The following is a 57,474-nucleotide window of genomic DNA, read 5'->3' as shown; positions in this document are numbered from 1 at the left end:
ACACGCCGGAACACTAAACTCCGCGCGGTGCCGACCCCAGATTCCGACTCCACTGCGCGCAGGAAAGCCGGCGACCGTTGGCTCATCATCGGCCTTGGGCTCATCTCCGCACTGACCGCGGTGCTGTTCACCGTGGCGCCGGTGAACACTGAGACAACGACGTACCGCTGGGACGGCGCGCAGGACACCGCGCTGCCGTTGTACCCGTACCACCCGGACAGAATGGACGCGACCGTCCGTTGCGCCGACCCGGACGGGCTGGCGCTGGCGACCGCGCCGCCGGGAAGCAAGCTGGGCGCGCAGCCCCTCGGCGGCGCGCTCGAGATCCGCGCGGTCGCCGGGACGGTCACCGCGAAACTCGGCGATAAGGAGCTGGTGCGCCGGCCGGTCAGCGGCGACTGCCGGCTGACGGTGCGCGCCGACGGCCAAGGCACCACAGTCGGCACCGCCAGGACGACGGCGAGGCCGAACGTCACCGGGCTGTACACCGACCACCCGGGCACGGCGTCCGCGCAGATCGAACCCGACACCCGGTGGGTCAGCACGCCGAGCGTGCTCAAGGTCGCGCTCGGCGTGGTGTCGGTGCTCGCGCTGCTCGGCATGATCGTGCTGCTGATCCGGCGCGACCGGGCCGTCGCACGACGGGTCCGGCTGCTTCCGCGGCGGGCGTGGGCGCCGCGGCCGGCGGACCTCGCGGTGACCGGGGTGCTCGGAGTCTGGTCCGTCATCGGTGCGCTCACTGTGGACGACGGATACATCTCGACTATGCTGCGCGCTCGCGAGACGAGCGGGTTCACCGGCAATTACTTCCGCTGGTTCAACGCGCCGGAAGCGCCGTGGGGCTGGTACTACGAGCTGTACGCGCTTCTCGGCCGCGTGACGCCGGCCATGGTGTGGATGCGGCTGCCGTCGGTGCTGCTGGGGCTGGCGTCGTGGTTCCTGATCGATCGGCTGGTGCTGCCGCGCCTGGTCGACCGGCCGGGCCGGTGGACCCGCTGGGCGGCCGCGGCGCTGTTCCTGGCCTGGTATGTGGCCTTCGACGTCGGACTGCGGCCGGAGCCCTGGATCGTGTTCGGCACGCTGGCGGTGTTCGCCCTGGTCGAGCGCGCGGTGGCGACCGGTGCGGTGACGCCGGTCGCGGTCGGTCTGGTCGTCGCCGGTGCCACCGCGACGACGAACCCGCTCGGGATCGCGGCGTTCCTGCCGTTCATCGCCGGGGTGCGCCCGCTCGTCCGGCTGGTGCGCAGGCGTGCCGACCTCCGGGTGCTCGGCGCGATCGCGGTGGTCGTCGGCGCGGCGGGCAGCGCACTGCTCACGGCGTTCTACGACCAGCCGCTGAGCGCCGTCCTGGAGTCGACCGCCGTCCGTCAGCAGATCGGCCCGGATCTCCCGTGGCAGAGCGAAATCACCCGGTACACGACCCTGCTCGATCCCTCGGTCGTCGAGGGTGCGCTGAACCGCCGGGTGCCGGTGCTGCTGATGCTCCTGGCGATGGCGATGACGGCCGTGCTGCTGATCTGGCGCCGCGCTCCGGGACTGGCCGCCGGGCCGGCTCGCCGGATGGTCGTCGCCAGTGTCCTGTGCCTCGTCGTGCTCGCGTTCACGCCGACGAAGTGGACGCACCACTTCGGTGCGCTGGCCGGATTCGGCACGGTGGTGATCGCGATGCTGGTCCACACCGTCGCACGCGGAGCGCTGTCCTCGGTGTGGGCACGGGCGGCGGCGCTGGGCCTGGTCGCGGCGACGACGTGGCTGGCCTGGTCCTCGCCGAACCGGTGGTGGATGCAGTCCGACTACGACGTTCGCTGGGGCGATTCCGTCCCCACCGTGAAGGGCGTGCGGCTGGCGGATCTGGTCCTCTGGGCCGGGCTGGCGGTCGCGCTCGCGGGCGTGGCCGCCGGGGCCTGGCGGACCGCGAAACGGCGGCCCGGGGCGCCGCGCTGGCTGCCGGCGTCCGGCTGGGTGATCGTCGCGGTGGCGGCCGCGACGGTGGCGGTCGAGGTGGTCGGACAGGCCCAGGCGGTGAAACTGCGCTGGGACACCTACTCCGTCGGCCGGTCGAACCTGGCTTCGCTCGGCCTCGCAGCGAGTGCCGGCAGCGCCGGGAACGCCTGCGGTGTCGAGGACTGGCTGGACGTCGAGCCGGACATCGGAGCCGGCGTGCTTCGACCGTCGACCCCGGCTTCGGCGGAAGGGTTCGCGATGAACACCGCGTTCCCGCCGGACGCCGCGCCGCGGGCCCCGTACGGCACCGATCCGGCGCACCCGGCGTGGAGTTCCTACCGGTCGCCGTCCGGGACCGGCACGCTCGCCACCGGGTGGTACGACCTGCCGGCGGGCATTGCGTCGAAGGATTCGGCTCCGGTCGTGATTTCCCTTGCCGGGCAAGGGAAAGTACAGGTGTCAGTCGAGTTCGCGAAGGCGGACGGGACCGTGCTGGCGACCGTGAAGGCCAAGGGGGACAGCACCGGGAAGTGGAGCGACGCGCGCTTCGACCCCCGCTGGCAGGCCCCTGGGGCGCAACGGGTCCGGGTCGTCGCGCGGGACGCCGACCCCGGTCCGTCCGGCTGGGTCGCGGTCACCGCACCCCGCATCCCGCGGCTGGTGCCGCTGACGAGCCAGGTTCCGGTGAGCGAGCCGGTGACCTTGGACTGGACCAACGCTTTCGTCGTGCCGTGCCGGACACCCGCCTCTTTGGCGGACGGCATCGTGCAGCCGGTCCGGTACCGGTTCGCCCCGGGGCCGGACGCGCAGTCGCTGGCCGGGGTCGCCTACTCCGCGGACGCCGGGGGACCTTACGTGCCGTTGTTCGCCGACGCGAAGGCCACCGAACTCCCGACCTACCTGCGCGGCGACAAACTCCGCGAGCCGGTCGCGGTGTACCGGTTCGACTATCCGGTCCCGATGCGGGGACTGACCGTCGAACACAGCACCCGGCCGACGTCCGGGCTGGCGAAGCAGGCGCCCGTGCTCGACGCCGACGCGCCCCGCGCCGTCAGCGAGTAGGCCGGACCAGGACGCCGCGTTCGGGTCACCGGCGGCCGCGACGGCAATCGGATCCGGCGGTCCGCCGCGGTCACCGGAACGGGCGACTACGCGGCCGGGCGGCTATTCCGCGGTGGACCGAGGTGCTTACGTGGACGCGCCGGGAGCGGCCCGGCACGGGCGCGCGAGGAGGAGCCGATGACGGCCACGGCGGAGGAGATCCGGGAGGAGCCGGTCCCGCCGGCGCTGTCCCGGCGCAGGATCCACGCGGTGTTCGGCGCGGTGCTGCTCGGCATGCTGCTCGCCGCGCTGGACCAGACGATCGTCGGGACCGCGCTGCCCACCATCGTCGGCGACCTCGGCGGGGCCGGGCACCTGTCCTGGGTCGTCACCGCGTACCTGCTGGCCGAGACGATCATGACGGTCGTCGTCGGCAAGCTGGGCGACCTGTTCGGCCGCAAGCTGATGTTCCAGCTGTCGGTGGTCGTGTTCGGCGCGGGCTCGTTCTTCTGCGGCTTCGCCGACAGCATGACCTGGCTGATCATCTGGCGCGCGGTGCAGGGGCTCGGCGGCGGCGGGCTGATGGTCACCTCGACCGCGCTGATCGCCGACGTCGTCCCGCTGCGCGAACGCGGCAAGTACCAGGGCGCGCTCGGTTCGGTGTTCGGCGTCGTCACCGTGGCCGGGCCGATGCTGGGCGGGCTGTTCGTCGACCACCTGTCCTGGCGCTGGGCGTTCTACGTCAACATCCCGCTCGCCGTGGTGGTGCTCGCGGTCGCCGCGTCGGCGATGCCGAGCGTGCGCGCGGCGGTCAAACCGGTGATCGACTACCTCGGCATCCTGCTGATCGGCCTCGCCGCGACCGGGCTGACGCTCGTCACGAGCTGGGGCGGCACCACGTACGCCTGGGGTTCGCCGGTGATCATCGGCATGGCCGCGGGCTCGGTGGTGCTGCTGGGCGCGTTCGTCGCGGTCGAGTTGCGCGCGCCGGAGCCGATGCTCCCAATGCGGCTGTTCCGGAACCCGGTGTTCACCGTCGCGGGGATCATGAGCTTCGTCGTCGGGTTCGCGATGCTTGGCGCGCTGTCCTATCTGCCCACTTACATGCAGTACGTCCAGGGCGTCTCGGCGACGTCGTCCGGCGTGCGGCTGCTCCCGATGGTGCTCGCGCTGCTGGTCGCCTCGATCCTGTCCGGCACGCTGGTGAGCCGTACCGGGAAGTACAAGATCTACCCGCTCGCCGGCTCCGCGGTGATGACCGCCGGGCTGTATCTGCTGTCGCGGCTCGGCGCGCACACCGGGTTCTGGGAATCGGCGCTCTACATGGCGGTGCTCGGTCTCGGGATCGGGCTCGGCATGCAGGTGCTGACCATCGCGGTGCAGAACACCGTGGACTACCGGGATCTCGGTGTCGCGACGTCCGGGGTGACGTTCCTGCGTTCGATCGGCAGTTCGTTCGGCGCGGCGATTTTCGGCACGGTTTACGCGAATCAGCTCGGCCCGAATCTAGCCAAGGCGCTCGCCGAACATCCGCTTCCGCCGGGCGTCGATCCGAAAGCCGTCCAGATTCCCTTGGCGCTGCACCATTTGCCCGCGACGATTTCGGAACCGGTGATCGGCGCGTACGCGGATTCGTTGCACATTGTGTTCCTTTATGCCGCGCCGGTCGGGCTGGTCGCTTTCGTGCTCGCGTTCTTCCTCAAGGAAATGCCGTTGCGCGACACCGCCCGCGCCGCCGCGCCGGACCTCGGCGACGGATTCGCGATGCCCGAAGCGCACGAGCACGACCGGGGACTCGAACGGGCGATCGCGACACTGCTGTTCCGGGAACGCCGCAAGGCCGCTCCCGCCATCGTCGCGCGCGCCGGTTCGGAACTGGACGTCGGCGGCCTGTGGTGTGTTCTGCAGGTCCGCCTCCGGCAGCGCGCCGGACGGGCGGCGACGCTCGAAGCGATCGGAGAGGACCACGGCGTCCCGGCGCAGGTGCTCGAACCGGCGTTCGCGCGGCTGGAACTGACCGGGCACCTCGACTGCGCCCGCAGCAGCTGGTCGCTCACCGAATCGGGGGCGCGCGAATGGGACAAGCTCGTCCGCGCGTGGCACGACTGGATCGCCGAACGCCTCGGCGACTGGGGCGGCGGGGACCGGTCCGAACTGGACGCCGCGATCACCCGCGTGGCGACCCGGATCCTCGACCAGGGCGCGGACGGCGCGGGCGGGCGGCACGCGCTGGCGTGAAACCGCGGCAAATTCCGCCGCGCGGCGGGAAACCGTTGCGAAACCGGTACCGCCGAAACAGCGGGTACGGCGGCGCCGACGTTTCGGACAGCCCGTTAGCATCTGCCTGTCGGACACCCTCTACTGTTCCGGGATCATGTCGGTGGATGAATCTGTGCTCACGACTTCGGGCGACGCCAACGGCTCCGCCCGTCCGGCCGGCGGTCCCGTCCGGTCCCGCTTCGCCGCGTGGCTGCCCCTGGCCGCCGCGGTGTTCGGCCTGCTCTCGTTCCTGCTCGTGCGCGGCAGCCTCACCGACGACGGGTACATCACCCTCTCGTACGCGAAGAACCTCGCGCTGCACGGCGAATGGGCGCTCGTGCCCGGGTCCGTCGCGAACTCGGCGACCTCGCCGCTCGACGTCCTGCTGCTCGGGTTCCTGACCTTCGTCACCCGGATCAGCGGCTCCGCGCACCCGGTGCTCGCGCTCGGCGTGCTGACCGTGCTGAACAGCGCCGCGATCGGCTGGGCGTGGGCGCGGCTGACCCGCCGCTTCGGCGTCTCGCCGTGGGCCGGCGTGCTGGGCCTGCTGCTGGTGATCGCCAACCCCTTCCTGCTGTCGGCCACCGGCCTCGAGGTGCTGCTGGTCCCGGCCGTCCTGCTGTGGCTCGTGGTGGCCGCGCTGGAGGAGCGGCCGGTGCTGTTCGGCGTGGTCGCCGCGCTGACCGTGCTGACCCGGCTCGACCTGGTCGTGTTCGTGCTCGTGATCGCGTTCTCGACGGCGGCGATCCGGAAGAAGTTCTGGACCGCGGTCGCGACGGCCGTTCTCGTGTCCGCGCCGTGGTTCCTCACGAGCTGGTTCGCGCTCGGGTCGTTCATCCCCGACACGCTGGTGATCAAGCAGGACCAGGAAGGCCTGTTCGGTGCCTGGGGCTACTTCAGCGGCCCGATGATGTACTTCCTGTACCTGCCCTTCACCGTGATGGTCGCGTTCGCCTCGGCGCTGGTCGGCGTGACCGTGCTGCTCGGCTGGCTCGCCCTGCGCTTCGCGCGCCGCTGGGACGACTTCCCGCGGCTGGCCCCGGTCGTCGCGCTCGGCGCGGGCGGCGTCGTCTACTACATCGTCTACTCGACCCTCGGCGTCGGCCCGTACCACTGGTACTACGTCACCCCGATCGTCAGCACGGCGTCGTTCGCGGTCCTGATGATCGGCGTCTGGCACGCCGAGACGAAGAAGCGGCCGAAGCTGAACCGCGTCCCGCCGCTCGTCGCGCTCGGGCTCGGCGCGGCGGTGGCGCTCGCCAACGTGGGCGTGGACCTGGCCCAAGGCGTGCCGTGGCCGTCGCCGGTCATCTTCGGCAACTGGGCCAGCTCGACCGACTACGCGCGCGTCGGCAAGGAGCTCGGCGCGCGGCTGCAGGGCAAGTCGGTGGCGGGGCCGGGCGAGATCGGCACCCTGGCGTACTACTGCGACTGCCAGATCCTCGACGTCTTTTCCGACCGCAGCGAGGTCACGAAGATCGTGAACAAGCGGCTCGCCGAGGACGGTTTCGTCAGCAAGACGCTTCTGCGGATCAACTACCACTGGTTCAAGCGGCTGCCGCCGCGCACCCCGGACTACCGGCTGCTCTACGACAAGGGTCCGGGCCATGGTCCGGACCAGTGGACGGTCTACTCCGCGGCCAAGGGCGTCGGGCATTTCACCCTCGTGCCGTTCGACCGCTGACGCGCCGCGCGATTTCCCGATACGGTCGATGCCATGGCGAAGGGCGAGGCCGTCGAGCTCGAGGTGGGGGACCGCACGGTCCGGGTGTCCAATCCGGACCGGGTCTACTTCCCGGCGCGCGGCGAGACGAAGCTCGATCTCGTCCGCTACTACCTCGCGGTCGGCGACGGGATCGTGCGCGCGCTGCGGGAACGGCCGTGCATGCTGCACCGGTTCCCGTCCGGGGTGACCGGCGAGAAGGTGCACCAGAAGCGCGTGCCGAATGGTGCGCCGCCGTGGCTGGAGACGGTGCGGGTGCAGTTCCCGCGGTACCAGCGGCACGCCGACGAACTGTGCGTGACCGAGCTGGCGCACGTTGCGTGGGCGGTGCAGATGTCCACTGTGGAGTTTCATCCCTGGAACTCGCGCCGCGCGGACACCGAACGGCCGGACGAATGGCGGATCGACCTCGACCCGATGCCCGAATGCGGGTTCGGCACGGTCCGCCGGGTCGCGCACGTCGCCGAGGAAATCCTGGACGAGCTGGGCATCCGCGGCTGGCCCAAGACGTCCGGCGGCAGCGGGATGCACGTCTACGTCCGGATCGAACCGCGCTGGGGATTCGCCGATGTCCGCCGCGCGGCGCTGGCGTTCGCGCGCGAGGTCGAGCGGCGGGCTCCGGACGACGTCACCACCACGTGGTGGCGCAAGGACCGCGATCCGAAGAAGCTGTTCGTGGACTACAACCAGAACGCCCGGGACCACACGATCGCCAGCGCCTATTCGGTGCGCGGCGTGCCCGAGGCGCTGGTGTCCACTCCGATCCGGTGGGACGAGGTCGACGACGTCGACCCGCACGACTGCACGATCGCGACCGTGCCCGCGCGGTTCGCCGAACTCGGCGATCTGCACGCGGGCATCGACGACACGGCGTATTCGCTCGAGCCGTTGCTGGAGTGGGCCGACCGGGACGGGTTGGAGGCAGAGGACTCCTGAGCGAAGTCAATCGGGCGCCTGGCGTCATGGGGGCTCCTCCGCCGCGTCTCACCGGGGACCGAGCGGAGGAGAGCGCGATGGACAGTGCTGGGCAGGGCGATCCGCTGGCCGTGCTCTATCGGCTGCACCACCAGTTGCGCGTGCTGTCGCCGGTGCTGACCGTCGCGCCGGGACGGCCGGAGACGAACGCCATGCTCGACGGCCTCGCCGAGACCGTTTCCGAGGCGGCGGGCCTGCTCGCGACCGCAGAACCGGAGGCGCTGGCGGCGTTGCGGCAGGGGTTCGAGTACGCCCGGCTAGGCCGGGGCAACGAGGCGAACTCGGAGCTGATCACCGCCTACGGGCGGCTGTCGGTGCTGCTGCGGAAGGACACGCCGCGCCGGGACAGCGCGAACGAGCCGACGGTGCGGTGGCGTTCGAGGTTTTGACCGGCCGGGCGCGTGGCATGCCAGGATGGCGGGCGTAACCCGGCTGAGCCCGGGCGGTGCGGCATCGGGAGGACCACGTGGCCGAGCAGATCCTCGTCACCGGCGGAAGCGGACAACTGGGCCGGGTGGTCGTGGAACGGCTCCGAGCCGCGGAGGCTCCGGTGCGGGCGTTGAGCCGGCGGAGGCGGTCCGGCGAAGGTGTCCAGTGGACGGCCGGCGACCTGCGCACGGGACGGGGCATCGACGTCGCGGTCGCCGGGGTCAGCACGGTGATCCATTGCGCGACCGACTACCGCCGGGAGGTCGACACGGTCCGCACGCTCGTCGAGGCGGCGCGCTGGAGCGGACAGACGCCGCATCTGGTGTACGTCTCGATCGTCGGCGTGGACAAGATCCCGCTCGGGTATTACGAGGCGAAGCTGGCCGCGGAAAAACTGGTCGCGGATTCCGGGATGCCGCACACGATTCTGCGGGCGACGCAGTTCCACTCGCTGGTGCGGACACTCCTCGCCGGCGCCGCCCGGCTCCCGGTGGTGCCGGTGCCGAAGTTCCGGTTCCAGCCCGTCGACGTGCGCGACGTCGCGGCGCGGCTCGTCGAGCTGGCCCGCGGCGAACCGCGGGGGCGGGTCGCGGACTTCGGCGGGCCGGAGGTGCGGACGACGGCTGATCTGGCGCGTGCCCTGCTCGCCGCGTCCGGGAAGGAGAAACGGCTCGTTTCGGTGCCGGCGCCGGGGCGGATCGCCCGGGGTTACGCGGCTGGGGCGAACTTGGCGCCGGAGCACGCCGACGGCGTGGTCACCTTCGAGCAGTATCTGGCGGAGCGGGGCAAGCCGACCGCGCTGCGGTACCGCTAGGCGGCGGCGCGGCGGCGGACGGTGCGCTCCAGGATTCCGAGGGTCGCCTTGAGGGCGGATTCGGGGACGACCGGGAAGGTCAGGCGCTCCTTCCACTCGTCGCTGAGCTCTGACCAGTCGTAGTAGGACGTGACGCGGGTCCCGCCCTCGGCGGGCTCCAGCCGGTAGCCGTAGATGTGGCGGACGTGCGGGCGGAAGTTGCCCTCGACGGTCCAGGCGATCTCCTGGCCGGGGACGAGTGTGGTGATGACGACCTCGACGGTGTACTTGCCCAGCGGACGGTCGCCGAGCGCTTCCCGGTCCATGTGGACCACGAACCGGTCGCCGGCCTGCGTGACCGGTTCGCCTTCGGCGTCCATGAGCATTCCGGACGCGTCGATGTCGACGTGGCCCCGCGGATCGGCGAGCACGGCGAAAATCGCGCTGGCGGGGGCGGGGATGAGCCGGGAGACCTCAAGACGTTCGTTCATATCATCGATCATAGCAGAAATAATCGATGATTGCCGTCCGCGTGATCAGCTCTGGACGAAGAAATGCCAGCCGACCCACCACCAGGCCAGCACGAGCGCGATCCGGGTCGACCGCTTGCGCATCAGCGCGGAGAGCACGCTGGTCAGCGGCGGGATCTTCTTAGGGACCAGGTGGCTGCCCAGCCACAGCAGGAGGGCGGCGGCCACGATCGCGCCGAAGCCGATTTCGGTGATCAGCCTGCTGCTCATGCCGTTCTCCTAGCCTCGGCGGCCGCGCGCAGCATCGCGAGCCCGGCGGCGACCCAGACGCCGAGCGCGAGAGCCTGCACGACGCGGTTGTCGAGCATCGGGTCGACGAGGTCGCTCATCGTCGGATGCGTCAGCGAAAGCCCGCCCGCGGCCTGTTCGTAGACGAAGGAGATCAGTTCCCAGAGGCACCAGGAGATCGCCAGCGCGACCCACAGCCAGCCGCGGCGCGGGACCGGCTGGGACGGGAGCGAAGGGTCCCGCCATTCCACGACCAGCGCGCCGACGCCGATCGCGGTCACGGCGAGGAACATCGGCACGGTCTGGCGGCCGAAGACCAGCGCGACCAGAGCGACGGCGATGATCAGCGAGGCGCCGGGCAGCCGGGTGGCCGGGACCAGGAGGTCGTCCGCGGCGCCGGCGTGCCGTTCGGTGAAGAGCAGCAGGATCGCGGCGGCGAAGAAGATGACGCTGTCGGCGGGGGCGCCGCGGATCCAGTGGGCGAGCGAGGCGATGAGGAGAGCCGCGATCGGGAGGTCGACCGCCGGCCGAGGTGCCGGGTAGTCCGCCACGTGCCGTTCCGGAGCTGCCATGCGACGCACCTCATTCCGTGCCGGTCCTGCTTGGAAGACAACACGAACGGGGGTCTGCGGCTTCCCGGTCGGGCGATGTTTTCGGGAGCCGGGTGAGAAGGGTCAGATCCGCCGGGCTTCGGCAGGGCTGACCGGGGGATCGGCGGGCCGGTCGTGCAGAACCGTCGCGAGGATTTCCGCGCCGCGCACCACTCGCGGGCCGGGGCGGTTGAAGTAGGCCGGACCGTCGAGCAGCCAGACGCGGTTGTTCCGGACGGCGGGCAGGTCGGCCCAGCCCGGGCGCAAGGTGAGGACGTCCAGTTCGGTCTCGGTCCGGTCCGGCGAGAAGCCGCAGGGAAGGACGAGCAGGACGTCCGGGCGGGCGGCGACCACGGCGTCCCACGTCATCGGGTGGGTGTGCTCGCCCGGTTCCGCGAGCGACGGGGCGCCGCCCGCGGCGGAGATCTGCTCGGGCACCCAGTGTCCGGCCGGCCAGAGCGGATCGAGCCATTCCAGCGCGACCACCCGGGGCCGCGGCAGCCCGGCGACCTGGCGGCGGACAGCGGCGAGCCGGCTGCGGAGTTCGGCGACGCGGGCGGCGGCGACCTCCGGCACGCCCAGTGCGTCGCCGAGGGTGGTCAGGCAGTCGAGAACCTCGTCCAGGGTGCGCGGTTCGAGGCTGAGCACGCGCGGTCCGGCGTCGAGCATCCGCACCGCGGCGGCGACGCGGGTGTAGGACACCGCGCAGACCTCGCACAGGTCTTGGGTGAGCACGAGGTCGGGCGCGAGCGCGGCCAGCCGGTCGAGATCGACTGAGTAGAGCGACGAGCCTTGGTGGGACGAGCCGACGGCGGTGGAGATCTCCCGGCTGGTCAGCGTGTCGGAGTCGAGGTCCGCGGCGGTCACCACCGGCACCGACGCGATCTCGGCGGGCCAGTCGCATTCGTGCGTGCGGCCGACGAGATCGCCCGCCTTGCCGAGAGTGGCGACCAGGTCGGTGGCGGCGGGCAGCAGGGACACGATCCGCATGCGTCCACGGTAGGTCAGGCGGCCTCGTGCAGCGCCTCCAGCAGCGAGGAAGCCCGGTGGTCGACGTCCTCGGCCTGGAGTTCGTTCGGCACGAAGGAGAACGACAACCCCCGGGTCGGCCACGCGCCGTGGCGGCCGCCGCCGGCACCGGAGTGTCCGAAGGCGGCGGGGTCGGCCGCGGCGGGGCCGTAGGTGCCGATCGGGTCGGCCAGTTCGAAACCCAGGCCGAAGCGCAGCGGGCGGTCATTGATCGCGTCGATGCCTTCGGACCAGGTGCGAGTGGCCTGGGCGAGGACGTCGTCCGGGACGAGTTCGCCGGAGCGCAGCAGGTCGTACAAGCGGGCCATCGCGGTCGCGGTGCCGACTGCGCCGCCTGCCGCCAGCGTCGCGCCGCGGTACTCCGGCGAGTTCATCGAGTCGCCCGAATCGAGCAGGCCGCGGTACATCCGTTCGACGATCCGGCGGCGTTCCTCGTCCTTCAGGAACGTGCTGATCCGGTACCCGGGCGCGCGCCGCAGCGTGGCGACCGGGACGGACGGCGGGGTGCCGAGCCGCAGGTCGAGGCCGTGCGGTCCGGCGAGGAGGTCGCGCACCAGCGTGCCCAGGTCGGCTCCGGTGACGCGCCGGGCCAGTTCCGTGGCCAGGTAGCCGTAGGTGAGCGCGTGGTACGCGACCTGCCTGCCCGGAGTCCACAATGGACGCTGGGCGGCGAGGGCACGGGCGTTCGCCGCGTTGTCCAGCATGGGCAGATCGGGTTCGACGTAGGGCAGGCCGACGGTGTGCGACAGCACCTGCGAGACCGGCACCTCCTCCTTGCCCGCCGCGGCGAACTCCGGCCAGTAGCGGGCGACGCGTTCGTCCGGGTCCAGCTTCCCCTGTGCGGTCAGCATCGCCAGGACGGTCGCGACCACGCCCTTGGTGCCGCTGAACAACACGGCGCGGGTGTCCTCGGTCCACGGCACGCCGTCCGCCGCTGAACCGCCCCACAGCTCCACCACCGGAGCGCCGTCGCGGAACACGCTGAACGCGGCTCCGCCGGTGGTCGCCTCGATGATGTCGCCGAACGCTTCCCGCACGCCCTCGTAACCGGGCTTCACCGCACCATGGACAGTCATCCTGCTCCTCACAGCCTTGGCGTCGTGGCCAGAAGTTCGCTGGTGTACTCGTGCGACGGGGAGTTCAGCACCGCTTCGACGGGCCCTTCCTCGACGATCTCGCCGCCGCGCAGGACCGCGATCCGGTCCGCCACCTCCGGGGCGAGGGCGATGTTGTGCGTCACGAACAGCATCGCCATGCCGAGTTCCCGGCGCAGCTCGCCGAGCAGCTCGACGATGGTCGCCTGCACGGAGACGTCCAGCGCGGAGGTGACCTCGTCGCACACCAGGACGTCCGGCGTGGTCACGAGCGCGCGGGCGATCGCGGCGCGTTGGCGTTCGCCGCCGCTGAGCTGGTCCGGCAGCCGGTTCGCGAGGTCTTGCCGCAAGCGGACCCGGTCCAACGTCTCGGCGACGCGTTTACGGCGCTCAGTGCGGGAGAGGGACGTCAAGCGCACCAGCGGAACCTCGATCGACTGCGCGATCGTCTTGCGCGGGTTCAGCGACGAGAACGGGCTCTGGAAAACGTACTGGATCCGCCGCAGCTCGTCGGTGCTGCGCTGCCGGGCGGCCGGAGCGAGCGGGGTTCCTTCGAGCGCGACCGTGCCGCTGAAACCGCGGTTCAGTCCGGCGATGCACTGCGACAGCGTGGTTTTGCCGGAACCGGACTCGCCGAGCAGCATCACGCTTTCCCCGCGCGTCACCGCGAGATCGATGCCGCGCAACACCTTCTGCAGCCCGTACGACACCCGGATGTCGCGTGCGGCCAGCACCGCGTCGTCCGGCGGGGGAGCAGGGGCGGGTTGCGCACCGAGGTCGGGCACCGCCGCGAGCAGCCGCTTCGTGTACGCGTGCTTCGGCCGCCGCAGTACTTCCTCAGCGACGCCGCATTCGACCAGATTTCCTTGGTACATCACGGCAACCCGGTCGGCGAGCTGTGCCACCACGGCGAGGTCGTGCGTGATGTAGAGCGCCGCGACGCCGTGCTCGGACGTCAGCTGCCGGACCGTCTCCAGCACCAAAGCCTGCGTCTTCACATCGAGGCCGGTGGTCGGCTCGTCCAGCACGACCACGCTCGGGCGGCACGCGAACGCCATCGCGATGCCGACCCGCTGCTGCTGCCCGCCGGACAGCTGATGCGGGTACCGCCGCTGGTAGGCCTCGTCGGACGGCAGCCCGACCTCGGCCAGCACCTCGGCCACTCGCTCGTCGGCGGACCCGGCGTAGCCGTGCGTTTCCAGCACCTCGGCGATCTGCCGCCCGACCCGCAGCGCCGGGTTCAGCGACAGCGCCGGGTCCTGCGGGATGTACGCGACCGCGTTGCCCCGCAACTGGCGTCGTGCGGCGTCGTCGAGCGACAAGACGTCGACCGGTTCGCCCTCGCGTGGATGCAGCACCACCTTGCCGCCGCCGGACACCAGCCCGCGGCGGAAATGGCCGAGCGCGGCCAATCCGGCGGTCGTCTTGCCGGAACCGGATTCCCCGACCAGCGCGAGGACCTCGCCGGGAGCGATCTCGTAGGACACCGAATGCAGCACCGGACGGCCCGCCGCGGTGCGCACGGCCAGCCCGGTCACCTCCAGAGCCTTGGTCATGCGCGTGCCTCCCGGGTCCGCCCGGCCGCGGCCGAGGCGAGCGAATCGGCGACGAGGTTCGTGCCGACGGCCAGCACCGCGATCGCGGCCACCGGGAGCAGCACGCCCCACGGCTGCACGACGAGCGCGATCCGGTTCTCGTTGATCATCAGGCCCCAGTCCGCGGCCGGCGGCTGGATGCCGAGCCCGAGGAACGACAGCGAGGCGATGTAGCCGATCGAATAGGTCAGCCGCAGCCCCAGCTCCACCATCAGCGGGCCGGTGATGTTCGGCAGGATCTCGCGCAGCAGGATCCGGCTGCGCGGCACGGCGTACATCTCGGCCGCGCGGATGTAGTCGTGGTTGCGCACCGAGACCGTCGCCTGCCGGGCGACCCGCGCGGTCCGCGGCGCGTGCGTCAGACCGATGACCAGCACCAGCAGCCAGCCCTTCGGACCGATGACCGCGATCGCCAGCAGCGCGATGACCAGCTGCGGGAACGACAGCAGCACGTCGTTGCCGCGCATCAGCAGGCTGTCCAGCCAGCCGCCGCCGTACCCGGCGATCATGCCGATGAGCGCGCCGAGCACGATGCCGAGAGCGGTGGCCAGCACCGCGTACAGCAGCAGCGTGGTGCCGCCGGCGAGGAAGCGGGTGAGAACGTCGCGGCCGAGGCCGTCGGTGCCCGCGATCCCGTCCGGTTTGAACGGCTTTCCGGCGAAGTCCGTGGTGCTGTGCCCGGTGAGAACCGGTCCGAGCCACGGGCCCAGCAGCGCCACGAGAATCACGATTCCGGCCAGCGCCGCACCGACCTTGGCCTGCGGGAACGACCAAGCGGCACGGATCAGCCCGGCCGCGCGCGGCGGCGTCTCCGCGACGGCGGGCACCACCTGTTCTTCTTCGACCGCGGTCATCGCACTGCCTCCGTCCGGAGCTTGGGGTCGGCGAGGATGCCGATCACGTCGGCCAGCAGGTTCACCACGATGTAGACCGCGGCGATCAGCAGCGTCACCGCCTGGACCACGGCGACGTCGCGTTTGCCGACCGCGTCGATCAGCGCCTGGCCGATGCCCGGGTAGCGGAACAGGAATTCGACCACCACGACGCCGCCGGCCAGCCAGGCCAGCTGGATCGCGACGACCTGCGCGACCGGCCCGACCGCGTGCGGCAAGGCGTGCCGCAGCAGCACCGTCCGCTCGCGCATTCCCTTGAGCCGCGCCATTTCCACGTAGCCGGATTCGAGGACCTCGCCCATCGTCGCGCGCATCATCCGCGTGATGTACGGCGTCACGACGAGCACGAGGGTGAGCACCGGCAGGACGAGCTGGCTCGGCTGCGCCCAGACCGCTTCGCCTGGCGGCGTGAGCGTGACCGAGGGCAGGACGCGGAACACCGTCGTCGCGAAGAGGACGATGAGGGCGACGCCGATCACGAACTCCGGCAGCGCGGCGATCACCAGGCTGACGCCGGAGACGACCTGGTCGCCGGCCCGGCCGCGGCGCATCGCGCTCCACGTGCCGAACGCGAGCCCGAGCGGGGTGGCGATCACCGCGGCGAGCACGAGCAGCACGAGCGAGGCCGACACGCGGTCCGCCAGCAGCGTCGTGACCGGGCCCTGGGTCGAGGTCGAGGTGCCGAGGTCGCCGGTGAACAGGCCGCCCAGCCATGAGAGATAGCGCTGCCAGACCGGTTCGTCGAGGTGCAGCTGGTGCTGCAGCGCGGCGATCCGCTCCGGGGTCGCCTGCTGGCCGAGGATGGCCCGTGCCGGATCGCCGGGCAGCAGCAGCGTCGCGACGAACACCAGCAGGGTGACCAGCCACAGCACCACGAGGCTCACGAGCAGCCGTTTGAGGATCAGCCGGGTCATGCCGTGCCTCCTTCCGCCGTGCCGAGCCAGACCTGGCGGAACTGGTAGCCCGACAACGAGATCCCGGTCCGGTCCGGCACGAGTCCGGCCACATAGGACTGGTAGGCGTCGACCTGGTCGACGAACCCCCAGACGATCAGCCCGCCGCGTTCGTACTCGATCCGCTGCGCCCGGTGAATCAGATCCGTGCGCTCCTTCGCGTCCATGGTCTCGCTCGCCCGAGTGACGAGGTCGGTGAATTCCGGGTCGTTCCAATGGGTTTCGTTGTACGGAGCTTTCGGCAGCGCGCCGGCCGCGACCTGCGGCAGGTAGTTGCGCGTGTACCAGAAGTCCTGCGCGAAATCCCAGGACAGGTAGTTCTCGCCGTAGAACGTGGTGGTGTCGACCTTCCGGATCCGCACGTTCACGCCGGCGGCCTTGGCCTGCTGCTGGAACACCTGCGCGGCCTCGACCGCACCGGCCTGGATCGGCGCGGTGACCAGCTCGATGTCGAGGTTCGGCTTGCCCGCTTCGGCGAGCAGCCGTTTCGCCTCGGCGATGTTCTGCTTCCGTTGCGGCAGCTGCCGGTCGTACGCCGGGTCGAACGGCGCGTACAGGTCGTTGCCGACCCGGCCCTGCCCGCTGAGCACCTGGTTGATCATCTGCTCGCGGTCGACCACCAGGCGCAGCGCCTGGCGCACCCGGACGTCGTTGAACGGCGGCCGGTCGACCCGCATGGTGAACGGCAGCCAGGTCCCGGTTTCCGATCGCAGCACCTGGACCCGCGGATCGCTGCGGAGCACGTCCACGAGGGCCACGGGGACCTGGTCGATCGCGTCCACTTGAGACGAGAGCAAGGCGTTGATCCGGGCGTCGTCGTCGGAGAAGTTGATGAGCGACAACCGGTCCAGGTACGGCTCGCCCGGGCGCCAGTAGTGCTCGTTGCGCACGAAGGTGCTCTGCAGGCCGGCGGTGAACGTGTCGGCCTTGAACGGTCCGGTGCCGATCGGGCGCTTGACGTCGAAGTCGGCGGGGACGATGCCGAGGCTGTACTGCCCGAGCAGGTCGTCGAAGCCGGAATTCGGGGTGGTGAGCCGGAATTCGACGGTCCGGTCGCCGGTGGCGACGACCTCGCCGAGCATGGTCAGCCCGGCCGCGCCGCTCTTCGGGGCCTTCGGGTCGGTGATCCGGCGGAAGGTCGCGACGACGTCGGCCGGGGTCACCGGGCGGCCGTCGTGGAAGCGGATGCCCGACCGCAGCACGGCGGTCCAGGTGCGCGCGTCCGGCGAGGACTTCAGCGATTCGGCCACCAGCATCTGGAGCCGGTAGTCGTGATCGCGCATCAGCAGCGGTTCGTAGAGGTTGAGCACCCGGGCGATGTCCGGGTTCGTGGCGGGGATGTGCGGGTCGAGCGTGTCCGACGCTCCGCCGCCGGTGACTCCGACCCGGAGGGCGCCGCCTCGCTTGGGCGGGCCGGAGGGCACGGCCGCGGCGACCGTGGGGCCGCAGGCGGCCAGAAGGGGAGCGGTGCCGGCGAGCGCGGCGCCGGCGAGCGCGGTGGTCAGGAATCGGCGGCGGGAGACGTTGGTCGGTTTACATCGGGCTTCCATGGGTGACTTTCGGGTGGGTGAGCGGCGATCCCGGCGCGAACCGGGATCGCCGCTCACGGGGGGAGGGGAGGGATCAGGCGATGGCACGTCCCGCGTAGTCCGGGACCGGGGCGAGATGCGTCTCGAGCGCGGTGGCGATTTCGGCGGGGAACGGCGTCGCGCGGCCCCCGGAAACGTGCAGGCACAGCAGCTCTTCGGTGGCGACGAGTTCGCCGCCGACCCGCATCTCGTGGCACAGCCGCACTTTTTTCGCGCCGACTGACAACACGGAGGTCGTCACCTCGAGTTCGGCGTCCGCGCCGACTTCGCGCAGGTACCGCACGTGAGCCTCCACTGTGTACAGCGACGCCCCGGTTCTTTCGCGGTAGCCGGGGCCGAGGCCGACGATGTCCATCAGCGCGGTGGTCGCGTCGCCGAAGACGAGCACGTAGTAGGGCTCGGAGAGGTGGCCGTTGTAGTCGATCCACTCCGGACGGACCCGGTCGCGGTACTCAGCCACGACGGGCCTGCCCGACCGCGCGCTGGATCGCGATGACCGCCCGGTCGCGTTCGGCGATCAGGTCGGCGATGGTCCGCCCGTCCGCCTCCTCGTCGCAACCGGCGACCACGGCGTCGCGCAGCTCCTTGGTGAGTTCCGGCGCATCGAGCCGCGTCCACGGCGACTTCAGCGACGGTCCGAAGTGGTCCAGCATGTGCGCCATGCCGCCCTCGCCGCCGGCGAGGTGGAAGGTGAGCATCGGGCCCTGTACCGGCCAACGGAGGCCGGGTCCGTCGGTGATCGCGAGGTCGATCTGCTCGACCGTCGCCTCGCCGTTCGCGACCATGTGCAGGGCTTCGCGCCACAGCGCTTCCTGGAGCCGGTTCGCGATGAAGCCGGGCACCTCGCGGTCCATCGTGATCACGGACTTGCCCACGCGCCGGTAGAACGCGGCGGCCCGCTCGACCGCCCACGGCGCGCTGAGCTTCCCGCCCACGACCTCGACGAGCGGAATCAGGTACGGCGGGTTGAACGGATGCCCGACCACGAGCCGTTCCGGCGTCTTCGCGGCGACCTGCATTTCGGTCATGCCGTAGCCGGAAGTGGACGAGGCGATCACGACGTCGGGCGCGGTCACCGCATCGATGTCGGCGAGCAGTTTCTGCTTGAGGGACAGGTCTTCCGGCGCGCTTTCCTGTACGAAGCCCACGCCGTCGACGGCTTCCGCGAGCGTCGCGGTGACGGTGAGCCGGTCGCGGCTCGCGCCCGGTTTGAGGCCTAGTTCGGTGAGCGCGGGCCAGGCCGCGTCGACGAGCCTTGCCAGCTTTTCCGCGGCGTCCGGTGCGGGGTCCCAGGCCCGGACGTCGAAGCCCTGGGCGAGGAAATGCGCGACCCAGCCGCCGCCGATGACTCCGGCTCCGATGCAGGCGACCGTGTCCACAGTGGATTCGTCAGGCATTGACGCGCTCCTTCAGCCCCAGGATTTCGCGCGCCCGGTCCGGGCTGGCGATGTCCGCGCCGAGCTTCTGCACGATGTCCACCGCGCGCTCCACGAGCTGGCCGTTGGTGGCCTTGACCCCGCGCGCCAGGTAGAGGTTGTCCTCCAGTCCGACGCGGACGTGCCCGCCCAGCAGCACCGACTGCGCGACCCACGGCATCTGGTCGCGTCCGATGGCGAACGACGCCCACTGTGCGCCTTCCGGCAGCAGGTGCACCATCGCCTGCAGCAGCCCGGGATCCGGCGGCGCGCCGTACGGGATGCCCATGCACAGCTGGAACAGCGGCGGCGGGTCGATCAGGCCCTCTTCGACCATTTTCGTGGCGAACCAGAGATTGCCGGTGTCGAAGATCTCCAGTTCGGGCTTCACGCCCAGCTCCTGGATGCGTTTCGCGCCGGTGCGCAGCATGTCCGGAGTGGACACGTACAGCTGGTTGCCCTCGCCGAAGTTCAGCGAACCGCAGTCGAGCGTGCAGATGTCCGGCAGCAGTTCTTCGACGTGCGGGAGCCGGTCGTGCGCGTTGACCAGGTCGGTGCCGTCGACCGGCTTGAGCGGGTCCTCGGCGTCGATGACGAGGTCGCCGCCCATGCCCGCGGTGAGGTTGACGACAACGTCCACACCGGACTCTTTGACCAGCCGGACCGCCTCGCGGTACAGCGCGACGTCCCGCGACGGGGCACCGGTTTCGGGCTCGCGCACGTGGATGTGCACCACGGCCGCGCCGGCGTGGGCGGCTTCGATGGCGCTCTCGGCGATCTGCGCCGGGCTGACCGGAACGTGCGGGCTCCGGCGGGTGGTGTCCCCCGCGCCGGTGAGCGCGCAGGTGACGATGACCTCGTGGTTCATCAGGCTCCTTGGACGATCGAGCGGTCGATGAAGTCGTGCAGGTGCGCGCGCATCGCGCCCACCGTGCTGCCGGGCCGCCCGGTCAGCACCTGGATGCCGAGGCCGTCGATCAGCGCGGTGAGCTGGGCGGTGGCGGCCTCGGGGTCGGCCAGGCGGAACACGCCCTGCTCCTGGCCGGTGCGGATGGTCATGAGAATGGTCTGGTACCAGCGGTCGTAGGAATCGGTGTAGAGCGAACGCAGCCGCGGGTCGAGCGCGACCTCGTTCCAGACCTGCAGCCACACCGACCATTCGGCGCGCAGCAGGCCCTCGGTGGGCAGCTGGAGTTCGACCAGCTTCAGCAGCCGGTCGTGCGCGCCGGGCACCGCGTGCAGCTCGGCGACCTGCCGGTCGAAGGCGAGCTTCACATTGCGCCGCAACGCTTCGTCGAGGACTTCGGTTTTGGTGGGGAAGTGGTAGTGGATGGCCGCGGTGCTGGTGCCGCACGCCTGCGCGATGTCGGCGATGCGCACCCGGTGGTAGCCGCGCTCCGCGATGAGCTGCCACGCGGTCTCGAGGATCCGCCGCCGCGGCTCGGAATGGGCAAGGTCGTCGGGATCGCTCGCGGTCCCCGCCGCGGGGGCCGGGACCGCGGTGACGGTTTTGGCGTCGTCGCTGCCGTTGAGCAGCCAGTTCACCGTGACGCCCGAGTACTCCGCGACGCGGACCAGCTCGTGCGGCGAAAACCGGCGGGTGCCGTTGAGGGCCTTCGAGAGCTTCGTCTGGTCGAGCCCGATGGCGGCGGCGAACTCCCGCTGCGCGCCGGGCATGGACTGGATCAGCTGCCGCACCCGCTCCCTCAGCTGCTCCGTCTCGTCCATGGCCGGAGACGCTAACCCGGTGTTGCGAAAATCGCAACTGTTGTGGGGGTCGGGGTGTAACGGTTTCGGAGAATCGTTGTGTGTCAAGGAGTTGCGATCTTGGTTTGACTGGCGGATCAGTCGGTGCGGTCGGGTGTTCTCGTGCGGTGGGGCACCCCGAAGCCTGATTGTGCTGACGGTCGCCGGGTGCTTGTCAAGGCGGGAAAGATGCCTTGACAAGCACCCGGCGACCGCAGGGCGGCTTCGTATCGGGGTGCGGGGGAGGGGGTGGGTGCCTCGATTGTTGGGCGCATCGGTTGCGGTTGAGCGGCTGTGGTCCGTGAGGGGGTCCCCGCGGACTTCGGGCCGCCGCGCCCAGGTGCTCGGTTCCACTCGCCGGGACGACGGCGTCGTGGCGCGCCGGATGATAGGAATGGCCGGTGACCCAACCGAACTTGATCGACGCCGCCGCGGACGAGGCTGTCACGCTTACCAGCGAGCTGATCCGCATCGACACCACCAATACCGGCGACCCCGAAACCCTCGTGGGCGAGCGGGTCGCGGCCGAGTACGTCGCGGAGAAGCTGACCGACGCCGGGTACGAGATCACGTATGTCGAGTCCGGCGGCAAGGACCGGCACAACGTCGTCGTGCGGCTGCCTGGCGCGGATCCGAGCCGGGGCGCGCTGCTGATCCACGGCCACCTCGACGTCGTCCCCGCCGATCCGGCCGAATGGTCGGTGCACCCGTTCTCGGGCGCGGTCCAGGACGGGTACGTGTGGGGCCGCGGCGCGGTCGACATGAAGGACATGGTCGGCATGACGCTGGCGCTGGCGCGGCACTACAAGATCAACAATATCGTGCCGCCGCGCGATCTGGTGTTCCTGTTCGTCGCCGACGAGGAAGCGGGCGGCAAGTACGGCGCGCAGTGGCTGGTCGAGAACCGGCCGGAGCTGTTCGAGGGCGTCACCGAGGCGATCAGCGAGGTCGGCGGCTTCTCGATCACGTTGAAGGACAACGTCCGCGCGTACGTGATCGAGACGGCCGAGAAGGGCATCCGCTGGATGAAGCTGCGCGTGCGCGGCACGGCGGGCCACGGTTCGATGATCCACCGCGACAACGCGGTCACGAAGCTGTCCGAAGCGGTGGCGAAGCTCGGTCAGCACCAGTTCCCGTTGGTGCTGACCGATTCCGTGCGCGAGTTCCTCGCCGGCGTCACCGAGATCACCGGCTGGGACTTCCCCGAGGACGATCTCGAGGGCGCGGTCGCCAAGCTGGGCAACATCTCCCGGATGATCGGCGCGACCCTGCGCGACACCGCGAACCCGACGATGCTCACCGCGGGCTACAAGTCGAACGTGATCCCGTCGGTGGCCGAGGCGGCGGTCGACTGCCGGATCCTGCCGGGCCGGATCGAGGCCTTCGACCGCGAGCTGGACGAGCTGCTCGGCCCGGACATCGAGAAGGAGTGGATGGAGCTGCCGCCGGTCGAGACGACGTTCGACGGCGCGCTCGTCGACGCGATGACCGCCGCGGTGCTCGCCGAAGACCCGGGCGCCCGCACCCTGCCGTACATGCTCTCCGGCGGCACCGACGCGAAGTCGTTCCAGCAGCTCGGCATCCGCAACTTCGGCTTCGCACCGCTGAAACTGCCCGCCGACCTCGACTTCTCCGGTCTGTTCCACGGTGTGGACGAGCGCGTCCCGGTGGAGGCGCTGAAGTTCGGCGTCCGCGTGCTGGACCGGTTCCTCCGCTCGTCCTGATGCCCGGGTTCCGGCTGGCCGACGGCACGCCCCTGCACCTCGTGCGCAGGGGCGACCCGGCGGCGGCCGTGACCGTCGTGCTGCTGCACGGCTACGCGCTCGACCAGCGCAGCTGGGGCCGGATCGCCCCGGTGCTGCCGGACGCGGTCGAGCATCCGCTCGCGGTGGTCAGCTACGACCACCGCGGGCACGGCGAATCCGGCCGGGCCGCGCGCGGCACCGCGACGATGGGCCAGCTCGCCGACGACCTTGCCGAGGTGATCGAGCGGGCCGTCCCGCACGGCCGCGTCGTGCTCGTCGGCCACGACATGGGCGGGCTCGCCGTCATGTCGCTGACCCAGCGGCATCCCGAGCTGTTCGCCGCACGCGCCGGCGGGCTGGTCCTGCTCTCGACGTCGTCCGGACGGCTGGCCACCGAGGCGTCCGCGGCCTGGCCCAACGCGCTCGGCAAGCTCGCGCAGGACCTGGAAATGGTGCTCGGCGCGAAGCTCTACGGCCTGGTCCGCGAGCACACGAGCCGCGCGGTGAGCGCCGGGCTGCGCTGGTGGCTGTTCGGCGACGATCCCGATCCGGACCTGGTCGAGCTGACCGTGAAGATGATCCGCGGCAACTGGCCGCACACCATCGCGCAGTTCCGGCCCGCACTCGACGCCTATGCGCGCGAGGCCGCGTTGTCGCTGGCCGGCGACCTGCCGGTGACGGCGATCGTCGGGGAGCGGGACCGGATTGTCGCGCCCGCCGACGTCGAGCAGTTCGTGCGCGGGCTGGCCCAGGGGTACGCCGTCGTGCTGCCCGGCGTCGGGCACGTCGTGCCGCTGGAGGCCGCCGCCCAGGTCGTCCCGCGGATCGCCTCGGTGGTGCACGAGGTCTACCGACAAGAAAACCTGTCTTGACAAGCTGAGTGTTCAGACCGCACGATGGGACCCATGTTTCCCGTTGCGGTGATCGAGGACGCGGCCGCGGCCGAGGTGTCGCTGGATCCGGTCCGCGCCCGGCTGCTGGCCGAACTGGCCCAGCCGGCCTCGGCGACCATGCTGGCCGCCCGCGTCGACCTGCCCCGGCAGAAGGTCAACTACCACCTGCGCGCGCTGGAAAAGCACGGGCTCGTGGAGCTGGTGGAAGAGCGGCGCAAGGGCAACGTCACCGAGCGGATGATGCGGGCGACCGCGGCGTCGTACGTGATTTCGCCGTCCGCGCTCGCGGCTGTGCAGCCCGACCCGGCGCAGTCGCCGGACCGGTTGTCGGCGCGGTGGCTGCTGGCCGTCGCCGGACGGCTGGTGCGCGACGTCGGAATCCTGATCACCGGTGCGGCGAAAGCGAAGAAGCGCGTGGCCACCTTCGCGCTCGACGGCGAGGTGCGGTTCGCTTCGGCTGCCGACCGGGCCGCGTTCGCGGAGGAACTGGCGACGGCCGTGACCACGCTGGTGGGGAAATACCACGACGAGAAAGCCGAGAACGGCCGCGTGCACCGCGTGGTGCTGGCGGTGCACCCGAGCGTGCCGATGGGGGAGGAAAACGAGCATGGGTAAGGAATTCCGGGAGGTCGACGTCGCCGAGGTCCCGGTCGAACCGGAGCAGGTCTGGGCCGCGATCGCGACCGGGCCGGGCATCGACTCCTGGTTCATGGGCCGCAACGAGGTCGAAGGCGGGGTCGGCGGCGCGGTGCGCGGAGCGTTCGCGGCCTACGAGCCGACGCACCCGATCACCGCGTGGGACCCGCCGAACCGGCTGGCTTACGGCGGCGAGCCGGAACGGGACGGACGGCGGATCGCCTACGAGTTCCTGGTCGAGGGACGAGACGGCGGCAGTTCGGTGATCCGCTGCGTCACGAGCGGCTTCCTGCCCGGCGACGACTGGGCCGACGAGTTCGAGGCCATGCAGGCGGGCGGCGCGCTGTTCTTCCGCAACCTGGTGGAATTCGTGCAGCACTTCCCGGGCCGGATGGCGAAGCCGGTCACCGCGTTCGGGCCGAACGTCGTCACGGACTGGCCGGCGCTGTGGGCCGCGCTGGCGAAAGAAGTGGGTGTGGAACAGCTGACCGTCGGCGCGAAAGTCCGGCTGGCCGGGTCGGACGGCGCGGTGTACGCGGTCAACGACCAGACCGTCGGGATCCGCACGGACGAGGGGCTTTTCTGCTTCATGCAAGGCTTTCGCGGCCCGCTGGTGGCGACTCACCACCTCGTGGCCCCAGACGTCGACGCGGCGGCGGAAGAAGCCAAGTGGACGGAGTGGATAGCCGCGCTCAGCTGACGGCGCGGCGCAGCCGAAACTCCAGGGGCCCGCGAGCGTTCATCCCGGCGAGAACCGGCATAGCCGCTCACCAGCGGTTGTCAGACCGGTAGCCCCGTCGAATGGTCGGCCGCTGAGCGCTTCCTCCGCAGCCATACCCGCCGCGTCCCGTCGGCGTACAGCCGGACCGTGCGCAGTTCCCAGCCCGCGAACTCCGCGTGGATGGAGAGCTGGATCATCGCCGCGCGCCGGGACACCGCCGGGGGGAGGCGCAGGCGGCGATACTCCCAATCCCCTTCGACCACCGCCTCGTCGACTGTCGTCATGGCTGGATCACCTGGGTCCCTTCTCCGGCGGCCGAGCCGACGAACACGCGGCCGCTCTGGTCGTCGACGCCCACCGTGTCCGGCTGGCGCACGGTCGGGAATCGGTACTTCTCGACGGGCTCTCCGCCGCGGACGTCGTAGCCGACGACCTGGTTGCGGCCGGTCAGGGTGACCCACGCCAGGCTGCGTTTCGCGTCGTAGGCGAGGCCGTACGCGCCGCCCGGCACCGGGTAGCGCTGGCGGAGGATCAGCGGGTTGGTGGAGAACGCCAGCAGCGCGCCCGCGCGCGCGTCGGTGACCAGCACGCGGCCGTAGGAGTCGGCGACCGCGTTGGCCGCGCCGTCGCCCGCGCGCAGGCCTTCGTCCATGGTCCCGGCCTGCACGTCCACGCTGAACACGGCGGTGCGCAGCCGGTCGAGGACCACGATGCCGTTGCCGGTGTCGACCACGTCGTCGGCGCTGTAGAGCTGCCCGGTGATCGTCTTCGCCACCGAACCGCTCGTCAGCACGTCGACGGCCTTGCGGTCGCGGACCGCGACGAGGGTGTCCGGCCCGTCGGCGACCGCGGCGGCCGGTTGCCCGGCGATCTTCTCGGCGGTCAGCTGCCCGCTCGGCAGCGCGACGCGCGCGAGCACGCCCTTGCCCGGGATCCCGGCGAGCGCCTGGCCCGCGGACACGGTGAGCGATTCCGCCGGTCCGGGCAGGGCGACGGTCGTCTTCGGCGCGCCGAGCGAGCCGAGATCGTAAATCCGCAGCTCAGCCGGTTGCTTGAGGGCGACGACGAGGGTGTGGCTCTGCTGGTCGGCCGCGATCGCGGACACCACCGGCATGGGCAGCACCTGCCCGGCCGGAGGCACCGAGCGAGCGGGGGAGACGGCGGGTTGCGCGGCCGTCGGGTTGGCCACGACCTGCAGATTGTCCTTCGGCAGGGCCGAGGACGAACAGGCGGACAGCGCGAGCGCACCGGCCAGCGGGATCGCGATCCGCGACGCGGCGGTGAGCCGACGCACCTTGAAACCTCCAGCAGAACTCCGGCGAGCGGGTCCCTCCAATATCCTCCAGGATCGCCGAGCCGTCACGTCCGTGTCACCGAGCCGACACCTGCGGCTCACCGGGTGCCCCGTTCCGGATAGCCGAAGTCGATGCCGCTCACGTCGTCGAGCGCGCTGCGGATGGCGGGCGGGAGCGTCAAGTCCTCGGCGGCGAGCGACCCGGTGAGCTGGCCGGTGTCGCGCGCGCCGACGACCGGCGCGGCCACTCCGGGCCGGTCCCGGACCCAGGCGAGCGCCACCGCGAGCGGCGACGTGCCGAGGCCTTCGGCGGCGGTCGTGACCGCTTGCACGATCCGCGCGGCCCGCTCGGTGCGGTGGTGTTCGACGTATCCGGCGTACTCGGCGGACGCGCCGCGCGAGTCCGCGGGCGTCCCGGTGCGGTACTTGCCGGTGAGCACGCCGCGGCCGAGCGGCGCCCACGGCAGCACGCCGATCCCGTGATGCGCCGCGGCCGGGACGACTTCGCGTTCGATGCCGCGCTCCAGCAACGAGTATTCGAACTGCCCGGACACGATCGGCACCGTGGCGAGCGAGGCGGCGGTGGCCAGCTGCCAGCCCGCGTAATTCGACACGCCCACGTAGCGGACCTTGCCGCTCGACACGGCGTAATCGAGCGCGGAGAGCGTTTCCTCGATCGGCACGCCGGAATCCCACGCGTGCAGCTGCCACAGGTCGATGTGGTCGGTGCGAAGCCGCTGCAGCGATCCTTCGAGCGCGGACAGCAGCGCACCGCGCGAAGCACCGCCGCCGAAGGGGCCGTCGGTGCGGCGGGCGACAGTCTTGGTGGCCAGCACGATGTCCTCGCGCGGCACCAGGTCGGACAGCAGTTCGCCCAGCATCCGCTCGGCCTCGCCGCCCGCGTAGAGGTCGGCGGTGTCCACGAGCGTGCCGCCCGCGTCGACGAACGCGACCAGCTGGCTGGCCGCCTCGTCCGGATCGGTGTCGCCGCCCCACGTCATGGTGCCGAGGGCCATCCGCGATATCCGCAGTCCCGACCGGCCGAGCTGTCGCTTTTCCACGACCGCCGAGCGTAGTCGGCGGACCCGTCCCGGCCCGATCAAGGTCGCCCCGTGTCGGACCGGCGCCCTCGCGGGAGTCTTCCCGAACCACCCGATAGGTTCGCGACCGTGCGAATCGGACTGCGCCCCGTGCGGGCGGGCGAACCGGCGGGAGCGGCCTGATGGGATGGTTCGAGGCCCTGGTCCTGGGGCTGGTGCAGGGGCTCACGGAGTTCCTGCCGATCTCCTCGAGCGCGCACGTGCGGATCGTCGCGGCGCTGGCGGGCTGGGGCGATCCGGGCGCGGCGTTCACCGCGGTGACCCAGATCGGCACCGAGCTGGCGGTGATCCTCTACTTCGGACCGAAGATCGGCCGGATCCTGCGCGCCTGGTTCTTCTCCCTCTACCGGCCGGACTGGCGGCGCGACCCGGACGCGCGGCTGGGCTGGCTGATCATCGTCGGTTCGCTGCCGATCGTCGTGCTCGGCCTGCTGCTGCAGGACGAGATCGACCGGGCGTTCCGCGACCTGCGGATCACCGCGACGACGCTGATCGTGTTCGGCCTGATCCTGCTGTTCGCCGACCGGACCGCGAAGCAGCAGCGGACGCTGGACCACCTGAACGTGCCGCACGGCCTGGCGTACGGCTTCGCGCAGGCGCTCGCGCTGATCCCGGGCGTCTCGCGTTCCGGCGGCACGACGAGCGCCGGCCTGCTGATGGGCTACACGCGGTCGGAAGCCGCGGAGTACTCGTTCCTGCTCGCGGTGCCCGCGGTGTTCGGCTCGGGGCTGTACAAGCTGACCGACATCGGCAAGAACGGCGAGAACGCGCAGTGGGGGCCGACGATCCTGGCCACGCTGGTCGCCTTCGGCGTCGGCTACCTGGTGATCGCCTGGCTGATGGCCTACATCAAGAAGCGCAGCTTCGTGCCCTTCGTGATCTACCGCGTCGTGCTCGGCGTGGTGCTGTTCGGCCTGGTCTTCGGCGGCGTGCTCGACCCGAACGCGGGACCCGCCGGGGGCTGAACCCGCGGATCACCGGTTAGGGTGGCGTCGTGAGTACGGTCATCTTGCTCCGGCACGGAAAGTCCACGGCCAATGGCTCGGGCGTCCTCGCCGGGCGCACCCCGAAGGTCGGGCTGGACGACACCGGCCGGGCACAGGCCGCCGCCCTGGTCGAGCGCTTCGCCGGGGTGCCGGTCGCCGAGCTGGTGGTGTCGCCGATGCTGCGCTGCAAGCAGACCGTCGCGCCGCTGGCCGCCGCGCAGGGCCTGACGAAGGTCGTCGAACCGCGGCTGTCCGAAGTGGACTACGGCGAGTGGACCGGACGGGAACTGAAGAACCTCGTCAAGGAACCGCTGTGGCGCGTGGTGCAGGCGCATCCGTCGGCGGCGGTCTTTCCCGGCGGGGAGGGGCTGGCCGAGATGCAGGCGCGCGCGGTGGCCGCGATCCGGGCGCACGACGCCCGCGTCACCGCCGAGCACGGCGACCACGCGGTGTGGGTGGTGTGCAGCCACGGCGACGTGATCAAGTCGATCCTGGCCGACGCGCTGGGCCAGCATCTCGACGCCTTCCAGCGGATCGTCGTGGACCCGGCCGCGGTGTCGGTCGTGCGCTACACGGAAACGCGGCCGTTCGTGCTGCGGGTGAACGAGCACGGCGGCGATCTGGCCGCAATCGTGCCGCCCCCGCCGAAGAAGAAGCGCGGCCGCACCAAGGCGTCCAGCGACGCCGTCGTGGGAGGAAGCACGGGCCGCTGACGATCGACAGTCCTTCCGTCGGATGCCGGACCCCGTAGGGTGGGCGGAACCACGCGGAGAACCCTGTGGAGAACCAGGAGCGCAAACCCGAATGATTTCCCCGGACAACCCGTTCGCCGTCCCCAGCGACCTGCCGTACGAGCTGCCGCCGTTCGACCGCATCGCCGACGAGCACTACCGGCCCGCCTTCGAGGCCGGGCTCGCCGAGCACGCCGCCGACGTGGAGCGGATCGCCGCCGACCCCGCCGAGCCGACCTTCGAGAACACGATCGCGGCGCTCGAGCGGGCCGGCGCGCTGCTGACCCGGGTGTCCGGCACGTTCTTCAACATCTCGGGCTCGAACGCGACCGACGAGGTCCAGGAGATCCAGGCGGAGCTGGCCCCGAAGCTGGCCGCGCACGAGGACGCGATCCACCTGAACCCGCGGCTGTTCGCCCGCATCGACGCGCTGTACCGGAAGCGCGCGGAGCTGGGCCTGAACCCCGAGGAGCTGCGGCTGCTGGAGCGCCGGTACACGGACTTCAGCCGTGCGGGAGCCGGGCTGCCCGAAGAGGACCAGGCGAAGCTGCGCGCACTGAACGAGCAGCTTTCGACCCTGCAGACCCGTTTTTCGCAGAACCTGCTGCGGGACACCAATGATCTCGCGGTCGTGCTCGACGACGCTTCGGAACTGGCCGGGCTCGGCGAAAGCGCGATCGCGGCGGCGGCGCAGACGGCGGCCGAGCGTGGTCTCGAAGGCAAGTACGTGCTGACCCTGACGCTGCCCACCGCGCAGGCGGCCCTGGCCTCGCTGGAAAACCGTGCGGTGCGCGAGCGCGTTTTCACCGCGTCGGTGTCGCGCGGCAATCGCGGAAACGCCCACGACAACAACGCGATCGTCGAGGAGATCACGCGGCTGCGTGCCGAGCGGGCCGCACTGCTGGGCTACCCGAACCACGCGGCGTACGTGATCGCGGACGAGACGGCCAAGACGGTCGAGGCCGCCGGCGGGCTGCTGGAGCGGCTCGCGCCGGTGGCGGTCGCGAACGCGCGCACCGAAGCCGCGGAACTCCAGCAGCTGCTGGAAGCGGACGTGCCGGGCGCGACGCTGGAGCCGTGGGACTGGGCGTTCTACGCGTCGAAGGTGGAGCGCGAGCGGTTCCAGCTGGACACCGCGGCGCTGCGGCCGTACTTCGAGCTGGACCGGGTGCTGCACGACGGCGTGTTCACGGCCGCGAACCGGTTGTACGGCTTGACTTTCACCGAACGGCACGACCTGCCGAAGTACCACCCGCAGGTGCGGATCTTCGAGGTCTTCGACGCCGACGGCAGCGGTCTCGGCCTGTTCCTGATGGACTACTACACCCGCGACTCCAAGCGCGGCGGCGCGTGGATGAACAACTTCGTGGACCAGTCGCGGCTGCTCGGGCGGCGCACGGTCGTCGTCAACGTGCTGAACGTGACCAAGCCGCGCGAGGGGGAGCCGACGCTGCTCTCGCTCGACGAGGTGCGCACCGCGTTCCACGAATTCGGGCACGCGCTGCACTCGCTGCTGTCCAGCGTCGAGTTCCCGACGTTCACCGGCACGAACGTGCCGCGCGACTTCGTCGAGTACCCGTCGCAGGTCAACGAGATGTGGATGCTGTGGCCGGAAATCCTGGCCAACTACGCGAAGCACCACGAGACGGGGGAGCCGCTGCCGGCCGGGCAGGTCGAGCTCCTGGAGGCCGCGCAGCAGTACGGCGAAGGCTTCCGCACGACCGAGTACCTCGCGGCGGCTCTGCTCGACCTGGCCTGGCACCGCCTCGGCCCGGACGACCGGGTGGAGGACGTGCAGCGGTTCGAGGCCGAGGCGCTGGAAAAGGCGGGCGTGGCACTGGAAAGCGTCCCGCCGCGCTACCGGACGACGTACTTCAACCACGTCTTCTCCGGCGGCTACAGCGCGGGGTACTACTCCTACATCTGGAGCGAGGTGCTCGACGCGGACACCGTCGAGTGGTTCACCGAGAACGGCGGCCTGAAGCGGGAGAACGGCGACCACTTCCGCTCGACCCTCCTGGGCCGCGGCGGCAGTGTCGACCCGATGGAGGCGTTCGAGGCCTTCCGCGGCCGCGCGCCGGAGATCGAGCCGCTGCTGAAGCGCCGGGGGCTCGCCGGCGCGTAAACCGGGTGTATAACGACCTATACGGCGGGGCTGGGACGAGAAATCCCGGCCCCGCCGTTGGCGTTTCCGCGCGAAAGACCGGACCGAACCGGCTTCGACGCGAACCGGGGCGCCTCGGCGGAGAGCGCCTGACCTGCGCGAAACCGGCTCTTCGTCGGATCGGCTGAATCCGGGGCCGGACTGTCGGTGGATCCGACGAAGCCGCGGAGGGGGTGCATGACCGCACAATGCGGCGTCGCCGAATCAAGGAGGATCCGACGGTGAGCATTGGCAGTTCCGCCCCGGTCGTGCGGCGGACCGAACGGACCACGTTGACGCTGCTGGTCGGCGTCTTCATCATCGACTACATCGACCGCGTCATGATCGCGGTCGCGCTGCCGCTGATCGGCGCGGAGTTCGGGCTGTCCAAGACCACGCAGGGGCTGGTCGTTTCCGCCTTCGCGATCGCCTATCTGGTCGGGCAGATGCCCGGCGGGCTGCTCGCGGACCGCGTGGGCGCGCGGCCGTTGCTGGTCATATCGCTGGCGGCCTGGTCGGTGTTCACCGCGGCGACCGGGTTCGCGCCCGGTCTGGTCGTGCTGCTGGTGCTGCGCGCTGCGTTCGGGTTCGCGCAGGCGTTGTTCCCCGGCGCGGCGTTCAAGGCGCTGGCCGAGCGCACGACGCAGGAGGGCCGCAGCCGCGGTGCCGGGCTCCTGCTGGCGTCCAACTCGGTCGGGGCCGGACTCGGGCCGCTGCTGGTCGCGCCGCTCGTGGTCGCCGCGGGCTGGCGGCATACGTTCTGGATCGTCGCGGTGGCCGGGCTGATCGTCGGGCTGGCGTTGTGGCGGCTGCTGCCCGCGCCGTTGCCGCGCGAGCTGACCGAACCCGAGGCGCGCGTCGCCCCGGTGAAGGTGCCCGTGTCGCAGGTGCTGCGGAACCGGCTGGTGATCCGCTGTGCGGCGATGTTCGCCTGCTTCAACATGCTCGCCTACGGAATGATCACCTGGGTCCCGTCGTACCTGGTCGAGACCAAGGGCCTGTCGCTCGTCGCGGCGGGGATCTCGGCGGCGATCCCGCAGCTGGTCAGCGCGGCGGCGGTGCTGATCGGCGGCTGGCTGATGAGCCGGTACTTCGACCAGCGGCCGCGCTGGCTCGTGGTGCCCGCGCTCGTCGCGGCGGCCGGGGTGCTCGTCGCGATGCTGTTGTCGGATTCGGCGACCGGGTTCACCGTGCTGCAGACCGTCGCGATGTTCATCAGCGGCCTCGCCTCGATCGGCATCGTCGGGCTGCCGCTGCGGGTGCTGCCGCGCGACCTCGTCGGCGCGGGCATGGGCCTGGTCAACACCGGCGGGCAGCTCGCCGGCGTGCTCGCGCCGCTGGTGATGGGCTGGCTCGCCGACCGGTTCGGATTCGCCGCGGCGTTCGGCTTCCTGGCGGTGTCGACGCTGGCCGCGGCCGCGATTTCGCTGACCACGCGGTCGACGAAGCTGTCCCTCGGCGCGCCTGCTCCGGCGAAGGAACAGGTGGGCTGACCCGCCGGGGCTCGGCGGTCCGGCAGCGGACCACCGGGCCCCGGTGGCGCCCGACGATCCGACCCGGCCGTTCGGCCGCATTAGTGGTCTAGACCTTGACGGGTGACTGGTCCAGTCCAATTCTGGGAAGGTTCCGGCCGTGCGCCGCCGCCGCACGGCCCCTTTTCCGGCACTGGAGCCCGCATGCGACGAAGAAGTCACTTGTCACGATTGTCCGCTGTCCTGGCCGCAGCCGCGGCTCCGCTCGGGGTGCTGGTCGCCACCGCGGCGCCCGCGCACGCCGCTACGCCGCTGCCGGACCACGTGTTCGCGCCCTACTTCGAATCCTGGAACGGCCAGAGCCCGGCGGCGATGGCCCAGGAGGCCGGCGTCAAACACCTGACGATGGCGTTCCTGCAGACCGCGTCCTCGGGTTCGTGCACTGTCCTGTGGAACGGCGACGCTGGCCTGCCGGTGTCGGATTCGACGTTCGGCGCCGACTTCCGCACCATCCGCTCGCGCGGCGGGGACGTCATCCCGTCGTTCGGCGGCTACACCGCCGACCACAACGGCACTGAGATCGCCGACAGCTGCACGAACGTCGACCAGATCGCGGCGGCGTACGAATCGCTGATCACCACCTACGACGTGCCGCGCCTGGACATGGACATCGAGGACAACTCGCTGACCAATTCGGCGGGCATCGACCGCCGGAACAAGGCGATCAAGAAAGTCCAGGACTGGGCCGCGGCGAACGGGCGCCAGCTGCAGATCTCCTACACGCTGCCGACCACCACGAGCGGTCTCGCCAGCGGGCTGGACGTGCTGCAGAACGCGGTTTCCAACGGAGCCAAGGTCGACGTGGTCAACTTGATGACCTTCGACTACTACGACAACGCCACCCACGAGATGGCGCAGGACACTGAGACCGCCGCGGCCGGTCTGGTGTCGCAGCTGGCGTCGCTGTATCCGGACAAGACGCAGCAGCAGCTGTGGGGGATGGTCGGCGTTACCGAGATGCCGGGCATCGACGACTTCGGCGCGGCGGAAACGTTCACCACTGCCGACGCGACCACCGTCTACAACTGGGCCGTGTCCAAGGGCATCAACCTGCTGTCGTTCTGGGCGTTGCAGCGCGACAACGGCAGCTGCCCGGGCACCGGCGCGCAGGACACCTGCTCCGGCATCCCGCAGGACAACTGGTACTTCAGCCACACGTTCGCCCCGTTCACCGGCGGAACCCCGGTGCCGGGCAACGACTTCTCGGTGTCGGCGAGCCCGGCCTCGGCTTCGGTCGACCCGGGCGGTTCGGCGACGGCGAAGGTGACCACCGCGGTGACTTCCGGTGCGGCGCAACAGGTTTCGCTTTCGGTGAGCGGTGCACCGGGTGGTGTGACCGCGTCGGTCAGCCCGGCCACGGTCCAGGCAGGGGACAGCGCGAACCTGTCGATCACGACGACGGCGGCGACGCAGCCCGGCGTCTACCCGCTGGCCATCACCGGCACGACACCGGGCGGCGGCAGCCACACTGCCACGTACACGTTGACAGTCAACGGAACCAGCCCGACCGGCAGCGTCGTCAACGGCAACTTCGAAACCGGTGCGCTCAGCCCGTGGAGCTGGGGAACGATCGTGTCCTCGCCGGTGCACTCCGGCAGCCACGCGCTGCAGCTGTCGCCGACGGCGTCGACCACTGGGGAAGCGGCGCAGAACCTGACGCTCGCGCCGAACCACGCGTACACGTTGACGGCGTGGGTGCAGGGCAGCTACGCCTACGCCGGGGTCCGCGGGGGAGCGACGGCCAGTTCGTGGACGCCCAACTCCAGCTGGACCAAGCTCACCGTCCCGTTCACGACCGGCTCGTCCGGCGCGGTGACGGTGTACATCCACGGTTGGTACGGCCAAAGCCCGATCTACGCGGACGACATCTCGGTCAGCTGAATTGAATGGTGTATAACGATCTATACGGCCGGGCATTGGGCAAGGTTTTGTCTAGTGCCCGGCTTGCGTACCGACCAAAAAATGCTCAGGACCGGCCGAGGGTCGAGATCAAGCCGCGGTAGAGCCAGTACATGAGGTCGATGCCGACGAGGCCGACCGAGCGGCTGAACTCCGTTCCGCCGAGGTGGGGGAGGTGCGGCCAGAACTGGGTGGACGGCCGGACGAGGTCGCGGCGTCGGCGGCGGGCGGGGCGAGCATGGAGAGTCCTGCGACAAGGGCGGCGGCCGCGGCAGCGGTCCGGATCTTGTTCATGGCCTTGAGTATTGCCATCTGTCGCGAGTGGATCTGATGACGGATGGCATCTTCTCGCCGGGACGCTCGTCAACACTTGCGGGAGAGGTTTCTCTGGGCGGTTCGCGGTGTGGGACCGGGGCCGAGCAGGACCGGTTCTTCGCTTGCGAGAGCGGCGTCGAGCACGGCTGGCAGTCTGTTCGCGCGCCGGTGGGAGGCGAGGACGTCGAGGTGCCCGTCCAACCCGGCCGGACCGCGTCGGCTTTGTGTCCGGGCACTCCTCGACACAGATGGCGCTCAGACTGGGTCGGACGGCCGCTTTCCCTTTTGCTCCCCGTTCAGCGCACGCTCTGACGCTGCCCCGCGGGCAACGACTTCCGCGACTTTCGCACAGGTTTCGTCCGGGCCCAGGTGTTCGGTGTCCAGCACTGTGCACTGTGGACGGAGCGCGAGGTACACCCCGACGTGGTCGTGGATCCGGTCGAGCACGACCGGGCCGCCCAGTTCGGCCATCGCGTCCGTCGCCGCGTGGTCGCCGCGCGCGGCGAAGCGGGCTTTCGCCTGCGGACGGGGCGCGGTGAGCATGATCTCGACGTACTCGCCGTCTGCCGCGCGGGCTGCCTCCTCGAACTGCTCGGCTTGATCGAGGCGAGTCACCAGTTGTGGCATGACCACGTCGTACCCGGCCCGCAGATGGGTTTCCGCCATGGCGAGCGCGAGCCGGCGCGCGGCGGGCAGCGTGTCCCAGAACGCGGTGCGCCAGCCGCCGATCATCATGACTACCTGGTCGGCGTCGAGATCGAGCACTCCCGGGTGAAGATCGGCATAGCGCCGCGCGACGGTGGATTTCCCGATGCCGGACGGGCCGTTCAGGTGGATCAGCCGGGCCATACGACCGACCCTAGCGGCGGCTCGACCGGGCGCGTCCTGGATTCGCCGCGAGCTGGGCTCATTCCGGGGGAGCAGGTGACCGTGCCGGGCACAGGCCGTCGAGGACGATCCGGAGGTTCCGCCGCCACTGATCGTCGCGCGGGACGAGTCCGATCGTGTGTCCTGGCGGGATCGCGGTGGCGAGCGCGAACGGGACGTCCTGCCAGTCGACGTCAGCGCGCAACACCCCGGCCTCCTGGGCTCGCTGGACCAGCTGGCGCATCGCCCGCCGCAGCCGGGTGATGCGCGGCTCCAGGTCAAGGCGTTCGCCGCGGCCGGAAAGTGCGTCGTGCAGGCCGCAGCTGGAGGCGCGCAACTGGACGTAGGTCTCGGCGAACGCGGCGAATCCCTGCCACGGGTCGGGGGAGTCGAGGGCGTGTGCGGCGCCGTCCGTCATTTCATCGATCGTGTCGGTGAGGATCGCGGCGAGGAGTGCGTCCAGCGAGGGCACCCGCCGATACAGCGTGCCGAGGCCGACGCCCGCGCGGTGCGCAATGTCGCGGGTCGTGACGGCGAGCCCCAGCTCGTCCAGTGCTTCGCGGGTCGCTGCGACCAGTCGCTCGACATTGCGTTGCGCATCGGCACGCGGTCGGTCTTGGGCGAGCAGCGCTGCGACGGAGTCCGGCATTCCCGCAGTCTAAACCAAGCGGGTCACCATGTTCCGCTTCTGATAGCTTGGCAGAACCGGAACATGGTGACCCGCTTAGTGGAGGTGGAGGTTTGACCAAGCCGATCGGCGTCGGAATCCTCGGCGCGAGTCCGGATCGGAGCTGGGCTGGGCGGGCGCACGTTCCCGCGATCGCCGCGTCGCCCGACTTCTCTCTCGTCGGCGTCGCGACCACGCGGTCCAGCACTGCCGAAGCGGCGCGCACCCGATTCGGGGCGCGACACGCCTTCACCGCCGCCCGGAGCCTCGCCGAGCATCCTGATGTCGACCTGGTTGTCGTCACGGTGAAGGTGCCCGCGCACGTCGAGTTGGTGACAGCTGCGCTGGAGGCAGGCAAGCACGTCTACTGCGAGTGGCCGCTGACGACAACCGCGGAGGAGGCCGCCGCGCTGGCTGCGGCGGGGGAGCGGGCTGGGGTCCACACTGCTGTTGGCCTGCAGGCGAGGTTCTCGCCGAGCGTCAGTCGCGCCCGCGCGATGATCTCAGCGGGCGAGATCGGCACCGTGCAGTCCGCGACCGTGTACAGCTCGCGCGGCAAGGGAAACACTCGCGACGTCCCCGGCTGGACGGCCTACACCTACGACCGTCGTGCCGGGGCCGGACTGGTCGAAGTCCTCGGCGGACACACGCTCGATCTGGTGCAGTACCAGCTCGGTCCGATCCGTGAACTGACGGCCCGGACGGCGATCCGGAACGGCTCGCATCGCGTCGCCGAGACGGGAGAGCCGCTCGAAGTCACGGCGCCGGATCACTTCCTGGCCCACGCTGAGCTCGACAGTGGGGCAGTGGTGTCCGTCCATCTGCACGACGGGGACGCGGCGATGCCCCGGACGCGGATCGAGATCGCGGGGACCGCAGGAAATCTTGCGCTGACCTCCGCGCCGGAGACCGATCCGTGGGCGGCGCAACCGCAGATCGGCTGGCTCGATCTCCAGTCGTCCCGTCCCGGCAGTCCGGAGTGGACGGTGGTTCCGGTGAGCGAGGTCAGCGGATTGCCGGTCCAGGCCGCGAATGTGGGCCGGGTTTACGACCTGCTGGCCGCCGACCTCCGAGACGGCACGCACACGGTGCCGGACTTCGGCGTCGCCCGGCGACTACACGAACTACTCTCAATTGTATAACGCCCTATACAGCGGGCGATTGGTAGAACAACCCAGCGCGAGACACTTCCGCCGCCAACCTCAGCCCTGAAAGAACAGCTGAAGACGAACGAAGGCCGCCCCGGAAACCGGGGCGGCCATCGCGGAAAACGAACCTCAGATCAGGCCCAGCTTGCGGACCGCGTCGCGCTCCTCGGCCAGTTCGGCCACGGAGGCGTCGATGCGCTGGCGGGAGAACTCGTCGATCTCCAGGCCCTGCACGATCTCGTACTTGCCATCCTTCGCGGTGACCGGGAAGGAGGAGATGAGGCCCTCCGGGACGCCGTAGGAGCCGTCGGAGACGACGCCGGCCGAGGTCCAGTCGCCCTCGGGGGTGCCGTTGACCCAGGTGTAGACGTGGTCGATCGCGGCCGAGGCGGCGGAGGCGGCCGAGGACAGGCCGCGGGCCTCGATGATCGCGGCACCGCGCTTGGCGACGGTCGGGATGAAGGTGTCGGCGAGCCACGCCTGGTCGTTGATGGTCTCGGCGACGTTCTTGCCGTTGACCTCGGCGTGCTGCACCGACGGGTACTGCGTGGCCGAGTGGTTGCCCCAGATCGCGACCTTCTTCAGGTCGGTCACCGCGACGCCGAGCTTCTTGGCCAGCTGGGCCAGCGCGCGGTTGTGGTCGAGGCGGGTCATCGCGGTGAAGCGCTCGGCGGGCACGTCGGGGGCGTGCGACTGGGCGATCAGGGCGTTGGTGTTGGCCGGGTTGCCCACCACGAGCACCTTGATGTCGTCGGCCGCGCCGGCGTTGATCGCCTCGCCCTGGGGCTTGAAGATGCCGCCGTTGGCCTCGAGCAGGTCGCCGCGCTCCATGCCTTTGCTGCGCGGGCGGGCGCCGACCAGCAGGGCGATGTTCGCGCCGGAGAAGGCCTGCTTCGGGTCGTCGAAGATGTCGATGCCGGCCAGCAGCGGGAACGCGCCGTCGTCCAGCTCCATCGCGGTGCCCTCAGCCGCCTTGACCGCCTGGGGGATCTCCAGGAGCCGCAGCTTCACCGGGGTGTCGGCGCCGAGCAGCTGACCGGACGCGATGCGGAACAGCAGCGCGTAGCCGATCTGGCCGGCCGCACCGGTGACGGTGACGTTGACAGGGGCTTGGGTCATTGCGCTTCTCCAGCTTGAGACGACTTTGGCTAGTACCGAGGATGCTAGCCCTACCGGCGGGCGTCGTCCGGGTGCGTCCAGTCACGGTAGCCAGGATCACGTTCGGGCCCGCTGCCGCGGATCCGCCTTAAGTCGTGGGGCGAAGGGCGTAACTCCACATCACGATCCAGTTACCGGGTGTGGCGGGCGCGGAGCTGCCGCGGTTCGCGGCGGACGGCAGCGGCGGCGCTGCCCGCCCGAAACCCGCCGGGAAGCAGGGGGCGCGGAAACAGGTGCGGTTGCCCTGCTGGCCCTTTCTTCGACGGTTGCCCCGCATTCCTGGCCGCAGAATCCGCCGCTGGACAAAATCATCATCGACGTGGCGACGGTGACCGGGACCGGTTGCCCACCGGACACCGCCGCGGTTTCGGTTTCGGCGGACTACCGCGGATTCGGGCACCTCGAAAACGGTGCGTACGGCGTGGAGCGCGCGAACTACTATTTCCAGGGAAACTCGCCGACCGCGTACGAGACGCATCGGCTCGACGGGTTCTACGACAATGACTGGCGGTTCTCGGATTCGACGGACATCGACGCGATTATCTACGAACCGTGCGGCCAGGAGCGCAACCTGAACCTCAACACTGAATTGCGTGCGTATGCCGGTACTTCCGACCCGGCGAAGACGACGAGCTTCCTGACCACGGATTCGACGGACGGCAGTGTTCAGACGGTTTACCGCTTCGCCTGGAAGAGCTGTCCGGCAGTCCGGTAACGGCGCGACCCGGACCCGTGAGCGTTTCCTCGGCCGCTCACGGGTCCGTCTGCGTCACGTTTTCCGCGAGTCTGGTCAGCAATGCGGCCAGGGTCGCGATCTCGTCGTCGGTGAATCCCCGGCGCATCCGTTTGTCGTGCGCGATCGCGGCGTCGGCGAGGCGGTGGAAGGTCCGTTCGCCGTACTCGGTCAGTTCGACCTGGTGCACGCGCCGGTTTTCCGGGTCGCGGGTGCGGGTGAGCAAGCCCGCGGTCTCCATGCCGTTGAGGTGGTGGGTGAGCGTCGCGCCCTGGATGCCGACGGCGTCGGCGAGTTCGCGCTGGCTCGCGTGCCGGCGGGTTTTGAGCGCGATGAGGATCTGCCACACCGGTTGGGAGCCGCCGACCTCGGCCAGCGCGCGGTCGAACGCCTGGCCCGCGGTCTTGGCGGTGCGGGCGAGGAGGACGCCGAGCGGCGGGGTGGCGGGTCGGGGCACGGGGAAGACCGTACACCAGGATCATCGAACTCTAACCGTTTGACGACTAAGGATTAGATGTCTAACGTTTATGGTGTCTCACTGACTGGCGCTGGAGGACATCATGGACCCCGAAGAGATCGCTGAACTGGGCAAACGCTGGGCCGCGGCCGAGGTCGCGGGCGACACGGACACGCTGGGCGGCATGGTCGTCGACGGATTCCGGCTCGTCGGGCCGCTCGGCTTCGTGCTCGACCGGGAGCAGTGGCTGGACCGTTACCGGTCCGGCGCGCTGGCGACGCTCCGGCTCGACTGGCGCGACGTCGAGGTGCGCGTGCACGGCGACACCGCGATCGCGATCGGCGTGCACGATCAGGACGCGACCCACCAGGGCAACCGCGTCGACGGGACGTTCCGGGCGACACACGTGCTCGTCCGCGGCGAGGACGGCTGGCGGATCGCGGGGATGCATCTCAGCCCGATGGGCGCGCCGCCTGCTTTCGCCCGCTGAGCCGGGATCGCGATGCGGGATTGGGCGGCCCAGCAGAGGTATGGCGGAGCGCCACAGTCTCAACGGATGGGCCGCATTGCCCGCGCTGAGAGCGCACTCGACGGATGGGTGCGTCCTCCGCACCCGTGGCGTTGGGTGCAGGGACGCGCCGAACACCACATCGGGCGCGTCCGCGGTGGAGAAAGCGGGTTGTGAAGGGCTCCTTGAGGGAATCTAAGCCCAATGCCAGGGGATTGAGCGGCGTGGCCTCACCGGCTGGTGTGCGTCCACAAAGGACGCCAAGCTCCGCGAAGCGCCCGAGTTGCCACCGTTTGACTGGGTCTAGTGGTCCGTGCCATCAGGCTGGCCCGCTACCGGCTCGCCCGGACCTGCGAGCTCCTTCGACCTGAGGCAGCCGCGCCTTTCGTGCCGACTGAAGCGCTGGCATGGGAATCCAAGTCCGTGAAGGGGCCCTTCACGGACCGGCCGGGCAGTGGTGCCACCCGGTGCAGGGTCAGGGTTTGCGCCACAGGTGGACGGTGGTGTCCGCCGTCGAGCCCGAGGTGGTGGCGACGGTCTTCCGGTCCGGGCTGACCGCGAGCGAGGCGATTCCGGGCAGGCCCGCGCCCTCCTGTTTCCCGTCGAGACCGACGACGGTGAGCGTGCCCGCCGAGAGCGCGAGGAGGTGCTGGTCGTCGAGGCCGGGCAAGGCCATGGCGAACCAGGCGTCGCCGGATTGCTCGTCGATCCGCGTGGGTGCCAGAGTAAAGCCTGGTCGGAGTTCCTTCCGCGTGGCGGTGTCCCACTGCTGCACCCTCGCTGCCTTGCGGGCTTCGCCGCTGGTGGTGATCAGCGTCCGGCTGTCGGGCTGGAAGGCGACGCAACAGAGCCGGTCGTTTTCGGTCCAGGTGATCGGGTCACCGGTCGGCCTCAGCGAAGCTGTGTCCCACAGGCCGAGCTGGCTGGTGTGCGCGGAGTGGCCGTCCCACTGGTACACGGCGAGCGTCCGGCCGTCGGGGCTGAACTCCGAGTGCCGGAAGGTTGCCGGTGTGTCGATGTTGCCGATACGGGTGCGGTCGGCGATCCGCCACAGTTCCAGTCGGCGCGGGGAGTCCATCGGCACCGCCGCGAGGATGCCGTCGGGGCTGATCGTGGGCCAGCCGCCGTCGGGATCGCTGTTCTCGAGCACGAGTGGTGCGCCGGTTTCCCGGCCGGTTCGCGCGTCCCAGGTTTGCGTCGTGAGCTGCTTGTCCTTGACGCGCGAGACGGTCAGGGCGGCGTTGTCGGAGCTGAAGGCCAGTCCGGTGAGGCCGTTGTCGGGGAAGGGGCCGAGGCGCGTGCCGACCGGCTTGCGGGTCACGACATCCAGGACGTCGATGGTGAAGTCGGCGTTCACCGTGGCGAGCAGTCTGCCGTCGTGGCTGAACCGCAGGGCTTCCGGATGACCGCGGGCGAGGAGGAATCCGGATTCGACGAGCGGCGGCTGCGGTGCGGGCGGAAGTGTGGGCGGATTCGGCCACGCGATCCAAGCGGCCAGTCCAGCGATCACCAGGGCGAGCGCGCCGATGAGGAGCCGCCGACGGGGGACCGGGCGTCGCGGGGACGCAGGAGCGTCGGAGAGCTGATAGACGATCGGATCGGGCTCGTCCTGCGGTATCGGCTGGTCGAGGAATGGGGCGAGTTCGGCCGTGCGCTCGGCGATGAGCTTGTCGACGGCGGGCGGCCAGGGGGCGGTCGACGGTCCGAGCACCTCCAGGAGTTCGGCGGCGGTGGGCCGGTCGGCCGGGTTTTCCGCCAGGCATGGGCGGATTGCCTCGGGCAGCGCGGTCTCCGCAGCGGCGGCGAGGAGCGAGCCGAGCGCGTACAGGTCGTCGGCCGGCTCGTCGCCGGTCGCGCGGGCGATCAGCCTGGCTCCGGTGCTGGTGAGCCGGACGTGGGACGGGTCCAGGTTTCCGTGCACCAGTCCGGCGCTGTGGAGCTGAGCCAAGTCGGCCGCGATTCCGGCGGCCAGCCGAAGCACCGCCGGTTCGGGCAGTGTGCCGACGGTGTCGAGGATGTCCCGCAGCGAAGGCCCGGGATGGAACTCGTGCGCGAACCACGGTGTCGCCGCGTCCGGATCGGCTTCGAGAACCGCGCTCAAGGCCGCGGCCTCGGTGCGGAATCCGTTGTCGTCGGCCGAATGCCGGAGGATGAGGGCGACCAGGCGGTCGTCCGGTCCGCTGCCGAGCAGCACCCGGGTCTTCTCGCCTCGGCTCAGTTCCGCGAGCACCCGGTACCGCCCGAGCCAGAGCGGGTCGTCGACCGCCGGTCTTCTCATCAGCTGCCCTCCCCAGAACGCTGTCAGAGACCGTTGATCATGCCAGCTCCGGGCGAGGTACGAGAGGGCAGATTTTCCTGTCGGCAGGGGCATTTCCCGGTCCGGGAGTGATTGAATGCGATCATGGTCGCACTTCGCACACTGGGCTCATCCGACCTCGCCGTCTCCCCGCTGTGCCTCGGCGGGAACGTGTTCGGCTGGACCGCCGACGAACCGGCGTCGTTCGCCGTGCTGGACGCCTACGCCGAGGCGGGCGGCAACTTCCTCGACACGTCCGATTCGTACATGTACCACTTCCCGGGCAACGAGGCCGGGCAGTCCGAGACCATCATCGGCAAGTGGCTCGCCTCGCGCGGGAACCGGGACGGCGTGGTCGTCGCTACGAAGGTCGGCGACCACCCGCAGTTCAAGGGGCTCGCGCCGGCGAACATCAAGGCCGCCGCCGAGGAATCGCTGCGGCGGCTGGGGGTCGACCGGATCGACCTGTACTACACGCATTTCGACGACGAGTCCGTCCCGGTCGAGGACATCGTCACCGCACTCGACGAGCTGGTGAAGGAAGGCAAGGTCCGCGCGATCGCGGCGTCGAACATCAGCCCGGAGCGGCTGACCGCGTCGCTGGAGTTCTCCGACCGCGAAGGCCTGGCGAAGTACGTCGCGCTGCAGCCGCAGTACAACCTCGTCGCGCGGGATGGGTACGAGAGCGAGAAGCGGGCGATCGTGCAGCGGCACGGGCTGGCCTGCGTGCCGTATTTCGGTCTGGCGTCCGGGTTCCTGACCGGCAAGTACCGGCCCGGCGAGCAGGTCGACAACGTCCGAAACCTGCCCGGGCTCGCGGGCGGTTACGCGGACACCGAGCACGGCGTGAAGGTGCTCGCCGCGCTGGAGGAGGTCGCGAAGGCGCGCGGCGCGGAGATGGCGACGGTCGCGCTGGCCTGGCTCGCGCAGCAGCCGACGGTGACCGCGCCGATCGCGTCCGCGCGCACGGTCGAGCAGGTGCCCGCGCTGGTCGCGATCCACGAGGTGCGGCTGAGCGACGACGAGCTGCGGATCCTCGACGCCGCTTCCGCGTAGGTCAGCTGTGCCGCGGCGGGTCCTGTGCGCCGACGCCCAGCACGCGGCCCAGCGCGATGAGCCCTTCGTCGAGATGGCTCAGGCTGGACAGCACGGCGCGGGTCTCGGCCTCGTCGATGCGGTCGGCGACCGGGGTCCCGTCGTCGCGGACGAGTTTGCGCGTCCGCGTGCTGCCCGGATTGCTGACCGCCTCGTGCACCAGGTCGACGTTCGCGATGATCCGGCCGGCGAACTGGTCCAGCCGCTCCGAGACCGGGCCGGCGAGCTGGCCGGGCTGAGCGCGGGCGGCCACGTGCCGGGCGCGGAAGGCGATGCCCTCCAACGTGGTGAGCACGTGCCAGCCGTAGTCGCGCCGGGCGCTGCGCAGGTTGATCGGGTGGGTGAGCGGTTCGATCGTCAGCCGCACCTGCTCGACCGCGCGGTCGAGGTCGCGGGACATCTCGATGATGTTCACGTTCTCGCGGCCGGACAGCAGGGTCGCGGCTGACTCGACGAATTCGTGCAGTTCGTCGAGCGCGACCGCGATGTCGTCCAGCATCACCGCGCGGGTGCGGACCGGCAGCACGACGACGGCGGCGAGCAGCCCGCAGGCCGCGCCGACCGCGGTCTCGGCGACGCGGATCCACAGCACCTCGATGCTGAACGTGCCGAGCAGGCTGTAGAGCAACCCCAGCATGCTCGTCACGAAGAACGCCATCAGGAACTGCGACACGCGCGCGGTGTAGACCATGCCGAAAACGCAGAGCAGCAGGAGCGCGAGGATCGCCGGGGTGTTGCCGCTGACCAGCAGCGCCAGCGCGACGCCGCCGACGATGCCCAGCAGAGTCCCGCCGGTGCGGCGCATGCCTTTCACGAACCGCGCGCCCGCGCTGGACGTGCCGATGAACACGACGAACACCGTCAGCACCGCCCAGTACCAGCGCTGCGGCGAGATCAGCTGCCCGGCCAGCACGGCGAGCCCGCCGCCGAGCACCGCCTGGATCGCCCCGCGGGTCTGGTTGTCGTAGGCGAAGGCCTTGGTCGGTTCGTCTTCCTCGTCCTCTTCGGCGGGGAAGTCCACTCCTGCCTGGCGGCTCGCGGTCCGCTGCGCCCGGTCGTCCGCGACGGCCAGTTCGGCGATCGCCCGGCGGACGCCGTCGCCGGGGTGCGCGCGTTCGTCGATCCGGCTGCCCTCCACGAGCATCCGGCTGTACTCGCCGGTTTCGCTGATCAGCGGCAGGTCGCGCGGATCGCGTTCCATCAGCGACCGGAACCGCGCCAGCCGGGCCACGAGATCGTCCGCGACGCCCTCGGGCAGCGGCTGCGAACACGTCCGCCGCACGGTGATCACGAGCCACTGCACGGCCAGTTCGACCTCGATCACCCGGCGGCGCAGCTGGTCGGCGCGGCGGTCGTCGACCACGTCGGGCGCGTGGTCCTCGATCAGCAGGACGACCTCGTGCAGCCGTTCCATCGAGGTGCGGATCTGCCGGTTGCTGCGGTCCGAACCGCCGGACGAGATGTACGCCTCGGTCGCGCGCACCGCCGCGCCGAGCCGCGCGCGGAACGCCTGCCGGTAGCGGATCAGCTCGCTTTCGGCGTTGCGGCGCAAGAGAAGGAACCGCACGACCGCGTTCGACGCGACGCCGATCGCCAGCGCGATCAGCAGGCGCGGCACCTGCGCGAGGTGCGCCTGCAGGAACATCGGGAAGAAGAACAGGAAGAACGCCATCGACCCGAGCGCGGTGCCGCGCGCGCCGAACCGCTGGACGTACACCGCGACGAAGATCAGCAGCACGAACACGATGCTGTCGAGCGGCGCGTAGGCGGAGCCGAAACAGGCGGTGGTGATCGACGCGGCCCCGACCAGCAACGCGAGCAGCAGCGTGACGGCCTGGCCGCCGCTGGTGGCGTCGTTGACGGTGAACGCGCTCATCATCGCCGCGATGGCCGCGACGAGCGTGGTGGTGAGCGGGAAGTGCAGCGGCTGCAGCGCGAGAACCGCGATCACGATGCCGAGCACCGCCGACGCGGCGAGCCGCAGCCGGACGAGACCGGGATCGGCCGCCGCCAGCCGGTCGAGGAAGGCGTTGCGCACGTCGGTGATCATCGGGCCAGCAGCTCCCACTGGGCGAGGGCGACGCTCCGCCGGGTCGAGGCGCGGACCCGCAGCCGGTAGTGCCGGCACGCGGCAGGCTCGGCGAGCACGAACGGCCGGGTCTGGCGCCGCCAGCGGAACACCTCGCCGGAGCGTTCGTCCAGGGGCCGCCACTGGTGTCCGTCGTCGGAGCCTTCGAGCACCCAGTCCCGCGGATCGCCCGCGCTCCTGCCGGAGGTGAGCGTGTAGAGGACGACTTCACGCGGCTCGCCGTCCGCGGTGAAGGCGACGATCGGCCTGGGCGTGCGGAAGACGGCCTGGGTGCGGCTGGTGTTGTCGGTGAGCGCGGCGACGCCGGTGCCGGTGAGATCGCGGAGCGGCGCGGGGGCGACCGGGGTGACCGGTGCCGAGCCCCAGTCGCCGGGCTCGGCGCGGACGTCGAACTCCAGCACCGCGCCGCAGGCGAGGACCGCGTGCGCGAGAGTCGCCGAAGAATGCGGTTCGCCGTCGACAGTCAGGCCGTGCACGTACGGCGTGTCGGCCGCGCTGTCGGCGGTCGCGGCGCGGGGTGCTCGGATCACCAGGTCCTTTCCGTTCTCGAGGTGCACGGTGGCGGAGCGGAACAACGGCGCGCAGACCGCGTACCGCGGGCTGCCGACGGTCAACGGGTAGAGACCGAGGGCGGTGAAGACATACCAGGCCGACATTTCCCCGTTGTCCTCGTCCCCGGGATAGCCCTGGCCGAGTTCGCCGCCGAGATACAGCCGGCGCAGCACCTCGCGGACGGTCCGCTGCAGTTTCGCCTGCGCCCCGGCGAAGCCGTACACGAACGGGATGTGGTGCGACGGCTGGTTGGAATGCCCGTATTGGCCCATCCGCACGTCCCGGGCCTCGGTCATCTCGTGGATCCGGCCGTTCTGGCCGGTCTCCGGGAGGCGGAAGAACTCGTCGAGTTTCGCCTCGAGACCCGACGGCCCGCCGTGGAGCGCGGCGAGGCCGGGACCGTCGTGCGCCGTGGAGAACGCGGTGTTCCAGGCGTTGGTCTCGACGTAGTCCGGACCCCAGGCCGCGGGATCGAACCCGGCGGCCGGGTGCCGCCAGCCGCCGTCGAGGGTGCGGCCCTGGAAGAAGCCGATCCGCGGGTCGAAGTGGTTGGCGTAGTGCTGGGCGCGCTGCCGGAAGTAGACGGCGTTGTCGGCGAACCGGCGCGCCCGCGCGCCACTGCTTTCCCGGGCGAGCGCGTCGGACAGGTTGGCGAGGCCGTAGTCGTTGAGGCAGCCTTCGAGCGCCCAGGACAGGCCGCCGCGCGTCGAGGCCGGGGTGTAGCCGAGGAAGGCGGAGCGGTCGAGTCCTTTGCGGCCGACACCCGCGCGCGGCGGCGTGACCGTGGCGTTCTTGAGGGCCGCGTCGTAGGCGGCCTCGACGTCGAAGTTCGTGACGCCCTTCAGATAGGCGTCGGCGAACGCGACATCGGAGCTGGTGCCGGTCATCAGGTCGGCGTAGCCGGGGGAGGACCAGCGGGCGATCCAGCCTCCCTCGCGGTACTGCTGCACGAAACCGTCGATCATCCGGCCGCACTGGCGCGGCGCGAGCAGCGCGTACGCGGGCCAGGCGGTGCGGTAGGTGTCCCAGAAGCCGTTGTTGACGTACAACTCGCCGTCCACGACCTTCGCGCCGGTGCGCCGTCGCGTGCTCGGCCGGAAACTCCGCACGACCGGGCTCGCGTGCCGGATGCCGCGCGGCGTGTTCTCGTGCGCGACGTTCGGATACAGGAACAGCCGGTACAGGCATGAGTAGAACGTGGTCAGCTCGTCCTCGGACGCACCCTCCAGCTCGACGCGGCCGAGCACCTCCTGCCAGCGTTCCCGGGCCCGGTCCCGCACCTCGTCGAACGTCGTGCCCGCCGGGATTTCCAGCGTCAGGTTGCGTTTCGCCTGCGCGAGGCTGATCAGCGACGTCGCGATCCGCAGGGTCACCTCGGGCGCGGCGAACTCCAGGCTCCCGGTCACCGTCCGCCAGAATGGCCGCCGGATCCGCCCGCCGCCGGACGGCCGCTGATCAGCCTCCGCGTAGACGAACATCCGCCGCGCGCCGGTCGACAGCCCGCTGCGCACCCACGTGTGCCCGGTGACGCTCCCGCGTTCGGCGTCGATCCGGATACCGCCGCGGTTGCGGGCGTTGTCGAAGAGCACCCAGCCGCGGCCTTCGGGAAACGCGAACCGGAACATCGCCGCGTGCTCGGACGGCGCGACCTCGGCGGTGAGGCCGCCGCGGAACCGGACGCCGTAGTGGTGCGGCCGGTCGGTCTCGTCGTCGTGGCTGAATGACAGCGAACGCCGCACGCGGTCCGGTTCGACTGGGCCGGTCCCGGGAATGAGGTGGAAGGTGTGCCGGTCGCCCATCCACGGACTCGGCTGGTGGCTGAGCCCGAACGCCTGCAGCCGCGGCTCGTTCCGCTCGTCGTTGTGCCGGTGGTAGGAGTAGAACCAGTTCAGCGCCCGCGCGTCGGTGACCGGGGTCCAGAAGTTGAAGCCGTGCGGCACCGCGGTGGCCGGGAAGGTGTTGCCGCGCGAGAACTCGCCGCTGGAATGCGTGCCGCGAGTCGTGCGGACCCAGTCGACCGGGTCGTCGTGCCGCGGCGGACGCTCGGCGATCCGGACGTCGTCCAGCCAGCCGGTGGCGTCGCCGTCGAACCCGGTCTCCAGCAGGATCCGCCGCACCCGCCGTCCCGCGAACGCCCCCAGCGGACGGCGCACCAGGTTCCACTGGTCCACGTAGAGTTTCTTCGGCTCCGGGGAGAACCCGGCGCGGCTGCCGTCGTCGAACTCGACGTCGAGCGTGACGTCGGTGCTGCGGTAGCTCGGCACCGGACCGTCGGACGCCGGGAAGACCACATACGACAGTGCACTGTGGTCAGTGACCGGAATGTCCACCTCGAACAGCACGAGAGTCGGCCCGGCCTGGTAGCGCAACGCTTTCGCCCCGGTGAACCCGACGCCGGTCTTCGCCGTCGGCGACCGCCGCGGCCCGCGGTCCACGCGCGCCCCGGAAGCGACCGGCTGCGGATCGCCCGCTTCGAACGAGGAGAAGAACGCAGCCGTGGTCACGGCCCCCACGGTAATCGCTCCCGCACCGGCTGTGCCGGATCAGCTCGCGGTGAGCCGGATCAACCCCGCGTCGGTCGGGACGAACCCGCAGGAGCCGAAGTAGAACGGCCGCAGGTGCGGTTCGAAGTCCACGTGCAGCCACTCACAGCCCGCGTCCCGAGCGGCGTCCCGCGCCCGGCCGACGAGTTCAGTGCCGATGCCGCGGTGCTGCCAGTCCGCGTGCACCTTCGGATCGAGGAGGAACGCGTGGTCCGCGCCGTCCCAGGCCAGGTTCGCGAACCCCACCAGGTCGTCGCCGTCGTGCGCGCTGACCCAGCCGAGACTGTGCCGCCTCGCCCGATCCCACCAGCCGGGCTCCGCGTTTCCGCCGTGCGCTTCGGTGAGCGCGACGAGCTGCGCGTCGGTCAGGTCGGCGCGCCAGGCGTAGGTGATCTTCATGCGTGCGACGCTCCCATGCCGCCGGATCCGGGAGCGACCCAATAACGCCGTGAAGGGCTCCTTGAAGGAATCAGATTCCCTCAAGGAGCCCTTCACGGACAATCGATCAGAACTGCGCGCACTGCCCCGCGGACGGGCCGCGGACGGTGTTGGCGAGGTCGTGATCGGTCGGGGCGGGGGAGTTGCCCGTGCAGGCCAGCGGCCCGCCCACGGTGCTGCTCGTGATCAGCGGCCCCTGGTTGCCGGTCAGGTTCACCGGGCCGGAGATGTCGGTCAGCTCGATCGACACCGGACCGGTGCTGCCGGTGATCGACACCGGACCGGCCACCTTCGTCCGGTTCAGCACCACCTGCGCCGCGCCGGCCGCCGTGACCGGGCCGGTGATCTGGCCGCCGCGCACGATCAGCGAAGCGCCGCGCTCCACGTTCACCGGACCCGACAGCGTCGCACCGTTCAGGCACACCGCGCCGCTCGACACCGTCAGCGGACCGTTCTGCACGCCGGTCAGCGTCTTCGTGCACGACGCGTCCGGACGGCCCAGCAGCTCGAGCTCCGACAGCGTCGCCGGACCGCCGGTGGTCGCGGTGATCTCCAGCCGGTAGTAGGCGTAGTGCGCCGGGTTCTTCACCGCGAACGCCCGGGTCTGCTGCCGCCACGGGAACGACTGGTCGGTCTGCTGATCGGCGACCGTCCAGTTCTTCCCGTCATACGAACCCTTCAGCGTCCAGCTCTTGGCGTCGCCCGGATCCGTGCCGGAGGTGAGCGTGTAGTGCGTGACCGCCTCGTCCGTCGACTTCAGCTGGTACTGCACCGCACCGGTCACCTTCGCCTGCGTGCGCGAGGTGTTGTCCAGCAACGCCGACGCGTCCGAACCGTCCGAAGTGGACAGCGTGCCCAGCCCCGGCCCGGTCTCGTCGTGCAGCGGCGTCGGCACCGCGTCGCCCGTGGTGATCGACTTCGGCGCGTCGTCCGGCCCGGTGCCCCACGTCGACGGGTTCGGGCCCATGTCGAAGTCGAGCGTGGCGCCGTGGGCGAGCACGTCGTGCGGCAGCGACGTCGACGTCCAGTTCTTTCCGTTGACCTTCAGGCCCTGGACGTAGACGTTCTTCGCCGAGTTCTTCGGCGCGTTGATCACCAGGTCCCCGCCGGGAAGGTGCACGGTCGCCTTGGTGAACAGCGGCGACCCGATCGCGTAGTTCGGGCTGCCCATCTGCAGCGGGTAGAAGCCCAGCGAGCTGAACACGTACCACGCGGACATCTCGCCGTTGTCCTCGTCGCCCGGGTAGCCCTGGCCCAATTCGCTGCCGGTGTACAGCCGCGACACCGCTTCGCGCACCTTCGCCTGCGTCTTCGCCGGCTGGCCCGCGTAGTCGTACATGTAGAGGATGTGGTGCGAGGGCTGGTTGGAGTGGCCGTACTGGCCCATCCGCACGTCCCGCGCCTCCCGCATCTCGTGGATCGTGCCGCCGTAGCTGCCCGGGTAGTTCGCGGTCTCCTGGTCGGCGAAGAACTGGTCGAGCTTGGCGCCCAGCTTGTCCTTGCCGCCGTAGAGATTCGCCAGCCCCTGCCCGTCCTGCGGCACGGTGAAGGCCATGTTCCAGCCGTCGGTCTCGGTGTAGTCCCCGCCCCACACCCGCGGGTCGTAGGACGCCTTGTCCTTCGTGAACTTCCCGCTCGCGTCCTTGCCCTGGAAGAACCCGGTGCTCGGGTCGAACAGGTTCACGTACTGCTGCGCCCGGCTGGTGAAGTACTGGTAGTTCTCCAGGTACTCCGCCTTGCGCGGGTCGTTCGCCGCGGCCTCGTCGTACAGCTTCTTCGACAGGTTCGCGATGCCGAAGTCGTTGACGTAGCCCTCGATCGCCCACGAGAAGCCCTCGCCGGTCGAGTTCGGCGTGTAGCCCAGGAACTCCGACTGGTCCAGACCCTTGCGGCCGACCGCCGAGTTCGGCGGCGTCACCGTGGCGTTCTTCAGCGCCGCGTCATAGGCGGACTTGACGTCGAAGTTCGTCACGCCCTTCTGGTAGGCGTCGGCGAAGGCGACGTCCGAGCTCGTGCCGGTCATCAGGTCCGCGTACCCGGGGGAGGACCAGCGCGCGATCCAGCCGCCGTCGCGGTACTGCTGCACGAAACCGTCCACCATCTTGCCCGCCATGTCCGGCGTGAGCAGCGAATACGCCGGCCACGTCGTGCGGTAGGTGTCCCAGAACCCGTTGTTCACATAGGTCTGGCCGTCCACGACCTTCGAACCGGTCTGCGTCGCGGTGTCGGTGCCGGTCTTCGGCGAAACCGGGCTGGCGTACTGGTACTTCGGCGCCTCCTTCGTGCCGACGTTCTCGAAGCCCTCGTTCGGGTACAGGAACAGCCGGTACAGGTTGGAGTACAGCGTCTCCAGCTGGTCCTTCGACGCGCCCTGCACCTCGATCACGCCGAGCTGCTTGTCCCACGCCTGCTGCGCCGCGTCGCGCACCTGGTCGAACCCGGCGTTCGGGGCGATCTCCTGCTCCAGGTTCTTCTTCGCCTGGTCGACGCTGATCAGCGACGTCGCGATCCGCATCGTCACGGTCTTGTCCGCGCCCGCGTCGAACCGCAGGTAGCCGGTCACGTTGTCCCGGTTCTGCCCGGTGAGCTTGCCGCCGGTCGTGACGGGCTTGTCGAACGTCGCGTAGACGAACATCCGCCCCGCGCCCGCGGACAAGCCGCTCTTGGCGTCGGAGTACCCGCTCAGCGTGCCGTGCGCCGGGTCGAGCGTGAGCCCGCCGGAGTTGTTGACGTTGTCGAAGATCAGGCTGGAATCCGTGCCCGGGAAGGAGAACCGCATCATCGCCGCGTGATCGGTCGGCGCGATCTCGGTCTTGATCCCGTTCTGGAACGTGACGCCGTAGTAATGCGCCCGCGCCACCTCGTTGTCGTGCGTGAACGGCAGCGCCCGCTTGTCGCGGTTCGCGTCCGGCACCCCGCTCGCGGCCGACGGCATCACCTGGAAGCTCTGCCGGTCGCCCATCCACGGGCTCGGCTCGTGGCTCACGCTGAACGCCTGCAGCTGCGGGAGATTGTCCGCGTTGTTCTGCGAGTGGTAGTTGTACAGCCAGCTCGCCGAACCCGCGTCGGTCACCGGCGTCCAGAAGTTGAACCCGTGCGGCACCGCGGTCGCCGGGAAGTTGTTCCCCCGCGAGAACGTGCCGTTCGCCATGGTGCCGCGCGTGGTCAGCACGTTGTCGCTGGGCCGGGTGCTGGCCGGCGGCGTCGGCGTCGCGGAGATCTTCAGATCGTCCAGCCAGCCCGCGAACTGCGCCGGGCCGTTCGGGTTGTCGTAGCCGATCGCGATCCGGTCGATCGTCTTGCCCGCGGCAACCCGCCCGATCGCCGAACGCACCAGGTTCCACTGGTTCGCGTAGAGGACCTTGCTCGCGCCCTGGCCCTCCGGCGTCAGCGGGAACCCGTACTGGTCGGTCGCGCCGAGGTCGCGCAGATGCGTGCCGTCGGTGAAGTCCAGGTCGACCGCGACGTTCGTGCTCGGGTACTTCAGATCGCCCTCGACGAACTGCGGCTGCACCTTGTAGGACAGCTCGCTCGTCCCGGTCACCGGGATGTCGACGTCGTAGATCTTGTTGTAGGAGTAGCCGTGCCCGGCGGCGGGCTGGCTGCCGGAGTAGCGGAACGCCTTCTTGCCGGTGAACCCGACCCGGTTCTTGTTCGTGTAGCCGGACGTCGGGCCCGAGTCCACGACGCTGCGCATGTTCGGCAACGGCGGCGGGGCCGGATCGTCGTTGGCCAGCAGCAGCTCGGACATCTGCATGATGTCGTCGCCGTTGTTGCGCGTGACATTCAGCCGGTAGTAGGTGTAGGCGGCGCTCGGCGCGGCCAGCTTGTAGTCGTTCTGCTGGAAGCGGTTGGCGAACGACTGCCCGGACTGCTTGTCCAGATCCGTCCACTGCTGCGCGTCGTTCGAGCCCTGCAGCGTCCAGTCCCGCGGGTCCCGGCCGGGGAAGTCGTTGGCCGAGCTGACCGCGTAGTGCGTGATCGCGGTCGGCGCGGACAGCGTGAACGTGACCGACGCGGTCGGGTCCCACGACAGCCACTTCGTGGCGGTGCTGCCGTCGACCAGATTCGCGGCGACCTCGCCGCCGCCGGTGTTCTCGCTGGTCGCGGTGATGTCGGTGATCTTGCCCCGGATGTCGCCGGGGATCGTGGTCCCGTTCGCGCCGTTGACGCCCGAGGCGCGCGGCTTCCCGGCGGCATCGGTGTCGACAGCGTCCTGGATCGGTTGCGGATCGTTCGGCTCGAACGAGGAAACGAAGTCCGGCGGGGCGGCCTCGCCCGGCGCGGCACCGGCCGCGGCGGGCAGGACGACCAGGCCCGCCGCCGCCACCGCCGCGGCGAGCACGGCGTGCAACGGTCTGGCGCTTCGGGGCATCATTGCTCCCAGTTGGTCAGGGGATCGGGGGCCCGGGACTCGGAAATCCCGGGGCCCCGGAAGCTCAACTCGCGGGTGACATCGATGTCAAGGCCGCCCCGCAATCCTGACCGGAAACGGACAACCACCGAGGGTCGCCGTTACGGCAACCGGGTGTCGCCCGCGCCCGCCGGCTCCCGCGGACCGTCGGTGAGGCTCAGCTTTCCTCAGGGACGCCGTCACGGACTTCGGCGCCGGCCGCCAGGGCCCGCGTGCGGCCGGTCGAGCGCACCGGCGCCCGGGTCCGGCGGGTATAACGGTGGTCATGCCAGACGACGCCATCGATCCCGACGAGGAGGCCCGCCGCCGGGCCGGACTCGCCCTCGCCAACGGCGACCCCACCGGGTGGTTCGAGCCCCTCTACGCCGCGGCGGAAGCGGGCGAGGCCGTCCTGCCGTGGTACCGCGGCGAGCCCTCGCCGGAACTCGCCGCGTGGGTCGCGGAGCGGCCGGGCAACGGACGTCGCGCGCTCGTCGTCGGGTGCGGGATGGCCGACGACGCCGAACTCCTCGCCGCCGCCGGATACGAGACGTCCGCATTCGACGTGTCGCCCAGCGCGATCAAAGCCGTGCTCAACCGCTTCCCGGACACCGTCGTCTCCTACCGCACCGCGGACCTGCTCACCCCGCCCGCGGAATTCCACTACGCCTTCGACCTGGTCGTGGAGATCATGACCGTCCAGTCGATGCCGAAGGACGCCCACGACCCGGCCATCGCCTCGGTGTCCGGGTTCGTCGCCCCGGGCGGAACGCTCGTCGTCGGCGCGGTCGCCGAGGAAAACATCGACCTCGCCACCTGGTCCGGGCCGCCGTGGCCGCTCAGCAAGGCCGAGGTCGAGTCCTTCGCCCGCGACGGCGTCACCCTGACCTCGCTGGAGCGCGTCCGCGACGACAGCCGCTGGTGGGCGGAGTTCACCCGCTGATGTCCGAGGACCGTCCCGCCACGAGCCACGAACGCCACGCCGGCCGTCCGTGGGACGAGTCCTATCAGGACGGTCGCCCGCCGTGGGACCTCGGCCGCCCGCAACCGGCGATCGCGGAACTCGCCGCCGAGGAGGGCGCGTTCCGCGGCACGGTTCTCGACGCCGGATGCGGCACCGGCGAGAACGCGCTGCACCTCGCCGCGGCCGGACTGTCCATTGTGGGCATCGACGTGGCGGAAACCGCTGTCGCGCAAGCGAAAGAGAAGGCCCGCGACCGCGGTCTCGCGGCCGAGTTCGCGGTCGGCGACGCGTTCCGGCTGTCCGCGTTGAACCGGACCTTCGACACCGTCCTCGACTGCGGCCTGTTCCACACCCTCGACGCCCGGGAACGCGAGACCTACGTCGCCAGCCTCGCGTCCGTCACCGAACCGGGCGCGAGGCTGCACGTCCTGTGCTTCCGCGACGCGGGTGCCGGCTCCGGGCCGCATCCCGTCACCCGCGCGGAGTTCGAAGCGCCGTTCACCCGCGAAACCGGTTGGCAGATCGAGACAATGCGCGACAGCCGGATCCTCGCGCGATTCGCGCCGGACGGGCTTCCCGCCTGGCTCGCGACGATCCGGCGCGTCAGCGCCTGACCGCTCAGCAGGACTCCAGGAACCGCGTCAGCACCCGCGTGCCGAACCGCAGCCCGTCGACCGGAACCCGCTCGTCCACGCCGTGCGCCATCGCCCGGTACGGGAAGCCTTCCGGCAGCGCCAGGGGAGCGAAGCCGTAGCACGCCATCCCCAGCTGCGTGAACGCTTTCGCGTCCGTCCCGCCGCCCATGCAGTACGGCACCACGACCGCCTCCGGGTCCTCCGCCCGCAGCGCGCCGGCCATCGCGTCGAACCACGGCGAATCGACCGGAGCCTGCACCGGTGGCTGATGCGCCACGAATTCCCGTGTGACACCCTCGCCCAGCAACGAATCCAGCACCGCGAACAGCTCGTCCTCGGTCCCCGGCAACACCCGGACGTCGACCTGCGCGGTCGCGGTCGATGGGATCACGTTCACCTTGTATCCGGCGTCGAGCATCGTCGGCGTGGTGCTGTTGCGCACCGTCGGCACCACCAGCGACCCGGCCGTCCCCAGCCGCGCCACGGTTTCGTCCACCGCGTCACCCGACGAAAGATCCACCGGCACGCCCAACGCCGCACCAGTGCGTTCCAGGAACGCGCGCACGGTCGGCGTCAGCTGCACCGGCCAGCGATGCTCGGCGATCCGCCGCAACGCCCCGACCAGCCGCACGATCGCGTTCTCCGAGTTCGGCCGCGACCCGTGCCCGGCCCGTCCGCGCGCGGTCAGCCGCAGGTGCGCGGTGCCGCGCTCAGCCGTGGCGACCGGGTACAGCCGCACTTTCCGGCCGTCGGAGGCGGACACGTGGTAGCTGTACCCGCCGGATTCGCTGATCGCCGCCGCGCAGCCCTCGAACAGGTCCGCGTGCTCCTTGACCAGCCAGTGCGCGCCGTAGTCGCCGCGGTCCTCCTCGTCGGCCACGAACGCCAGCACGAGATCCCGCCGCGGCCGCAGCCCGGACGCGACGGCGGCCAGCACCATCGCGCAGAAATCCTTCATGTCGACCGCGCCGCGGCCCCACAGGAACCCGTCTCGCACCTCGCCGGAAAACGGCGGTACAGACCAATCGGCCGCGGCCGCGGGCACCACGTCCAGATGCCCCTGCACGAGCAGCGCGGGCAGCGTCGGATCGGTGCCCGGGATCCGCGCGACCACGTTCGAACGCTGGAGTTCGGGCTCCAGAATCCGCGCCGAAACCCCGTACTGGCCGAGGAATTCGGCAACGTACTCGGCGGCGAGGCGTTCGCCCGCGGCCTCGCCTCCGCCGTAGTTGGTGGTGTCGAACCGGATCAGGTCCGCGCACAGCGAAACAACGTCGATCTCAGCCATAAATGCCCTGCACCGCCCCCGCCGCGATGGCCGTGACCACCTTGAACGCCTTCATCGCCTCGGTCATGCTCGGCGCCTCGAACGCGACCCGGCGCGTCCCGGTCTGCTCCACGGTCGGGATCACCGCGGTCGCCTGCGCCAGATGGCTCGCGTCGAACTCGACCTCGATCCGGTGCCGTCCCGGCGTCCGCTCGACGCGTCCGGCGCGCGCCATCGCCTCGCGCGCGCCGCTTTCCAGCAGCCGTGCCGTGCGCGCCGGCGGCAGGCAGATCGCCGCGTACCGGCTCACGCATTCCTTGACCTGCACCAGTTCCGCGTGCGGCGCGTAGTCGCGCGCGTCCTCGCAGGTCTGGTCGTCGCCGCTGACCAGCAGCACCGGCACGCCGTACTCGCCGGCCATCGCCGCGTTCAGCCTGCCCTCGCTCGCCGGCACGTCGTCCAGCCACACGCCGGTGATCTGGTTCTCCAGGTACGTGTGCGAAAGGACGCCGTCGAACCCCGCCCCGGCGTGGTAGCCGAGGAACACCACACCGTCCACACCGGAATCGATGCCCTGCATCATCGACAGCGGCTTGTGCCGCCCGGTCAGCATCCGCGCGCGTTCGTCGAGGTCTTCCAGCAGCAGGTTGCGCTGCGACGAATGCGCCTCGTTGACGAGCACGTCGCTCGCGCCCCCCGCGTACAGGCCGGCCAGCACCGCGTTGACGTCGCCGGTGAACATGCGCCGGAACCGCTGCCACTGCGGGCTCCCGGGCACGACGTCGTCGGTCCAGGTGACCCCCGTGGCGCCTTCCATGTCGGCCGAGATCAGGATCCGCATGC

At 70.5% G+C, this 57,474-nt stretch carries 48 protein-coding genes; 21 read left to right on the top strand and 27 right to left on the bottom strand.

Features of this window, described 5'->3' with window-relative positions:
• Positions 1–27 precede the first annotated feature (27 nt).
• From H5411_RS30955 to H5411_RS30930, 6 genes are all read left to right on the top strand, one after another.
• On the top strand, positions 28–3,006 hold the full coding sequence (locus H5411_RS30955; RefSeq protein WP_101440149.1) for an arabinosyltransferase domain-containing protein: 2,979 nt from the start codon (positions 28–30) through the stop codon (positions 3,004–3,006).
• Positions 3,007–3,183: 177 nt separating this feature from the next.
• Positions 3,184–5,223: an MDR family MFS transporter gene (locus tag H5411_RS30950; protein ID WP_101440148.1), complete on the top strand. Its 2,040-nt coding sequence runs from the start codon at positions 3,184–3,186 to the stop codon at positions 5,221–5,223.
• 142 nt (positions 5,224–5,365) lie between these two features.
• The gene (locus H5411_RS30945) at positions 5,366–6,928 is read left to right on the top strand and encodes a hypothetical protein (protein ID WP_416332871.1); all 1,563 of its coding nucleotides are present in this window, start codon (positions 5,366–5,368) and stop codon (positions 6,926–6,928) included.
• A 33-nt stretch (positions 6,929–6,961) separates the two neighbouring features.
• Complete coding sequence (gene ligD, locus H5411_RS30940; RefSeq protein WP_101440146.1) at positions 6,962–7,903, top strand: non-homologous end-joining DNA ligase; 942 nt, start codon at positions 6,962–6,964, stop codon at positions 7,901–7,903.
• Positions 7,904–7,980: 77 nt separating this feature from the next.
• Entirely contained in the window at positions 7,981–8,331 is a 351-nt protein-coding gene (locus H5411_RS30935; protein ID WP_244194877.1) for a hypothetical protein, read from the top strand.
• 77 nt (positions 8,332–8,408) lie between these two features.
• Positions 8,409–9,185, top strand: coding sequence for an SDR family oxidoreductase (locus tag H5411_RS30930; RefSeq protein ID WP_101441346.1), 777 nt, complete (start codon positions 8,409–8,411; stop codon positions 9,183–9,185).
• On the opposite strand, the gene H5411_RS30925 is transcribed toward H5411_RS30930, so the two are convergent.
• From H5411_RS30925 to H5411_RS30865, 13 genes are all read right to left on the bottom strand, one after another.
• On the bottom strand, positions 9,182–9,655 hold the full coding sequence (locus H5411_RS30925; RefSeq protein WP_101440144.1) for an SRPBCC family protein: 474 nt from the start codon (positions 9,653–9,655) through the stop codon (positions 9,182–9,184). The two genes, H5411_RS30930 and H5411_RS30925, sit on opposite strands and share 4 nt — an antisense overlap.
• Before the next feature lie 45 nt (positions 9,656–9,700).
• Entirely contained in the window at positions 9,701–9,904 is a 204-nt protein-coding gene (locus H5411_RS30920) for a DUF6186 family protein (protein WP_101440143.1), read from the bottom strand.
• Positions 9,901–10,494 (bottom strand): hypothetical protein, encoded by a 594-nt coding sequence (locus tag H5411_RS30915; RefSeq protein ID WP_101440142.1) that lies wholly within the window; start codon positions 10,492–10,494, stop codon positions 9,901–9,903. Before H5411_RS30915 ends, H5411_RS30920 begins: the two co-directional genes overlap by 4 nt.
• 102 nt (positions 10,495–10,596) lie before the next feature.
• Positions 10,597–11,502, bottom strand: a complete 906-nt coding sequence (locus H5411_RS30910; RefSeq protein WP_101440141.1) for a cobalamin-binding protein — start codon at positions 11,500–11,502, stop codon at positions 10,597–10,599.
• A gap of 14 nt (positions 11,503–11,516) precedes the next feature.
• On the bottom strand, positions 11,517–12,617 hold the full coding sequence (locus tag H5411_RS30905; protein WP_101440140.1) for a serine hydrolase domain-containing protein: 1,101 nt from the start codon (positions 12,615–12,617) through the stop codon (positions 11,517–11,519).
• Between the two features lie 8 nt (positions 12,618–12,625).
• Positions 12,626–14,191 carry an ABC transporter ATP-binding protein gene (locus H5411_RS30900; protein ID WP_101440139.1) on the bottom strand — a complete coding sequence of 522 codons (1,566 nt, stop codon included), beginning with the start codon at positions 14,189–14,191 and terminating at the stop codon, positions 12,626–12,628.
• A complete protein-coding gene (locus H5411_RS30895) occupies positions 14,188–15,084 on the bottom strand; it encodes an ABC transporter permease (RefSeq protein WP_101440138.1) in 897 nt (298 codons plus the stop codon). The genes H5411_RS30900 and H5411_RS30895 overlap by 4 nt, the downstream gene beginning before the upstream one ends.
• Complete coding sequence (locus H5411_RS30890) at positions 15,081–16,037, bottom strand: ABC transporter permease (RefSeq protein WP_101440137.1); 957 nt, start codon at positions 16,035–16,037, stop codon at positions 15,081–15,083. The genes H5411_RS30895 and H5411_RS30890 overlap by 4 nt, the downstream gene beginning before the upstream one ends.
• Complete coding sequence (locus H5411_RS30885) at positions 16,034–17,626, bottom strand: ABC transporter substrate-binding protein (RefSeq protein ID WP_101440136.1); 1,593 nt, start codon at positions 17,624–17,626, stop codon at positions 16,034–16,036. The genes H5411_RS30890 and H5411_RS30885 overlap by 4 nt, the downstream gene beginning before the upstream one ends.
• Positions 17,627–17,699: 73 nt before the next feature.
• Positions 17,700–18,125 (bottom strand): thioesterase family protein, encoded by a 426-nt coding sequence (locus H5411_RS30880; protein WP_101440135.1) that lies wholly within the window; start codon positions 18,123–18,125, stop codon positions 17,700–17,702.
• Positions 18,118–19,062: a 3-hydroxyacyl-CoA dehydrogenase NAD-binding domain-containing protein gene (locus H5411_RS30875; RefSeq protein ID WP_101440134.1), complete on the bottom strand. Its 945-nt coding sequence runs from the start codon at positions 19,060–19,062 to the stop codon at positions 18,118–18,120. Before H5411_RS30875 ends, H5411_RS30880 begins: the two co-directional genes overlap by 8 nt.
• Entirely contained in the window at positions 19,055–19,948 is an 894-nt protein-coding gene (locus tag H5411_RS30870) for a beta-keto acid cleavage family enzyme (protein WP_101440133.1), read from the bottom strand. The genes H5411_RS30875 and H5411_RS30870 overlap by 8 nt, the downstream gene beginning before the upstream one ends.
• Entirely contained in the window at positions 19,948–20,808 is an 861-nt protein-coding gene (locus H5411_RS30865) for a TetR/AcrR family transcriptional regulator (RefSeq protein WP_101440132.1), read from the bottom strand. The genes H5411_RS30870 and H5411_RS30865 overlap by 1 nt, the downstream gene beginning before the upstream one ends.
• Positions 20,809–21,227: 419 nt before the next feature.
• Here H5411_RS30865 and H5411_RS30860 point away from each other — a divergent pair, with 419 nt between their 5' ends.
• The 4 genes from H5411_RS30860 to H5411_RS30845 are packed head-to-tail and all read left to right on the top strand — an operon-like array spanning position 21,228 to position 24,800.
• Positions 21,228–22,550 (top strand): M20/M25/M40 family metallo-hydrolase, encoded by a 1,323-nt coding sequence (locus tag H5411_RS30860; protein WP_101440131.1) that lies wholly within the window; start codon positions 21,228–21,230, stop codon positions 22,548–22,550.
• Positions 22,550–23,443, top strand: coding sequence for an alpha/beta fold hydrolase (locus H5411_RS30855; RefSeq protein ID WP_101440130.1), 894 nt, complete (start codon positions 22,550–22,552; stop codon positions 23,441–23,443). Before H5411_RS30860 ends, H5411_RS30855 begins: the two co-directional genes overlap by 1 nt.
• Before the next feature lie 33 nt (positions 23,444–23,476).
• Complete coding sequence (locus H5411_RS30850) at positions 23,477–24,079, top strand: ArsR/SmtB family transcription factor (RefSeq protein ID WP_101440129.1); 603 nt, start codon at positions 23,477–23,479, stop codon at positions 24,077–24,079.
• On the top strand, positions 24,072–24,800 hold the full coding sequence (locus H5411_RS30845; RefSeq protein ID WP_101440128.1) for an SRPBCC family protein: 729 nt from the start codon (positions 24,072–24,074) through the stop codon (positions 24,798–24,800). Before H5411_RS30850 ends, H5411_RS30845 begins: the two co-directional genes overlap by 8 nt.
• A gap of 80 nt (positions 24,801–24,880) precedes the next feature.
• Here H5411_RS30845 and H5411_RS30840 read toward each other — a convergent pair whose 3' ends face one another.
• The 3 genes from H5411_RS30840 to H5411_RS30830 all read right to left on the bottom strand — a co-directional run bounded on the left by H5411_RS30840 (position 24,881) and on the right by H5411_RS30830 (position 27,176).
• Positions 24,881–25,105: a DUF5703 family protein gene (locus H5411_RS30840; protein ID WP_101440127.1), complete on the bottom strand. Its 225-nt coding sequence runs from the start codon at positions 25,103–25,105 to the stop codon at positions 24,881–24,883.
• Positions 25,102–26,115: a YncE family protein gene (locus tag H5411_RS30835; RefSeq protein WP_183125868.1), complete on the bottom strand. Its 1,014-nt coding sequence runs from the start codon at positions 26,113–26,115 to the stop codon at positions 25,102–25,104. The genes H5411_RS30840 and H5411_RS30835 overlap by 4 nt, the downstream gene beginning before the upstream one ends.
• 98 nt (positions 26,116–26,213) lie before the next feature.
• Positions 26,214–27,176: an aldo/keto reductase gene (locus H5411_RS30830; RefSeq protein ID WP_167442085.1), complete on the bottom strand. Its 963-nt coding sequence runs from the start codon at positions 27,174–27,176 to the stop codon at positions 26,214–26,216.
• Positions 27,177–27,337: 161 nt separating this feature from the next.
• On the opposite strand from H5411_RS30830, the gene H5411_RS30825 reads away from it, so the two are divergent.
• The 5 genes from H5411_RS30825 to H5411_RS30805 all read left to right on the top strand — a co-directional run bounded on the left by H5411_RS30825 (position 27,338) and on the right by H5411_RS30805 (position 34,488).
• A complete protein-coding gene (locus H5411_RS30825) occupies positions 27,338–28,180 on the top strand; it encodes an undecaprenyl-diphosphate phosphatase (RefSeq protein WP_009078682.1) in 843 nt (280 codons plus the stop codon).
• Between the two features lie 29 nt (positions 28,181–28,209).
• A complete protein-coding gene (locus tag H5411_RS30820) occupies positions 28,210–28,914 on the top strand; it encodes a histidine phosphatase family protein (RefSeq protein WP_183125867.1) in 705 nt (234 codons plus the stop codon).
• Positions 28,915–29,005: 91 nt separating this feature from the next.
• Complete coding sequence (locus H5411_RS30815) at positions 29,006–31,057, top strand: M3 family metallopeptidase (protein WP_101440122.1); 2,052 nt, start codon at positions 29,006–29,008, stop codon at positions 31,055–31,057.
• 260 nt (positions 31,058–31,317) lie between these two features.
• Positions 31,318–32,568 carry an MFS transporter gene (locus H5411_RS30810; RefSeq protein ID WP_312878655.1) on the top strand — a complete coding sequence of 417 codons (1,251 nt, stop codon included), beginning with the start codon at positions 31,318–31,320 and terminating at the stop codon, positions 32,566–32,568.
• Positions 32,569–32,769: 201 nt separating this feature from the next.
• Positions 32,770–34,488, top strand: a complete 1,719-nt coding sequence (locus H5411_RS30805; RefSeq protein ID WP_246369472.1) for a glycosyl hydrolase family 18 protein — start codon at positions 32,770–32,772, stop codon at positions 34,486–34,488.
• A gap of 588 nt (positions 34,489–35,076) precedes the next feature.
• Here the strand turns inward: H5411_RS30805 and H5411_RS30800 are convergent.
• Positions 35,077–35,670 carry a P-loop nucleotide/nucleoside kinase family protein gene (locus H5411_RS30800; RefSeq protein WP_101440119.1) on the bottom strand — a complete coding sequence of 198 codons (594 nt, stop codon included), beginning with the start codon at positions 35,668–35,670 and terminating at the stop codon, positions 35,077–35,079.
• 58 nt (positions 35,671–35,728) lie between these two features.
• Positions 35,729–36,337: a TetR/AcrR family transcriptional regulator gene (locus H5411_RS30795; RefSeq protein ID WP_101440118.1), complete on the bottom strand. Its 609-nt coding sequence runs from the start codon at positions 36,335–36,337 to the stop codon at positions 35,729–35,731.
• 92 nt (positions 36,338–36,429) lie between these two features.
• On the opposite strand from H5411_RS30795, the gene H5411_RS30790 reads away from it, so the two are divergent.
• A complete protein-coding gene (locus H5411_RS30790) occupies positions 36,430–37,497 on the top strand; it encodes a Gfo/Idh/MocA family protein (RefSeq protein ID WP_101440117.1) in 1,068 nt (355 codons plus the stop codon).
• Positions 37,498–37,632: 135 nt separating this feature from the next.
• On the opposite strand, the gene H5411_RS30785 is transcribed toward H5411_RS30790, so the two are convergent.
• Positions 37,633–38,622, bottom strand: coding sequence for a malate dehydrogenase (locus H5411_RS30785; protein ID WP_101440116.1), 990 nt, complete (start codon positions 38,620–38,622; stop codon positions 37,633–37,635).
• Between the two features lie 286 nt (positions 38,623–38,908).
• Here H5411_RS30785 and H5411_RS30780 point away from each other — a divergent pair, with 286 nt between their 5' ends.
• Positions 38,909–39,376, top strand: coding sequence for a DUF4360 domain-containing protein (locus tag H5411_RS30780; protein WP_101441345.1), 468 nt, complete (start codon positions 38,909–38,911; stop codon positions 39,374–39,376).
• 37 nt (positions 39,377–39,413) lie between these two features.
• On the opposite strand, the gene H5411_RS30775 is transcribed toward H5411_RS30780, so the two are convergent.
• A complete protein-coding gene (locus tag H5411_RS30775) occupies positions 39,414–39,851 on the bottom strand; it encodes a MarR family winged helix-turn-helix transcriptional regulator (RefSeq protein WP_101440115.1) in 438 nt (145 codons plus the stop codon).
• 103 nt (positions 39,852–39,954) lie between these two features.
• On the opposite strand from H5411_RS30775, the gene H5411_RS30770 reads away from it, so the two are divergent.
• Complete coding sequence (locus H5411_RS30770; RefSeq protein WP_101440114.1) at positions 39,955–40,341, top strand: nuclear transport factor 2 family protein; 387 nt, start codon at positions 39,955–39,957, stop codon at positions 40,339–40,341.
• Between the two features lie 493 nt (positions 40,342–40,834).
• Here H5411_RS30770 and H5411_RS30765 read toward each other — a convergent pair whose 3' ends face one another.
• The gene (locus tag H5411_RS30765; protein WP_101440113.1) at positions 40,835–42,637 is read right to left on the bottom strand and encodes a WD40 repeat domain-containing protein kinase family protein; all 1,803 of its coding nucleotides are present in this window, start codon (positions 42,635–42,637) and stop codon (positions 40,835–40,837) included.
• A gap of 123 nt (positions 42,638–42,760) precedes the next feature.
• Here H5411_RS30765 and H5411_RS30760 point away from each other — a divergent pair, with 123 nt between their 5' ends.
• Positions 42,761–43,711 (top strand): aldo/keto reductase, encoded by a 951-nt coding sequence (locus H5411_RS30760; RefSeq protein ID WP_101440112.1) that lies wholly within the window; start codon positions 42,761–42,763, stop codon positions 43,709–43,711.
• Position 43,712: 1 nt separating this feature from the next.
• On the opposite strand, the gene H5411_RS30755 is transcribed toward H5411_RS30760, so the two are convergent.
• From H5411_RS30755 to H5411_RS30740, 4 genes are all read right to left on the bottom strand, one after another.
• Positions 43,713–45,800, bottom strand: a complete 2,088-nt coding sequence (locus H5411_RS30755) for an FUSC family protein (RefSeq protein ID WP_101440111.1) — start codon at positions 45,798–45,800, stop codon at positions 43,713–43,715.
• Positions 45,797–48,895, bottom strand: a complete 3,099-nt coding sequence (locus H5411_RS30750; RefSeq protein WP_101440110.1) for a GH92 family glycosyl hydrolase — start codon at positions 48,893–48,895, stop codon at positions 45,797–45,799. Before H5411_RS30750 ends, H5411_RS30755 begins: the two co-directional genes overlap by 4 nt.
• 39 nt (positions 48,896–48,934) lie before the next feature.
• Complete coding sequence (locus H5411_RS30745; protein WP_101440109.1) at positions 48,935–49,333, bottom strand: GNAT family N-acetyltransferase; 399 nt, start codon at positions 49,331–49,333, stop codon at positions 48,935–48,937.
• 106 nt (positions 49,334–49,439) lie between these two features.
• The gene (locus H5411_RS30740) at positions 49,440–53,747 is read right to left on the bottom strand and encodes a GH92 family glycosyl hydrolase (protein ID WP_183125869.1); all 4,308 of its coding nucleotides are present in this window, start codon (positions 53,745–53,747) and stop codon (positions 49,440–49,442) included.
• 304 nt (positions 53,748–54,051) lie between these two features.
• Between H5411_RS30740 and H5411_RS30735 the strand changes: the two genes are divergently transcribed.
• Together H5411_RS30735 and H5411_RS30730 are read left to right on the top strand one after the other, a co-directional pair.
• Positions 54,052–54,708, top strand: a complete 657-nt coding sequence (locus tag H5411_RS30735) for a class I SAM-dependent methyltransferase (protein WP_101441343.1) — start codon at positions 54,052–54,054, stop codon at positions 54,706–54,708.
• Complete coding sequence (locus tag H5411_RS30730; protein WP_101440108.1) at positions 54,708–55,343, top strand: class I SAM-dependent methyltransferase; 636 nt, start codon at positions 54,708–54,710, stop codon at positions 55,341–55,343. Before H5411_RS30735 ends, H5411_RS30730 begins: the two co-directional genes overlap by 1 nt.
• 4 nt (positions 55,344–55,347) lie before the next feature.
• Here H5411_RS30730 and H5411_RS30725 read toward each other — a convergent pair whose 3' ends face one another.
• The gene (locus H5411_RS30725; RefSeq protein ID WP_101440107.1) at positions 55,348–56,652 is read right to left on the bottom strand and encodes a M20/M25/M40 family metallo-hydrolase; all 1,305 of its coding nucleotides are present in this window, start codon (positions 56,650–56,652) and stop codon (positions 55,348–55,350) included.
• The gene (locus H5411_RS30720; protein WP_101440106.1) at positions 56,645–57,472 is read right to left on the bottom strand and encodes a M55 family metallopeptidase; all 828 of its coding nucleotides are present in this window, start codon (positions 57,470–57,472) and stop codon (positions 56,645–56,647) included. The genes H5411_RS30725 and H5411_RS30720 overlap by 8 nt, the downstream gene beginning before the upstream one ends.
• Between the last annotated feature and the right edge of the window lie 2 nt (positions 57,473–57,474).

The sequence above is a fragment of the Amycolatopsis echigonensis genome (assembly GCF_014174495.1).
GTDB lineage: Bacteria > Actinomycetota > Actinomycetes > Mycobacteriales > Pseudonocardiaceae > Amycolatopsis > Amycolatopsis echigonensis.
This window is presented reverse-complemented; position numbering and strand designations above follow the sequence as displayed.

Bases quoted from the DNA above. Each gene is read 5' to 3' on its own strand.
- H5411_RS30950 (WP_101440148.1), top strand. From the start codon at position 3,184: ATGACGGCCACGGCGGAGGAGATCCGGGAGGAGCCGGTCCCGCCGGCG.
- ligD (WP_101440146.1), top strand. From the start codon at position 6,962: ATGGCGAAGGGCGAGGCCGTCGAGCTCGAGGTGGGGGACCGCACGGTC.
- H5411_RS30935 (WP_244194877.1), top strand. From the start codon at position 7,981: ATGGACAGTGCTGGGCAGGGCGATCCGCTGGCCGTGCTCTATCGGCTG.
- H5411_RS30925 (WP_101440144.1), bottom strand. From the start codon at position 9,655: ATGAACGAACGTCTTGAGGTCTCCCGGCTCATCCCCGCCCCCGCCAGC.
- H5411_RS30920 (WP_101440143.1), bottom strand. From the start codon at position 9,904: ATGAGCAGCAGGCTGATCACCGAAATCGGCTTCGGCGCGATCGTGGCC.
- H5411_RS30915 (WP_101440142.1), bottom strand. From the start codon at position 10,494: ATGGCAGCTCCGGAACGGCACGTGGCGGACTACCCGGCACCTCGGCCG.
- H5411_RS30910 (WP_101440141.1), bottom strand. From the start codon at position 11,502: ATGCGGATCGTGTCCCTGCTGCCCGCCGCCACCGACCTGGTCGCCACT.
- H5411_RS30905 (WP_101440140.1), bottom strand. From the start codon at position 12,617: ATGACTGTCCATGGTGCGGTGAAGCCCGGTTACGAGGGCGTGCGGGAA.
- H5411_RS30900 (WP_101440139.1), bottom strand. From the start codon at position 14,191: ATGACCAAGGCTCTGGAGGTGACCGGGCTGGCCGTGCGCACCGCGGCG.
- H5411_RS30895 (WP_101440138.1), bottom strand. From the start codon at position 15,084: ATGACCGCGGTCGAAGAAGAACAGGTGGTGCCCGCCGTCGCGGAGACG.
- H5411_RS30890 (WP_101440137.1), bottom strand. From the start codon at position 16,037: ATGACCCGGCTGATCCTCAAACGGCTGCTCGTGAGCCTCGTGGTGCTG.
- H5411_RS30885 (WP_101440136.1), bottom strand. From the start codon at position 17,626: ATGGAAGCCCGATGTAAACCGACCAACGTCTCCCGCCGCCGATTCCTG.
- H5411_RS30875 (WP_101440134.1), bottom strand. From the start codon at position 19,062: ATGCCTGACGAATCCACTGTGGACACGGTCGCCTGCATCGGAGCCGGA.
- H5411_RS30870 (WP_101440133.1), bottom strand. From the start codon at position 19,948: ATGAACCACGAGGTCATCGTCACCTGCGCGCTCACCGGCGCGGGGGAC.
- H5411_RS30865 (WP_101440132.1), bottom strand. From the start codon at position 20,808: ATGGACGAGACGGAGCAGCTGAGGGAGCGGGTGCGGCAGCTGATCCAG.
- H5411_RS30855 (WP_101440130.1), top strand. From the start codon at position 22,550: ATGCCCGGGTTCCGGCTGGCCGACGGCACGCCCCTGCACCTCGTGCGC.
- H5411_RS30850 (WP_101440129.1), top strand. From the start codon at position 23,477: ATGTTTCCCGTTGCGGTGATCGAGGACGCGGCCGCGGCCGAGGTGTCG.
- H5411_RS30845 (WP_101440128.1), top strand. From the start codon at position 24,072: ATGGGTAAGGAATTCCGGGAGGTCGACGTCGCCGAGGTCCCGGTCGAA.
- H5411_RS30840 (WP_101440127.1), bottom strand. From the start codon at position 25,105: ATGACGACAGTCGACGAGGCGGTGGTCGAAGGGGATTGGGAGTATCGC.
- H5411_RS30825 (WP_009078682.1), top strand. From the start codon at position 27,338: ATGGGATGGTTCGAGGCCCTGGTCCTGGGGCTGGTGCAGGGGCTCACG.
- H5411_RS30815 (WP_101440122.1), top strand. From the start codon at position 29,006: ATGATTTCCCCGGACAACCCGTTCGCCGTCCCCAGCGACCTGCCGTAC.
- H5411_RS30800 (WP_101440119.1), bottom strand. From the start codon at position 35,670: ATGGCCCGGCTGATCCACCTGAACGGCCCGTCCGGCATCGGGAAATCC.
- H5411_RS30795 (WP_101440118.1), bottom strand. From the start codon at position 36,337: ATGCCGGACTCCGTCGCAGCGCTGCTCGCCCAAGACCGACCGCGTGCC.
- H5411_RS30785 (WP_101440116.1), bottom strand. From the start codon at position 38,622: ATGACCCAAGCCCCTGTCAACGTCACCGTCACCGGTGCGGCCGGCCAG.
- H5411_RS30770 (WP_101440114.1), top strand. From the start codon at position 39,955: ATGGACCCCGAAGAGATCGCTGAACTGGGCAAACGCTGGGCCGCGGCC.
- H5411_RS30765 (WP_101440113.1), bottom strand. From the start codon at position 42,637: ATGAGAAGACCGGCGGTCGACGACCCGCTCTGGCTCGGGCGGTACCGG.
- H5411_RS30760 (WP_101440112.1), top strand. From the start codon at position 42,761: ATGGTCGCACTTCGCACACTGGGCTCATCCGACCTCGCCGTCTCCCCG.
- H5411_RS30755 (WP_101440111.1), bottom strand. From the start codon at position 45,800: ATGATCACCGACGTGCGCAACGCCTTCCTCGACCGGCTGGCGGCGGCC.
- H5411_RS30745 (WP_101440109.1), bottom strand. From the start codon at position 49,333: ATGAAGATCACCTACGCCTGGCGCGCCGACCTGACCGACGCGCAGCTC.
- H5411_RS30740 (WP_183125869.1), bottom strand. From the start codon at position 53,747: ATGCCCCGAAGCGCCAGACCGTTGCACGCCGTGCTCGCCGCGGCGGTG.
- H5411_RS30735 (WP_101441343.1), top strand. From the start codon at position 54,052: ATGCCAGACGACGCCATCGATCCCGACGAGGAGGCCCGCCGCCGGGCC.
- H5411_RS30730 (WP_101440108.1), top strand. From the start codon at position 54,708: ATGTCCGAGGACCGTCCCGCCACGAGCCACGAACGCCACGCCGGCCGT.
- H5411_RS30725 (WP_101440107.1), bottom strand. From the start codon at position 56,652: ATGGCTGAGATCGACGTTGTTTCGCTGTGCGCGGACCTGATCCGGTTC.
- H5411_RS30720 (WP_101440106.1), bottom strand. From the start codon at position 57,472: ATGCGGATCCTGATCTCGGCCGACATGGAAGGCGCCACGGGGGTCACC.